Below are 57,671 nucleotides of genomic sequence, written 5' to 3'. Positions count from 1 at the left end.
ACTTGCCGCTCGGGTCGACCAGGATCACCGAGAGCTGCCCGGAGGTCTTGGTCCCCGGCCACACCATCGTCGTGTCCAGCAACGGAGTTCCCGGCGGCACGGTGAAGGAGATCGGCGCGGCGGCCAGCGCGCCCTCGGCCGGGATCGGGTCCGAAGTAGACGGTGCGGTGATGGCGACCGTGCGGGCGTCGGTGAACGAGGTGGCGCCGACGGTTCGCGAGGTGTCGGTGACGACCTGCGCCTTCGCGCTGGTGTTGGTCAGTGTGATCGACGTGTGCTGGCTGGTGCCGGCCTGGCCGGCGAGGCTGATCTGGTCCACCGACGGCACGAGTCCGCCCTGGCCCAGCGCGGCCTTGACGGCGGCGTCGCTGTTCACCAGCCCGGCGCCCTGCTGGTCGGCCGGCACGTTCAGGTCGGTGGCGGTGCCGGTGAGGATGCGCTTGACCAGGTCCGGCGACGGCCGCGCGCCGTGGTGGGCCTGCTCGTACGCCTGGATCACCAGCGCGGCCGAGCCGGCGACGAACGGCGCGGACTGGCTGGTGCCGCCGAAGGGCTGGGTGGCGCTGGTGCAGTCGTCCCAGCGGGGATCGACTGTGCACGCGGCCATGCCGCCGTAGCCGGGGGCGACCAGGTCGGGCACCTTGCCGTTGAAGGTGGGGCCGCCGGAGGAAAGTCCGGTGATGTCGTTGCTGGTCCAGCCCGGGTAGCCGTAGGCCTGGGCGTTGAGCCGCATCGCGGTGGTCGCGCCGACGCCGATGATCTGCGGGTCGCTGGCCGGCGAGCCGATGGTGCCGGAGATGCCGGAGTCGCCGGTGGAGGCGACCACGGTCACGCCGGCGGCCACGGCGGCCTTGTCGGCCAGGGTCACCGGGTCGGTGTCGGGGTCCGGATACGGGTTGCCGCCGAAGGACTCGCTGAGGATGTCCACCTTGTCGTGGTTCACGGCGTAGTCGATGCCGCGCAGGATGGACGAGGTGGACGTGCCGTTCTGACCGAAGACCTTGATGCCGACCAGTTCCGCGCCCGGCGCGAAGCCCTTGATCCTGATGGTGCAGCCCTTGGGCAGGCTGGAGTACGGCAGCTCGGTGGACAGGTCGTAGACGCGGGTGCCTTGCGCGGCGAGGGAACTGGCGTCGCCGAAGGCCTCGCCGCCGCCGCTGGAGTCGTTCACGCCGTCGCCGGAGAAGTCCTGGTAGTCGGTGATGACATGGCTGCCGTCGGGCCGGATGAACTCGGGGTTGTTCACGTCGATGCCGTCGGCGAGGAAGGCGATCTTCACGCCCTTGCCGGTGACCGTCGACTGGGCCTGCGTGGTGCTGGTGAGGTCCAGCGCCTCCGGCTCCAGCAACGGCTTGCTCGGATCGGACGGGCAGATCTGCTGGCTGGGCTTGAGGTCCGTGCGGGTCTGCTGCTGGTAGACGGTCAGGTCCGGCACCACCGCCGCGACATCGGCGTTGGCCCGCAGGCGATCCGCCTCGGACGGCTTGACCTTGGCCGCCACGGCGCTGACCGTGTCGAACTGCTTGACGTCGGTGGCGCCGTGCGTGGCGAGGTCCTGCACGACAGCGGTCTGGTCGCCGTGGACTGCGGCAGCTCGCTGATCGGCCTGCACCTTGGGCTTGAGATCCGGGTGCTGGTCACGCATGACGACGATGACGTTCTGCGGCGCGGCCTGGTCGTCGGCGACGGCGGCGTCGGTGGCCGCGATCGCCTGCACCGGCGCGATCATGGCTACGAACACCGCCGCCACGACCGGCACGGCTCTGCTCTTTCTCACGAAATCCTCCCAGTTCCGCGTACGAATCCAGGGGATCCTCTGTCGCCGCGGAACCGGCCGCTACCCCCGAGAGTCTTGACTTGTCGACGCCGGGACCCAGGTCCGATCGTCGTAGCGGATGAAGCCGCGCAGACCGACCGAGCAGAGCACCGCTGCGACACAGGCCAGGCCGCCCGTCCAGATCGACGCGCGCACGCCGATCAGCGTGGCCACGCCGCCCGCCCGGATCTGCGACAGCTGCGGCCCGGTGCTGTAGCTGAGCAGCTCGATGCCGGCCAGCCGGCCGCGCAAATGGTCCGGAATGGTGTTGTTCCAGATGGTTGAGCGGAAGATCCCGCTCACGCCGTCGGCCGCGCCGGCGACGGCGAGGAAGAACAGGACGAGCCAGATGGTTCCGGACCAACCGGCGCCGGCCATCGCCAGTCCCCAGGCGCCCGCCGCCAGCGCGACCATCAGCCCGTGCCGGTGCACCTTCGACGTCCAGCCGCTGGTGAGGGTCACCCGCCAGCGCACCGACCGAGGTGGCCGCGTACATCATGCCGAGCGCCCAGTTCGAGCCGAGTTCATCGGCGAGGAAAGGGAAAACCGCGTTGGGCATGGCCAGCAGCATGGCCGCGATGTCCACCAGGTACGTGCCGAGCAGCTCGGGCCGGCTGCCCGCGTAGCTCAGGCCCTGGAGGATGCCCCGCAGCGACGGTTTGTCCGCATTGGATGGTGGAGGCGCCGCTTTCAGCCGTGACAGCAGGGTAATCGCGAAGACGAACGACACCAGGTCGCAGGAGTAGGCCACCGAGACGCCGAGGGTGGCCGCGATCAGGCCGCCGATCGCCGGACCGACGATCGTGCCGACGTTGAACCGCAGCGAACTCAGCGCGATCGCGGCGGTCATGTGCTCGCGGGACACGATCCGCGGCACCAGCGCCTCGAGCGCCGGGCGCTGCAACCCGTCCAGCGCCGAGGCCAGCGCGACCACCAGGTAGATCAACCACAGCATCGGGTGCGGCAGCAGGGAGTTGACCAGCAGCAGCAACGACAGCACGCCCAGCCCGACCTCGGCCAGCAGCACGATCCGGCCGCGGTCGACCGCGTCGGCCAGCGCCCCGCCGTACAGGCCGAACACCACCATCGGCACCAGCTCGACCGCGCCCGTCGCGCCCACGGCCAGGTACGAGTCGGTGAGCTGCTTGATCTGCAACGGCACCGTCACGTACGTGATCAGGCTGCCCATCAGCGACACCGCGCCCGACGACCACAACAGCCGGTAGTCGCGCGAGGCCCGCCAGGGGCTGAGGTCCAGAACACTCACAGCAGCCCATCGTGAACGCCGCCGGCCCGGCGGCGCCACCGATTAAGGGATGCAGGTGACGCCGCTGGCGTCGATCTGCGGCCGGTCCGGCGTCGCCGTGGTGGTGGCGACGCCACTGGACGGCGCCAGCTTCAGCGCCGGCGTGCCGCCGATGCCTTGCGAGGCACTGGAACCGGGCCCGTGGTAGGCGTTGCCGAGCAGCACCAGCACGTGCCCGGCGTCGATCGTGGAGCTGACGGCGATCGGCAGGTCGCCCAGCGCCGCGGCGACCTTCTCGGCCGCGGCCTTGTCCGCCGCCGAGGACTCGACCAGCGAGGTGGCCCGCTTGACGTTGGCGGTCAGCGTGTCGCCCTGGGTGTAGCCCTGGCCGGTGAGCACGCTCATCACGCGGGCGGCGACGCCGCTGGTGGAGCTGGCGTTGCTCACGTCAACGGTGGTCGACGAGTTGGCGTTCGGCGCCGCGGAGGTCGTGGTGGCGGCCGCCGCCGTGTTGGCGGGCTTGCCGACCTTGCTGAACAGCGCCTTCACCCACGTCTGCACGGCCGTCGGCGACACGAACACGACGTTGTCGCCGTTGTTGAGCCGGCCGTCGACGTCGGTCACGGGCATGGTGTTGAAGGTGATGGCGCCGCCGGTCAGGCCCTGCATCTCGCCGGCGAAGTCCAGCAGCTGCCAGCCCGAGTCGACGACCACCGAGTCCTGCACGGCCTTGACGACGTTGCCCAGCTTGACCGGGTTGGTCAGCACGCCGGTGGTCAGCATCTGGTGGGCCAGCGAGGCCAGGAAGGCCTGCTGCCGGTGCTCGCGGTCCAGTTCGTTGATCAGGCCGTGCCGCTGGCGGACGAACTGGAGCGCGGTCAGGCCCTGCACGGTCTGCGGGCCGGCCTTGAAGTTGGCGCCGGACAGGTCGTCGGAGGTGTCGTGCAGCAGGCACACCGGCACGCCGCCGATGGCGTCGCTGATCTGCGCGAAGCCGAACAGGTTGACCTCGGCGTAGTGGTCGATGGTGACGCCGGTGAGCTCCTGCACGGTGTGCACCGTCTTGGCCCGGCCGCCGTCCATCGCGGCCAGCGTGAGCTGCTGCTGGTCGGTGACGCCGCGCTGCTTGGCGCTCTCCTCGGCCTCCTGGTAGCCGTAGCCGAAGGCCGAGTTGATCTTGTCTTTGCCCTGCTCGCCGTCGACGGCGACGTAGGAGTCGCGCGGGATGGAGAACGCCGACGCGGCGGTGCCGTCGCCCGGCACGTGCACCACGATCAGCGTGTCGGTCTGGATCTCACCGTCGTCGGGGCCGGCGTGCAGCGAGTCCAGCAGGTTCTGCGGCAGCTTGTTGCCGTGCGCGTCGGTGCGGCTGTCCATGCCGACCAGCAGGATGTTCATGTCCTGCCCGGGCGTCTTCGGCTTGGCCGGCGTGTCGATCACGTTGTTCGCGTGCTGCACGCCCGCTTCCGCGTTCGAGATCGTCGACCAGCCGTAGTACGTGGTGCCGAGGACGAGCAGCGACACCGCCGCGACCACGCTCTTGCCGCCGATCAGGGCGACGCGCACGCCTGTGCCCGCCATGCACCAACCACCTCCTGCCGATCCCACGCCCGCACCACCGGAGCTCTTCCGGTCCCCGAATGCAGTTAAGACGCCGTCAGGACCAGGCTGGTTGCAATGGGCCAGGCTACAGTGCGGTCGGCGCGCCACCGACCCGCCGACGACGGCGGTGTGAACTCACTCTCACCCCAGAGGGTACAGAAGTGTGGACGACGGCCGCGGTCGCGAGGTCGGCGATGGCCGTGCCAATGGACTTGAGCAGGGTGATCTCCCCCTCCTCCTGACGCCCGCCGACGACGCCGGAGCACAGGTCGAACAGGGTGCCGCGGATTTTCGGCACCAGCCCGGCGGCCGACGGCTGGGCCAGGTCACCGGATTCGGTTGCCGCCGTTGATGTGTCGAGGAACACTGACGCGGCGGTGACCAAGGCGTCGTCGCCTTCCCTTGTGTACGGCGTGAAACTCCCCGCAAGATGCACGAAGGTGCCGGGTTTGACCCACTCCCCGGGCAGAACCGGCGTGGAACTGGCCACCGTCGCGCACACGACGACGTCCGCGACGGCCAGCGCCGCCTCAAGATCTGTGACGCCCGCCACCATCACGCCGTCGCAGACGAAGCCAGGGGTTTCCGCCAGAACGAGCAGTCGCTCCAGTTCGAACACCGCCTGGTACGCCTGGGCGGCGGCGCGGGCGATGCGGTCCTCGCCGATCACCAGCAGCGTGCGGCTCTCCGGCCGGGCGAGGTAGCTCGCGGCCAGCGCGGAGACGCCGACCATGGATCGCCGGGTCAGCTCCCCACCGTCCAACACGGCCAGCGGATGGCCGGTTCTGCCGTGCGACAACAGGTACGTCGACGTGAAGGACTCGAGGTCGGCCAGCACGTTGCGAGGAAAGACCGTGCTCACCTTGACGCCCAGGTAGTTGCGGGTCCAGGAGGCGCCGATCAGCATCGTGGCGTCGAGTTCGTTGTCCACCCGGTGCCGATGCCGTTGCGGGGCAACGGTGGCCCGCTCGCCGTGGGCGAACGCGGTGCGCAGGGTCGGCACGAGCACGTCGAACGACAGCAGCTCGCCGATCCTTGCCGCGTCAACGGTCAGCACCGCTCGATGCCCCCCGGTTGCGGGCGTCCCTCAGTTCACCTGGTGTGACCGCAGCGGCCCGACCTTCAGGCCCCGATGGTCGCACTCGGCGAGGATGCGCGGCAACGCGCCCAGCGTCGCCGCCCACGAACCCGGCGCGGACGTGCAGTCGGAGTCGTGCAGCAGGACGGTCCCGCCGCCGTGCAGGTCCCGGACCACCGTCTCGTAGACGAAGTCCGGGGTGGCGCGGGTTTCCCAGTCACGGCCCCAGGACGTCCACAGCACGGGCGTCAGGCCGAGCCGCCGGGCGGTCACCGCGGCGGCGGTGCTCAGCACCCCGTACGGGGGTCGGTACCAGCGCGGGGTCACGCCCGTGACCTCGGCGATGTACTCGTGGGCACGGGTGATGTCGTCCCGGGTGGCGCGCGGTCCGCGCAGGACAAGCATCCGATGTTCCCACCCGTGCACGGCGATCTCGTGCCCGGCGGCGACGATCTCCTTGCCGAGCCCCGGGTTCCGCACGAGCTCCTGGCCCAGCAGGAAGAACGTGGCCTGCACCCGCTCACGATCCAACAGGTCAAGGAATCGTGGCGTGGCAACGGGATGCGGCCCGTCGTCGATGGTCAGCGCGACCCGGGTCTGGTCGCCGACGCCGGACAGCCGCGGCGCGAACCGTTGCCGCACCGGCAATGACGCGGTCACCGCCGGCAACGCGTGCACGGCGAGCGCGGCGGCCGCACCGGCGAGGACGGACCGGATCATGCCCCCAACTCCTCGATCGACGCCTCCCGCACCGAATGCCGGTGGGCCATGGCCGCCAGCTCGTCCAGGGTCGCGTCCAGGTCGCAGTCGCCGGTCGACTCGACCAGGACGACGCCCTTCATGCCGCGCTCCATCGCCGCGCCGCAGTGCACCGTCGCGGCCGGGACGACGATGCGTTCCCGGTGCATGGCAACGATTCCCACGTCGATGGCGTCCAACTCGCCGTTGCTGACCATCAGCTTCGGCGACCTTCCGGTGACCGCGGCGATGCCGGTCGCGACCTGTCCGATGGACGCGCGGCCGGTGAAGACGCCGGTCTCGTACGGGGCGCCGTCGGCGGCGTTGACGATGGTCACGCCCGCCTTGGCCAGCGCCCGCACGGTTTGCGGCTGCGTGTGCAGCACCTTCGTGCTGACGGCGGCGGCGCCGTGCGCGGCGGCGAGCTTGTCGATGGTGGCCTGGGACATCGGTTTCGTGCTGTCCACGGCGACCAGCACGTACACCTGACCACCGCGGCGGCTGGCCGGCCCGATCGACTGGAAGCCACCGGCGACCGCCAGGCTCATGCCCACCGTCGCCAGCCACAGGAAGGCCACGACGGACGCGGCGACGAGCGCGAGCCGTCGACGCGGGCGGCGGGCCCGTACCGGCTCGTGTTGCGCCATCTCCGCCTTCAGCACCACGCTCGGGCACGTCGTCGGCAGCGGCGCCTCGGCGGGTTCCCGGACGAGCGCGGCGGCCAGGTCGTCTTGTTCACGGATCCACGGCACCAGGCCGGCCTCGTCGAGCGCGGCGGCGTTGGTGCGGCCGTGACCGGCCAGGCACCGGTAGGTGATCACCGGCAGCCCGGTGGCCAGCGCCTCCAGCGAGCTCAGACCGCCCGCGTTCTGCACGACCACGTCGGCGGCGCGCATCAGCGTTGGCATGTCGTCGATCCAGCCCAGCGCGATACCGTCGCCACTCTCGGTGAGACGGTGCCGCAGCGCCTCGTTCGTGCCGCACAGCACCACCGGGGTCGCCACCCCGGTGCGGGCGATATCCCTTGCCGTGTCGGCGATGTCGCCGACGCCCCAGGAGCCGGCGACCACCAGGGCGAGCCGCCCTTGCGCCGGCAGGCCGAACTTCTCCCTGGCCTGACTGCGTTCCGCGGCGTTCAGGGCCGGCCGGAACGCCGGGCCGACCGCGGGACCGGTCACCGCGATGCGCCGCGCGCCCAGCCGGCGCGCCTGCTCGGCGGCGACCTCGTGCAGCGCGATGTGCAGGTCCACCTTCGGCGCCACCCACAGCCGGTGCACGGACATGTCGGTGAGGTAGGTGACCACCGGCATCGGCGCGCGGCCCTTGCCCTTGAGGCGGCTCAGGGTCTGGCTGGGCAGCGGATGGGTGGAGATCACCAGATCCGCCGGCTCGATCACCCGCCGCAGTCGCGGGCCGGTGACGCCGAACAGCAGGCACACCAGGCGGGCGAACAACTCGGACGTCTGGAGCGCCTTGAGCAGGAAGTCCCAGCTGCCCGGCACGGTCTGCAACTGGCGCAGGTACGCGGCGCCCAGCGCGCGTCCCAGCGAACCCGGCAGCATGTCCAGGTAGTCGTGGATGTCCACAGTGTGACCGTCGGCGGCCAACCGGCGCGCGAGTTCCCGCGCCGCGCCGTCATGGCCGGCGCCGACGCTCGCGGACACGATGACGACCCGGTTCACCGATCTCCAGTCTCGCAAGGGAACCCGCCCGCGGCCGGGCGGGGTGCCTGGAGACTAGCGAAGTCGGGAAGATCGATTGAGCTGGCCTCGGCTACCGGCCGCCGGCTGACGGCTGTCAGCCGGCGGCGGCGTGGCTGTGATCGAGATTGGACCACCACGTGTCGATGTGGCGTCTGAGCACGCCGTTGAACAGGCCGACGGTCCGCTGCACCGCGTGACCCGCCGGCTCGACCGGCACGAGCCAGCCGTCCGCGGCCTCTACCAGCACTTCAGCCGTCTTCCAGAGCGCGCCGCCGAACACGTTCCGCTCGCCCGGGTCGTGCTGAGTCCCCTCGCGGCCGCCGATCACCACGGTGGTCATGATGCGCAGCGCGTTGATGGCGTCCAGGTCGAGCGGCGCCTGGCAGGCCGGCGTCTCCTTGCGGGCCGCCTCCGCGCAGCGCTCCGGCACGTCCAGCCGCGGCGGCTCCAGGTAGCCCAGCGCCAGCTGGTACTCCCGCAGGAACTCCTCGCCGTCCATGAGGACGCTCTGCTCGTGCAGCTCGACGAGCTTGCCGGCGAGGTCCTCGGTCAGCGAGCTCCCTTCGACCAGTTGGAACAAGGGCGGCTCGACCAGCACGAGCGAGGAGACCAGGCCCGGCGCGAGCTGCGCGGCCAGCAGCGCGCCGGCCGCCGAGCAGCCGGCCGCGACCAGATGCGCGGGGCCGCTGCGGTCCAGCACCTCCAGCATCATCCGGGCGTCGGCGGTCCAGCCCGCCGCGGACACCCGGTCGGTGATGGCGTAGCCGGGGCGGTCGGCGATGCCCAGGCACAGGTCGTCGGCCAGCTGGAGCTGGCCCAGCCAGCTGGTCGAGCCGGTCATCGCGATGTCGTGCAGCAGCAGCACCCGGGGTTGGTCCGGTGAGCCCAGCCAGAGCACGGCGCCCGGGTCGTCGGCCAACGAGCCGGGATCGGCATCTGTGGAGCGCACCGTCCACCTCCTTCTCGCGTCGTCGTACCGTTAGATACCGTCGCCGGGGGATACCAGTTCAATCGTCGGTGTGGCTGGCCAGCACGCGGGCGACGCCGGCCCGGTTCGTCACGCCGAGCTTGGCGAAGATGTGGGTCAGATGTGTCTCCACCGTGCGCACGCTGAGCACCAGTTTGTCGGCGATCTGCTGGTTGGTGCTGCCGGCGCAGACCAGTTCGGCGACGTCCAGCTCCCGCGGCGACAGCGTCGCGGCGAGGTTGCCGGTGTGCGGGACGCGGACCCCGAGCCGGCGCTGCTCCCGCACCGCCGTGGCGTGCAGGTCGACCGCCTCGCAGACGTGGAAGATCGTGGCCGCCACTTGAAGTTCGCGTAGCGCCTGCTCGCGCTGGCCGTCGCGGGCCAGGCAGGTGCCGGCGTGCAGGCGGGCCGTCGCCTCCCACAGCGGCATGCCGATGCGTTCCGCCGCGGCCGCCGCGTTCAGCGCCCTTGCGGCGTCCCCCTCGGCGTACGCCTCGGCGAGGTCACGGAAGACGACGTCGACGTCCAGCCGCTCGTCGGCGAGTTGGTCGGCGCAGTCGGCCCATTTCCCGGCCCGCTGCGGGTCGGCCTTGGCCAGCAGGGTGAAGCTGATCAGGCGGGTGTACGGGTCGATCGTCGGCAGCACCTCGACGATCTCCTGGACGGCGGCCGCATGGACGCCCGCGTGCACCTGGGCCAGCAGCAGCTGGTTGCGGGCCAGCGAGCCCAGCCACGGGTGGTCGATGGCCGCGACGGCCCGCCGACCGGCGCGGATCGCCGCCGCGTGCTGGCCGCGCCAACTGCTCAGCTGACACCACACGCCCAGCAGGGCGCCCCGGCCGCCGATCTCCGGGTGCATCGTCTCCAGCGCCTCCTCCGCGGCGGCCAGACCGTCGGCGGTGCGGCCCGCGATGGCGTACGCGAAGGCCTGGCCGTGCAGGAGCTGCGGCATGAAGTAGCGGTGCCCGTTGTCGCGGGCCAGTTGGACGGCCTTGGTGAAGTGGCGCAGCGCGAGCCGGTGGTCGCCGATCAGGACCTCGGCCCAGCACAGCATGTGGATCGCCGGCAGCCAGGCCAACACCTCGCCGTCGTCGCTGGCGTCGACCATGCGGGCGGCCCGGTGCACCGCCGGCGCGGCCTCGAAACGACTACCCGCCACCGTTTTCGCGTACGCCCTCAGCGCCGCGAACGGGACCGCCCAGCGGTTGCGGTCGTCGTCCGGGGCCGCGTCCAGCACCGGCCGGATCGGCTGGAGATCGCCGCGCAGGGCCGCGTCCAGCACCAGCTGCAACCGCAGCGGCGCCGCCGATTTCTGCTGGTCCAGCTCGGTGGTGAGCAGGTGCGTGGCCCAGTCCTGCTCGCCGAGCAGGTGCGCGATCATCGCCGCGAACGCCGCCGCCGCGGCCCTTTCCGTGGCCGGCAGGGACTTCATCACCGACCGGAACGTGTCCAGCGCCGGCCGGAGCTGGCCGCTGACGCCCTGGCAGTACGCCAGCTCCGTGCGGACCCGGATGTTGTCGGCGGCCTCCAGCTGCAATGCCGCCTGGAACCAGGTGGCCGCCGTCTCCGGTTGGTGCGTGGCGACGGCGCGAGCCGCCTCCACAAGCGTGTCGATGGCACTGCGGTCACCGTACGTCGCCGACCGGAGCACGTGTTCCGCCCTCCGCACCGCCGGCGCTCCCACCTGCTTCAGGTACGCCGCCACCCGGGCGTGCGCGCCGTGCCGCCAGCCCGCGGCCGCCGAGTCGTAGGCCACCTGGCGTACCAGCGGGTGGCGGAACCGGAACCGGCCCGAGCCCTCCACCTCGCGCAGGATGTCCCGCGCCACCAGGTCGTCGAAGGCTTGCAGGACAACGTGTTCCGGCACCTCCGCGACGTGCGCGATCAGTGACGGCCCGAAGGTGTCGCCGACCACCGCCGCCGCGCGGGTCACCTCCTGCTCGTGGGCGAGCTCCGCCGCCAGCGTGGAGCGCACCGACTCCGGCAGCCTGCGGGCCAGCGCGTCCAGGTAGAACGGGTTACCGCCGCTCGCCTCGTACAGGCGTTCCCTGGTGTGGCGGCTCATCGCCGTGCCCAGCAGCTGGTGCGCGTCCGCCGCCGACAGCGGGCCCACGTTCACCCGTACGGAGTGGTCCGTCAGGGCCTTCGACAGTCGGAAGGACACCTGGTGCGGGCGGTAGGCCAGAACCAGCAGGACCGGGGCCGGCAGCGGGTGGCGGACCAGGTAGTCGACCAGTTCGATCGTCGACTCGTCGGCCCAGTGCACGTCGTCCAGCAGGATGATCGTCGGCGCCGGGCTCAGCGCCCGCAGCAGCGACCGCATCGCCCGGTACAGGCGGGACCTCACGATGTCCGTGGCCGGTTTCTTCGACAGCACCGGGAAAACCGTGGCCAGCAGCTGCGACTCCGGCTCGCTCAGGCTCATGGCCGCCGCCGCGTCGACCCGGTCCACCAGCGCGTCCACCAGCGGCGCGAACGGAACCTCCCGCTCCGCCTCCGCCGCGCGGCCCCTCAGCACCGGGACCTTCGCCTGCCGCGCCGCGAACTCCGCCAGCAGCCTCGACTTGCCCGTCCCCGGCTCGCCGACCACCTCCACCACCCGGAACGCCGCCCGTGCCCTCGCCGCCGCGTCGTCCAGGGCCGCCAGCTCCGCCGCGCGGCCGACCAGCGCAGCCCGGGGTTCGAGGTGGTCCACGCCAACCTCCGTCCGCGCCGGTGGTCCTCTCAGCCAGTTCAAGAGCCGACGGCAGCCGGCTGGATACCTCCAGCATGAACCATCGGCACCGGTTCCGGCAGCCGTGTCACCCGCAGTGCCACCGGCCCTGGGGTCGCGGTCAGCAGCTGCCGGCTGGTCGCCGGCGACCAGCTCTGTTCGGCAGCAGCGGTCGTGACTACGAGCGACCACCCTGGCATCCCCGCAGTTCACCTGCCCCGGGACGCACTGTGTCCGGGGCGACAACCCGGTACGTCGGCGGGCTCCCGTCCGGAGGCGCTATCGTGTGGCCACGGGCCGTTAGCTCAATTGGTAGAGCTGCGGACTTTTAATCCTCATCCATTCAGTCTCAGCGGTGCTCTGTCGTGACATAAATGTGCTCCGACCTGCTGTTTCGTTCCCGCGACGAGCACTGTCGAATGCTGCCGTATACACCTGCGCTCTGACGTTCCATAGCAATTCCATAGCAAGGAAAGCGCCGCCTACCTGGCCTTTTCGGCAGGACACGCCCCTGCCTACGGACCGTGCGACCGCGCGCCGCACAGTTCTGCCGCGTCGGTCCATGGCGGTGAGCGAGCCGTGAGCGTTCGTACCGGCGAGTCCACTATGGACAGCAGCGTGACGAAGCATGGCGCGCGCTGGGACGGCCAGCGCGGGAGCTGGAAGGTCAGTTGGCTCCGCAGTCGTCTGCTCGACCGCGACCAGGCCGTGACGGCGATGACGATCGCGGAAGTGGTTGCGACAACTGCCGCAACCGCTATGTGCGTCAACAACGGCCCACTGCTGCTTCACCCGGGCAACTGGGCGACAGAACCGGGTTTGCACCGCTCGGAAGTGCTGATTCACGCCGCCGCCGACCTCTCCAAGGACCGGGAGCCGGCATGGTGAACGCAGCCTTCGCGCTGATAACGGAAGCCCGGGCGGTCCACGCGGGACACGGCGACCCCGACAGGTTGGTCAACCTGTTCCACGACTCAACCCTGCTGATCCAGGAGGACCACATAGCCGCTCAGCTCACGAAAAGCGGACGGTCATGGATTCACTCGTGGTCCACACTGGACCACCTTGTGGAGCAATGCGGCCCAACAAAATTCTACACCGCACGCGGCGCCGATCTCGTGAACCACGTTATGCCAACCCTACTGGAAATGTTTCCCGAGCGAATCTTCAACGGACTGTATATCGACGCGGGCACCGCGCACTGGATCGCACTGCCAATACGACGATTGACCGCAATCGCCGGACAAGACGTCACACCTATCCGGCCTCACCACCCAGGAAAGGAGTAGAGACGTCGACCACACCGCGACAATCAGGAACGGGAACCGCCTGAATATATCCACCATCTGACGCCTCCCGCTCCCGGGAGGCCCCCGCGACAAGACCAAACCGAACGGAGGATCCACGTAGCACGCAATTGAGATCGGTGTAGACGACCCTCAATTACATACGCACCTGGGAAACCCGTGATACGACAAACCCGCCCCGTGGACCGGGGCGGGTGACGTACTACCACCGGGGCGGATCGCCACAATCCGCAGTTCCGGGTGCTCCCACGAAGGGAGCCGCACATCCATCCGTGCAGCTCTGAGGGTAGCGCACGCCCTCATGGCCTCTCCAGACCCGTACCCGCCGGTCGTGCCGGCGTTGTCGTGCTCGACGCGCGTACGTCGCCTGGCCGCGACCACGGGCACAGTCACACCGGCTCACCCTGTGAGCCGGTCCTCGGCCTGCCCACCGGCGCGATCCCCAGCGGGCGGGTGCCCGGATGACCCCGCCCGACATTGCCGACGCCGAGGTCGCGTGGTCACTCGCGCCGCTGCTGGCCGCGCGCAAGTCCGTACGGCTGTGGAACCCAGACGGTGGCTTCGACCGTGCACGCGTGCTCGGCCGTCGCCTGCCGACACAGCCCGCCGCGATCCCGATCTTCGACAGGCGCGGCAGGACGTGCCTGCTGGCCCTGGACTTCGATCCGAAGAACTACGGTCAGGACCAGGTCCGCCACGACGCAGATCAAGCAGCCAATTGGATCCAGCAGGCTGGTGGGCGCGTCATCATCGACGAGAGCACCCGCGGCGGCCGCCACGTTCTCGTTCCACTCGCGCACGGCGCCGACCTAGCGGTTCGTCACATCCGGCCAGTGCTAGACGCGCTTGCCCGCCAGCTGCCGACGCTCGACATCACGCCCATGACCAACCCGGACACCGGATGCATCACCGCGCCCGGTTCCCCCTGCCGAGAAGGCGGCTTCCGACGCCTCCTGACACCCCACGACCAGGCCCTCGACGCAGCGACTGCTCGATCGCGGCCCGGCACCCTCGGCAAGCTCGCCCAACTGTTGACCGCCCATCCAGACACCAGCCCGACCGGGCTCCCCGACAGCGGGCCCCCTGACTCCGCGCCCCTCGAGACGGAATATGCTGGCCCCACAGGTATTCCGGGGCCCCTACCTGCGACCACGCTCGCGTTCGCGATCGACGGTGCCCTGCCCCAGCGCCGGAACGTCCGGGGTGCCCAATGGACCCGCCACGAAGCGCGACAGTCCGTCCTCGCGCACGCCGCGGTGCGCGGCATGCGTTTCGACGACGTCCTGTCCAAAGTGGTCAGTGGCGAATGGGCGGGTATGCGCGCGGCGTACGACCGCTACGGCCCACAGTGGGAACGAAGCCTGCGATCCGACTGGCGGAAGGCGTCGAGCTGGGCAAACACCGCAGCGCCGAAATTCCGGGCCTCCGCCCATGAAGCAGTGCACACAGGGGGGAAGGTGGCCCTGCGCACGTGGCTGGCCTGCGCGCGGGAGTGGACCATGAGGTGTCGCGAACTCAACGGACAGACACGATGCACCGCGGTGGCGCTCTTTCAAGCCCTCGCCTACGCGGCCCAACTCACCGGCGGGCCGACGGTGGCACACGGTCGCCGCTGGCTGTCGATCGCTGCGGGCCTGCTGGCTGACGAGACTGTTTCCACCGCGCTGCGCGCCCTGCGGGAAATCCCAGGCTCTCCCCTGCTGCTCGTCGAGCGTGGGACGGGACCTCGAGCCGACAGGTACGCACTGGTGACGCCTCGCATCGGCGAGGACGAGGTATCGGTTACCCCAACTGCTGTGGCTGCGGCGCGGATCGAACCAGTTCACCCGGCATGGACTGTGGTCGGACTTAGCGCCCGGCAGGTGTTCGAGGCCATCGAACGCATGGGACCCAACGCTAGCGTTCGGCCGCTAAACCTGGTCGACGCCACTGGGATGAGCAGGTCTCAAGTCTATGCAGCGATCACGCACCTAGCTCAGCACGATCTGGTCGACCGCGGCCACGGATGGGTCAGGCGTTCCTCCCGCACCCTCAGCGATGTCGCCACTCAGCATGGCACCAACGACCTGCGTGCACGCAGGATCGCGCGGCATCAGGCCGAGCGGAAGCAATGGCATGCCCTGCTTGCACTCTGGGCTGGCGACGAGCAGGTTCCGCAACCGATCACAGTCCTCCGCTTGCCGAACGATCCGTGGTCGCCCGACGAGCGCGAAAGCTACCTAGCGGCGGTCATGACCACAGGTCCCCCGCCGCCCGAACCGCGAGCTGAGCACGGCTCCCTCGATCACGTCGACCTGGTCACGGAACGAGCGATCACCCTGCTGACCGACCTGCTTGGCGCTCGCGCTCTGATGTCGTGAAGCACCCATGGGCGCCCTGCCAGAACATCAACTTCCGCTCGACGTGGACATCGAGAGCGAGCGGCCCACTTGGGCCCTTTCGGGTTGGCAAGATCACCTGGACGGGCCTGCAGCCCATCGGGCGCCATTCGACGGGACGCTGATACCGGCCGCTGCCACCGCGGTGCTGTGCCGCCGGTCCGCGGCCGGCGATCGGCTCGATGCTTGTGTCAGGTCGGCGTTGTGGCTCGCGTCGACCCGGGTGGTGAGGCGGAGGCGCCCACACCACGGCCCATAGAGCAGGGAATATCCACCCCATGCGGTTAGTCGCGCACGACAACAACAGCCCCAAAGCGGTTGACGGCGGGCCAGCTCGGTGGCACCGGGCTAGCCAGCGCCGGCGCGGCGCAGCGGCACCGACCACCATCGACGCACCAGATGCGCGCCGAGCAGGGCCGGGAGCAGCAGCGTGGCGTCGTCCTGGTCCGCTATGGCGGTCCGCAACATCGCTATCCGCGAGATGGTGGCGAGCAACGCCTGAGCGGTCTCAGCTCGCCGGGTCACGCTACGTCACTCGTCCGCATTCTGCGGCACCTCGTCCATGGGGATGAGCCTGTAGACGTTGTTCTGCGCCCAGTGAGTCCGGGCGGCCCAGGCTACGAACCGACGGAACCTGTCGAGATCATCCTCGGTCAGCTTCTTCACCATGTCGCTGATCTTGTGGCCGTTGTCGAAGATGCCGGCGAACAGGTCATTTGCGAACTTCGACACTTCCTTGTAGCTAAACTCAGCCGGGTTATCGGACTTGAGCCTGCCACCGCTGCCTGTCAGCCCCGCATTCGTGCTGTGGTAGGTGATGAGCAACTGCGCCAAGCCGTCGGACAATAGCGGCACGTCGGCGGGTATGTCCGACATGTAGTTTTTGGCACGGAAGAAGCCTTCCCATCGCGACCACTTCACCGTCCATTCGCCCATGATCGCGATCGTGGCAGCGGTGGCGTGTCGGACGCAGCGCCCGTCTCGGTGGCGTCGCAGCGCCATCCAGGTGATGGAAGCGGTGTCGCCGATCGTTGTTCGGGCGCCGTTTACGAGACGTCGGTACCCGGCGGCAGGGTCTGGTTGTTCGGCTGTTGGCGACGGAACCGCTGCCACCCCAGCCACCGCCGAACCCGAGCCCACACGTCCAAACTTCGGAGCTGCCGCAACCAGGCCCAACGGCCTGCGACCGCTTCTTGGTCGGCCTTCCACTGTTCCCACTCCCGCTCGGCTTGATCCATGGTTCCAGCCATGGCGAACCACGCTGCCGTGTACGACTCGTCGAGGCTGCCTGGGGCAAGCGCTGCTGTCTGAAAGATGCCAGCTAAGGAGAGCAGGGACGATGCCGCGAACCTGACTTCTTGGAGCTGACCGATTGTTGTGGTCGCACCGTGGACACCCAACGCGATCTCGGCGTCAGCCAGTTGTTCCTGGAGGCCAGTGACCCTGTTTCGGACGTCGTCCGTCTGCAGGTCCGCCAGCAGATCCGACGGCGGCCGGTTTCTCGGGAGGTAAAACTCGCTGACCAACCGCCGCCCGGCCTTGAGGCAGTCCACGTACGCCTTCTTGGCATCTTCGATGCGTTGGCGGGTCTGCTGGCGCCGGAACTGACGGTCGGCGCCGTGTTGGCCGAGCCAGTAGCCGAGCAGTGCGCCGACGACGAGCTTCACGAGATCCAGGAAGGTGTTCATGGGTGCGCACGGTAGCGAGTGCCACTGGATGCGAAGCCTCGATGCCGAGTGCCCAGCCGCCGGTTCGTCCTACTGGACGAGTAACACCAACCTGCGGCTGGAAGACTTATCAGCGGACCGGCGTCGATCTGGACGCCACCACGCCGGGGGCGGGAGATCATGATCGAAGCTGAGGGGCGTCTCGGTGCCACGGTCGCCTTCGACGGCCAGGTTCTTGAGGACCTGACGCGCATCTTCGACAAGGTCGACACGTGGATGACACGCACTCTCGACGAGCCGACCCGCCCACTGCGTGGAAGCCCGCTGGCCCGCGACGATCAAGACACCGATCCGTTTCAGATCTCCCACGCCGTCCTCGGTGTTCTCAACAGCGCGGTCGACCATCTGCACGCGCTACGCAAATTGATCATCGACGCGAACGTCGTGCACGCACGCGCCCCGTTCACGCTACTGCGAGCCGCGCTGGAGAACGCGTCGATCGCAGTCTGGTTGCTGGCGCCCAGCAGTCGTGATGAGCGCATCCTTCGGCGGCTGAGACTGCAATGGGCGGATGTGTGCGACGGGATGAACGCCGCCGAGCTGGCAGGCACGCCGCAGCGCATGACGCGGCAGGAGCGCCGGACTCAACTTGAGGATGTCGCTCGTGCCCGGGGATTCACGCCGGCGCGGGTCGCGCAGGTAGCCGCTGGCAAGGTGGCCTTCACGACGATCGTCGGCACGGCTGCCGCTGAAGCTGCCAGCCACCAGCGCGACGCAACGCTGCTCGTGTGGAAGTTGTGCAGCGGGATCACCCACGCCCGAACGTGGGCGGCCTTGGGGTTGCTGCGCCACACAGAGATCAGCAGGACAGCGGAGAACGTCCTGAACCTGCGGCTGAGCGCGCCAGACTCTGCGGTCCTCGTAATGACGCAAGCCGCCGCGTTGATGATCCACGACGGATGGACCCTGTTCGATCAGCGCAGCACGCCATTGTTCGGGTAGTGCAGCAACTAGTAGCCCGCGCCTCAGCCGACCGGTCTGGTCAGTACCCCTCGACGTCACCGATGCTCGCCGGGGCATCGCCCCACGGCTGCCCCGCCGTCCGGCGCAGCTCGACCGCGGCCCACGTCAGGTGTAGCCGATGGCCCGCCACGCGCCCCGGCGGGCTGACCGGCCCGGCGTGGTGGCGTGTGCTAGCAATCTGGACGCGCAGCAAGCTAGCAAGCTGAACGGCTAGCAGATCAGCTAGCGGATCTGCTAGCACCTCTACGTCGGACGCCAAGGCGGGTGATCGTGGACAAGATGTCCTGGTTGGTCGACGATCACTCCGTGGTCGCGGTCGGCCATGGCAGGTGCGAAGATACAGGCGTGGAGTGCCGGCGCCTGTACGTTGGCAGCGAAGCCCTGGCCGAAACCTCTGCGGTCCGGCCAGCGCGATGATGCGTGGGGGCAGGTCAGCGCTGTGGGCTGCCGAGGTCGGCCAAGTCGCGCAGCGGAGCGGGGTCGTCATCGGATACGAACCGGAAGCTTTGCGCCGGCTGAAACTTCGCGGTGTCTCGCAACACCGCTAGCGGCCACGGATCGGTCAACCGGTGCGGGGCGCCGACCCGCACCGCTGTCGCTAGTTCGGTACCGGTGAGGTACTCGTCAAACTCGTGGCGGTGAAGTCCGAGATTCCTGCGGTAGCGCCGCCAGATGCGGGTGGGCGTGTCGGTATCGCGACCAATGAGGACCGAAGTGCCCACGACGGCCATCACGGGGGAGCTGGCGTAAAGGACGAGGCGCGTGCCGTCCGGGGCTGAGAGCCTGGTGCGCCGAAGTTCGACGGTCTTGGAGCCGGGTCGGAGTGCAAGCTTCTCCGCTGCGGAAGCATGTGGAGGAGTTCGGCGGCGTCACCATGAGTACCTGGGAGCGGATCGCCCAGGGTGTAGATGCCGGTGCCGGTGCCGCGTGGAGCGCTGAACGCCCAGACCGCTGGGCTGAGCGCGGCCAGCAGCGGGCCGACGTAGGCGTCGAAGAGGAAGACGCCCTCGAACAGGGCGCGGGAGCTAGCGAATACCAGCTGACCGGCAGCATTCGCCGCATGAATCTACTTCCTGCTCGACTCCAGCCCTCGCACCCGCCCAGACCTCATGGGTTTCGTGCTGTTCGAGCCAGAGTTCATCGACGAGGCGATCACGCTTGGCCGACAACACGCCCAGAACCTCCTGCCGTTGAAATGGATTTGGAAACTCGGGGAGCTGCCTGAGTAGGAGGCGAAATATGCAAGGACCGAGGGTGGGGCCTTAGTTAGAGCTCCTAACAGAATGGATATTGGAATAAGTTGATCAAGGAGGTTGTTGATCGGTGTGTGAGGAAGGGCAGCAGCCTCCGTGGATCGTGTCCGACGAGTTGTGGGCGCGGATCGAGCCGCTCCTGCCGGTCGTCCCGCGACGCACTGACCATCCAGGTCGCAAGCGTCTGGATGACCGCGAGGCCGGAGTAGTCGGAAACGGTATGGACGAGTGATCACCACGAACGACACGACGCTGACCGCGTTGGACGGCGACACCAGCCGCATGCTGGTCTCGTGCTGCCACAGCCGACGGCGTAACGCCGCGAGGTGCCGGGTGCGATGGTCACGCATACGGCCGGCGCGCCCCCGCAGCGCCGGCCGTCTCCACGACCTGCCCCGGCGTCGCGTGTAGTCGTGGCACAGTGGATTGGCTGCCAGGGAGGTGTCCGTGACCGACCTCGACCCCGCGGAGCTTCGCGACGCCGTGCGTACCTTCACCGCGCTGGCCCAGCGCCGGCGCAGCTCCGGCCTCAACGTCGAGCAGTTGATCACCCACCAGCGCCTTCGGGCCCAACTGTGCGCCGCGACCGGGCAGACCGATCCGGAGCAGGCGTGCGCACAGCTTCGCCAGCAGCTCGACATCCCGCAGACCGCGCCGGGGCAGTCTGACGACAGCGACGCGGTGGCGAAGCCGGCGTCGGAACCGACCGAGCCGCGGCTGTGCACGGTGTGCGACAAGCCCCTCGGCAAGCGCGTCACCATCCACAAGGGATGCAGGTCGCAGGCCTGCTCGAGCTGCGGAAATCAGTTCCCCCGCAGCAAGTTGAGCAACCAGAAGTGCCTGTCGTGTCGGAAGCGCATCGGACGCGAGGTCCGGCAGCAGCGCCGGTCGCAGGCCCTGCAGCTGGCCGGGCTGCAGCTCGCGCCTGCCCCGCCACCCCCGCCGGACGGCCAGGACGGTCCCGTGCGGCATGATCCCGAGCGCAGCCGGAATCCCTACGTCCAGCGCTACGAGTGCCCATTGTGCGGCGCCCGGACCCGGCTGCACCGGGTACGGGGAACGCTGTACTCACACCAGATCCCCGGCAAGGTCGAGGTGTGTCTGCTGTCGAACGAGCAGATCACCGAACCGATGAGCGAGTCGGAAGCCGCGCTGCCGCCCTGCTCGTGTCAATCCTGCGTCGCCGCAGCGGGACAATCCGCCAGGACGGCGTCGAAGCCGGTGAAGGAGCCCACGCTACGAGTGCGGCCCCTGACCTACTCGGCCTCGGAGAGTGTGCGGACGGTCTCGGGCGGGCTTCCCAGCCACGGCCGCCGATACTGACCCGGCCCCCTGTCATCGTGTGGTCGCGACCGTCCCAGACGCCGTGCCCCCAACCGGCGCCGTCAACGCCTCCGCGGCAGAGGCCGATACTGGCGGGATGTTGCCTCCCGAGTCCCCCGACGCGGCACTGTTCCGCAACCGCGCCCAGGTCTACGCCCGCTGCGCGTTCGCATTGCAGCGTGACCCGGACATGGCCGGCGCGGAGTCGTTGTTCGACGCCGCGCTGAGCAACGGCCTGGCCGTCATCGTCGGATCGAGCTGGCGCGGCGAGGAGTTCGGGTCGAAGACCGGCAAGGACGGCAAGCTGAAGGTGAAGTTCAGCCGGCAGCTTCTGGACACCCTCGCGAGCAAGGCCCGCTCCCACGCGGTGACGCCGGCCGAGACTGAGCTGACGGTGCCGCAGGTGCGGGTGGACAACATCGACGCTGTGTGGGACGCCACCGGCGCGAACGCCACTGCGGTGACCCTCACGGTCACTCGCTTCCTGGACGTCCCCAGGGAACAGCACCAAAAGCACCGCTCGGACGGGGAGCCGCTCTCCGCGTTCGGGCCGTTCCCGCCATCCCACGACATCGTGCGTGTCGATGTGGCGGCGCTACCGGAGGGGATCAACATCGCGAACGGAATCCGGCACGGCAACGACGCCGCCGACGAACTCGAGCAGCGCCACCTTGACGCGCTGTTCGCACTGGACGCCCACCCTGGTCTCGATGGGCTGTATGACGAGCGGATCGACGCGACGGAGCGCGACGACATCGACGCTGACGACCTGCGCGTGGACATCGCGAACGACTATCTCCGGTTGCTCACCGAGGACGAGATCGCGCGCCGGGTCGACGCAGCGGACTGGCTCGCCCCTGATCCGTTCGAGGACGACGGGCTTCAGGACTGCCCGCTGTGCGGCAACTGCGCGCTGATCCCCGACGGCGGCAGCGACTCCTTTGGGATGGGCATCCGCGCGGGAATCTGTTTCGTGTGCAGCTATCGGCGCAGCCGTGAGCAGGCGGAGCAGGAGGCGATGAGCATGCGTCTGGATCAGCTGCCTGACTGATCGCACACCGAGGCCTTATCCGAGGGTTCCGTCGGCTATCTGACGCAAGGTGCCTGTGCACACCGACGCCCGGCATGCGACGACCGCGCACCCGAACACGTCAACGGGGCCGTCCCTGACGAGGAGGACAGCCCCGTTGACGTCACCCGCGATCTACGCCGCGTCGCGGCGCTTAGTGCCCGCACCGCGTAGATCACCACCGCCGCGGCCGCGACCACCGCCCTCGCGATCACCATCTCCGGGACGTCGCTGAGACCAGTCAGCATCGTCTGCCTCACCACCACCGCCGCCGCGATCTCGCCCACCACATCACGGTCCTGTGCCGCGACCGCCTGCGCCAGATCGCAACTCTGCGCCGCGAGGGCCTGCGCGTACCGGGCGGCCAGCGCCCCAGTGCGCGACTGCTCGCCGGAACCGGCCGCGACCGGCCCGACCGTGTGCACTACGGGCGCGGCACCGTCGCCGTCCCCGGTCACCGCCTCGGCCGCCGTGCTCGCCGGTACCGTCTCGATCGCGGCCGTGAACTGCTCCAGCCACCGCGCCATCGGCAACGACACCACAGGGTCCGCCGAGTCCGCCGCAGCCGCCTGCCCAGGCACGGCCGGCGTCATCTTCCCGCGGTCCTGCGGGCATTCAGCCTCGCCCACACCGCCACCAACCGCGCGGTCAGCTCCTCGTCCAGCCCGCACGCCCGCGCGAGCACCCGCACCTGCGCGACCTTGCGCGGCAACACGCTGCGCTCGAGGTCCAGGATCGAGCTGACCTGCGACAGGTTCAGCTTGTCCGGGCCCGTGCTCGGCGCCCGGGCGGCCAGCTGCCGCCAGCTCATCCCGGACCGATCGACCAGCAAGTTTGAGCAGCTGGCAGAACTCCCGCGCCGAATCTGCCACCAAAACTGTTCCGCCTCAGTGGGCTCGGACGATCGGTCACGGCGTACGTAGCACCTGTCGGGTGACCGATGGTAACGGGTGGTTGTACCGGCCCGATGTGGTTGACGGCGTGTCGCGGGCTGCGCGAGGGCACCAACGTCGGGCCGGCGAACACGCTGACGGCCAGTCTGCCCGGTTCGCGGTCAGCCGGTCGGATAGCGGTGCTTTGGGGGTGCGAAGTTGGACGAGATAGCTACCAATGCGGAGTCTACGGACACCGAGGGCCGCCCTGCCGCGACACGGACCCAGCACGCCATTCGGTTGTTGGCGCTGCTCGGTGGGTGCGGTGTGCAGACGGTGGACGGCGATCCCCCGGGAACGGTCAAGGCCGTGCGGAGCGAGCTGCGGCTCCAGGCGATGGACTTCTGGCTGAGGAACCCGGACTACCTCGCCGACGAGCTGGTGTCGATGGTGGAGGCGGGCGCGGCCGACTCGAGCCATCTGGCCACGGCACGGTCGCTCTTGGACGACCCCGAGCCGGACCTGCGCTGGTACCCGATGCCGCGGTGGTTCTTCGGCGCGTACGAGCCGCTCGACGACGCGTTCTCCCTCCTAGAAACCTACGGGCTCGCCGCCCTGCGCCGCACCGGACAGCCGGGCAAGAAGAGCCAGCGCAACCAGTTCTTCCTGACCGAGGCCGGTGCCGTCGCGGTCGCTGAGCTAGCGAAAGATCCAACGCTGGGGTGGTACGCGGAGCAGGTGAAACTGGTCGCGTTGGTCGCTGGAGACGACGGCGGACAGGCGTTGAAGGACCGGCAGTACCAGCAGGCCACGTACGCGGGAACCGAGCTGGGGGTGGACATCGCTCCGATCGCGCCACGGGTGCGCGAACGGCTCGACGCACTGAACGCCGCGATATCGGTGTCGACTGTAGACGGCGGGGAGGGGAATCGGCCGTGAGTGTTCTGGGCAACGAGGTTGTTGGCATCCTGGCCAAGCGGCGGAAGGGCGGTCCACTCGTCCTCTCCGTCGAGGAGGTCGACGAGATCCTTCGCGGCCTCGGTGTTCCGCTGCTGGGTACCAAGGCGGTTCCGGTGCCGCTGCGAGCGACCCGAATCCACTTCAAGGGAACCAAATGGCTCGACCCCAGGCGCGCTGAAGCTCAAGGGTGCCCGCTGGTCGATGCAGCCGACCTCCCCGTGTGGGTTCGGTTGGCCGAGGACAACAGGACCCCACTCATGGGGTCGGCGAGCGCTGGTGCAGCGCCGGAGACCGATCAGCCGGCAGGAACGAAGGCGCGCGTCCCGTTCCAGTTCGAGTGGTCACCGCAGCCCGGTGTCAACGGGATCGGTTCGGGACGGAACCTGCGCGGCAAGTCGACCCTCCTGAACGTTCTCATGTGGTCGCTGACCGGTCGGTGTCCGCAGTTCCAGAACGACGTCCGCGGCTGGATCGAGCATGTCGAGGTTGGCTGGCAGGTGGGCGCCGAGCAACTGCGGGTCGAGTTCGACGCGGTGAACGGGGTGGCCACAGGGCGGGTCGTCAGCGTCACCGAGGTCGCCTCGGTCGCCAGAACCACGGTTCTCGGGCAGTTCGACGGCGCGGACTTCGAGGGCGTCATGGGCTCGCTGATGATGACTCGGCTGCGGTTGGAGAACATCCCCGTGTGGGCTGACACTGCGGCGCGGGTGCACGCGTGGCCTGCGTACTCCAGCTCGTTCGTCGTCCGGGCGAATCAGCTCGATCCGATCGTCGGCAACGAGCAGACCATCGGCGTTCGGATGATGCAGATGTTCATCGGCACGGACTGGGCACCGGTGCAGGCTGCCGCGATGACGGCGCGACGCGGTATGGAGACGGCGCGGGCCGCCGCGAAGGACAAGGCCCAGGCGGCGGGTGAGGCGATCGAGGCGAGCAGGAAGGCAGCGGCGAAGGCCGTCCAAGACGTCCAGACGAAGATCGCAGATCTGCCCACCGAGACGCCGGACATGCGGGTGATGCTGGAGGCCGCGAACCACGCTTCCGACCTCTCGCGCGAGGTGCATCGGCTCGAGGGGAGGCTGATCGCGCAGCAGTCCCTGGCCGAGACGACGCGTCAGCAGCTCAAGGCGGTGAAGGCCCGCGCGCACACGCGGTACGAGGACGCGCTCGCGGCCAGGTTCTTCCACCACATGCGCCCGTCGGTGTGCCCGCGTTGTGCCGCGCAGGTCACGCCGGAGCGACAGGCGGCGGAACCGGACAAGCACGAGTGCTCGGTCTGCGCCAGCGACCTGAACCTCGAAGCGCTCCAATCCGACGTCATCGTGGCCGCGTCCGTGCCCCACGAGATCGCGGCCGGCCTGATCGCCGAGACGTCCAGGGATGACAGTGAGGACGACGGCGCCGGAGAAGAGCCCCGGGACGAGATCGAAGCGGCCCAGGCTGCGGTGACCGCCGCCGAGACTGCGGTGGCGGGGCTGACCACTGAGATCGCGGAGTTGACCAGGCAGCGGGACGCAGCCGCTGCGCGCGCCGAAGCTGGGGGCGAGCTGCTCGCCGCCGCCAGTGACCGCCGTACGCTCGAACTCGACCTGGCACGCGCCGAGGGCGCGCTGGCAGCGCTCACCCAGTCGAGTAACCCGAGGGCAGTCGACCCAGTGGACTCAGTGGAGCTCGCCGTCGTGGACGCGGCCGAACAGGTGCTGAAGAAATGGGTGAAGAAAGACCAGGGCCCGATGCTGGTCCAGATCTCCGCCGATATCGAACGCCTGACCCGGAGCTTCGGCGCCGACAACCTCAGCGGCTTCACGCTCAACGGCGCCGCGAACATGGCGCTCCTGGAGAACGGCGTTGATCAGAGCTACTCCGGCCTGACCGACGGTGAGAAGCTGCGGGTGAAGATCGCGACCGCCATCGCCCTCATCCGGCACGGCTACGTCGAGGGGATCGGTCGTCACCCGGGTTTCCTCGTCCTGGACTCGCCGTCCGCCGAGGAGATGCCGCTGGAAGACTTCGACATCATGGTCAAGGCCCTGCAGGACGTCGCAGCGGAGGCCAAGATGCAGATCTTCGTCGCCACCCGCAACGCTGCGCCGCTCGTCGAGCATCTCCCGAAGGCCAACCGGGTTGTCGCGGAGGGCAACTCCTACGTCTGGTGAGAAGCTGCACGGTGAGTGCCAACGAGAGGAGCGCCATGGGCAGCCGTGCGACTGCCGAGCTGGAAGGAGACCTCGAGGCTCTCCTTTCGGCAGGCGCGGGACAGCCGCCCGCTGAAGGTGCCTTCGTCTCCCTCGGCGGCTGGGAGCGACTGGCCCAGGACGCCGCAGGCCTCGCCGACAGCCCGGTGCTTCCCCCGCTGGTTCACTTGGTCGCCCAGGAGGCCGCCAACGCCGGTGGCCGGACCGACAGCTACCCGGAAGCCATGCGCCGCGTGTCGGCCGCGGTCACCTCCACCACGAGTCCGGCCATCCTCATCGACAGCCTGGAAGCCCTGATCACCAGCGGACCCGCGCTGAACCAGGTGGGCGCAGGTCTGGCCAAGGCCCTGGAGAACGCTGTCCAGCAATACCTCGACTTGGCGGACCCGGACAGCCGCGCCGCGCTGCGGACGGCAGCCGCGCTGGAGGCCCGCACCCGGCTTGCCCTGTGTGGGATCGGATCGCCGTTCGCTTTGCTGGCTCTTCTGGAGCGCTTTGACGCGCCGCTGCCCAAGCCGCTCGGCACCGCGGTCGTGCGCGCCATCGGCGTCGCTGTCGACCACTGGCCGCACGCCGCGAGCCTCGCCGGCGTCGTACGCCTCGTAGCTGGGATCGACGCCCCGGTTGGACGGCCGCGTCCGGGCGCCGATCCCGACGACGTCGCCTCCGACGCCGCGTGGGTGCTGGCCGGGATCGAACTGGTCAGCGCACTGCGCGCCGCAGACCTCCCACTGATGCTGCGCAACCTCCAAGCCTCCGCAAGGTACTTGCAGGTCGCCTGGGACACCTACGAACGCGAGGACGCCAGCATCCTCCTGACAGTGGTCGAAGTGCTGTGTGCGCTTCTGGACGAGCCCTCGCCGAAGCCGGGTGTGGAAGCCCTGTCGACTTCTCGGCTCGAACCACACGCGTTGGCCGACCTAGCTGAACGGGTTCGCCGGATCAACGTGACGTCGATGGGCTTGAACCACTGGTACGGAGACCCGAAGCGAGCAGCGCTGCTGGCGTGGAATCGACTCGCCGACGACCTGGGCAGGCTCCGGGAGGAGTTCAAGCGGGACAGTTTCTACAAAGCCGAAGTCGTAGTCGACGACCTGCTCCAGATCTACCTGGGTTCACGCTCCACCGCGGTGGTCTCCCACGAGGAAGACATCGACGGCCTGCTCAGGCTCGTGCGGCCGGTCATAGAATCGGGATTCGCCAGGACCGCTGGCCTGCTGAGCAACCTCGAGGACCACACCCGCGCCCTGGAGCAGGAAGCCGCAACCGCTGTGGGCGACCGCGAACACGAGGTGACCGAGAAGCTCACCGTCGCGCAGACGGTCCTTCGCGCGGCGAAGTCACAGGCACTGGCCGGCGCAGGCCCGGGAAAAGACGTTAGCGGCACGGCGATCACGTCGCTGCCGCGTCCACTCGACCAGCTCATCCCAGCAGGATCCTTCGCGGCAGTCGAGCTCGCCGGGATGTCGCCCAAAGCCCTCGCCGAACTGGCCAGCGCGGTCAACGACGCCACGATCGGCAGGCACAGCCTCAACCTGGCCGAGGCGACGGTGCACTCCGCGATCCAGTCCTGTTTGGACAGTAGCCCTGACTATGTCGGCGAGCCGAAGGACGCCGTGAACGACGTCCTTCGCCTGATCATCCAATTCGCCAGCTCCCGGATCAACGGCCAATCAGACCTGTACCCGTACTTGTTCGACCCCACGGCCGTCGAGCGCCATATCCACAGGGATCTCCACGACTTCCTGAAGTCCGGTAGCCACGGCGCGATCACGGACTACGAGGTCCAGCACGTTGGCGGCGGGCGGATCGACCTGAGACTCAGGTTCAGCGGATTCAGCATCTGCATCGAGATGAAGGTCGACTCGACGAAGAAGCCCTTGACTGACAAGCAGGCGTACCTCAAGCAGGCGGCCACGTATCAGGCCACCGACATCCGCATCGGATTCCTGGTAGCGCTGCGCCACAAGGCATTCGACCCCACAGGGCCACCACCACACCTGAGCAAGCTCATCGTCCACACCGTGTTCGACGTGCCCGGCGACCCAGTCCCGAGGCACATCGTCACCGTGGCCGTTCCCGGCAGCCGGACCAAGCCGTCGGACATGAAGTAGGTCGTGCTCGTTCTCAGGCGTCGGGCCGGTGGTGGCCGGCCACGTTGCCTACGGCATTGGTTGCATCAGCCGCATGGCTTCAGGCTCAGCCTCCGCCACGGCGCCAGCGCCGCGGCTCGCAGCCCGCCCACGGTGTCGAAGTCGCACGCTGATAGAGCAACCGGCGCGCTCAGCCAGCTTCGTGCCCCTCAAGCTCGCGCGATCCCGGATCGTGACCCGTCACCTGGCGTGCGCTGCTCACCACGTTTCCCACCACGCGGCGGCCGGCCCGGGCGGGAACACCTCCCCCTGAAAAAGTGATGGGCCTGGTCGGCGTGTCGGGAGCCGACCAGGCCGCATCGGCGCGACAATGCAAGTAAATCGTTGCGCCGCAAGGGATCTGGCTGATGTTACGGACACGGAACGAGCAGCCTTCGTTGTGGGAGTCGATCCTGCCGGAGGTGTGTTTGCGGCTGCCGGCAGAGCTGGAGCGGGTGGACGCATGGCTGGATGACGAGCGGTTCTTCGCTCCGTTCGTGCCGCACTTCAGCACCCGGACGGGTCGACCGAGTGTGCCGATGGAGACCTACCTGCGGTTGATGTTCCTCAAGCACCGCTACGGGTTGGGGTATGAGTCGCTGTGCGCGGAGGTGTCCGACTCGATCTCCTGGCGGCGGTTCTGCCGGCTGAACATCGACGACCCGCTGCCACACCCCACGACCCTGATGAAGATCACCACCCGCTGCGGGGAGACCGCGGTGGCGGCTCTGAACGAGGCGGTGCTGGCCAAGGCGACCGCGGCGAAGCTGGTGAAGACGGGAAAAGTCCGCGCCGACACCACCGTGGTGTCGGCGAACGTGAACTACCCCACTGACACCGGACTGCTGGCCCGTGCGGTGAGCAAGATCAGCGGGCTGGTCCGACGGATAAAGACTGCTGGTGGCGCGGTCCGGACCCCGTTTCGGGACCGATCCCGCACCGCGGGGCGGCGGGTCCGCACGATCACCTCGAAGCTACGGCTGCGAGGCGCCCAGGCCCGCGAGGAAGCCCAGGCCACCGTCCGGCGGATCACCGGCGAGTTGGCCGGCCTGGCCGCGCGGGCGACCCGGGACGCGGCGGCGATGCTGCGCAATGCCCGCCGGGCGCTGCGCACGGCAACCGGCCACGCCCGAGGACGGCTCCGCCGGGCGATCAACGAACTGGCCGCCACCCTCGAGCGGGCCGGACGGATCGTGGCCCAGACGCGGCTGCGGCTGGCCGGGGACACCCCGGACTCGGCCACCCGGCTGGTCAGCCTGCACGATCCCGACGCCCGCCCGATCGCCAAGGGACGCCTGGGCAAGCCTGTGGAGTTCGGCTACAAGGCCCAGGTCGTGGACAACGCCGACGGTGTCGTACTCGACCACACCGTCGAGGTGGGTAACCCGGCCGACGCGCCGCAACTCGTGCCCGCGGTGCAGCGCGTGCAGCGCCGCACCGGCAACACACCCCGCGCGGTGACCGCTGATCGGGGCTACGGGGAAGCTTCCGTCGAGACGCAACTGAACGACCTCGGCGTGAAAACCGTTGCCATCCCACGGAAAAGCAAGACAGGACTCGCCCGACAACACCACGAACGCAGGCCGTCGTTCCGCAAACTCGTCAAGTGGCGCACCGGCTACGAAGGGCGCATCAGCCACCTCAAACATCGATACGGGTGGGACCGCACCGGTATCGATGGCATCGCCGGGGTGCGGATCTGGACCGGGCACGGCGTCCTGGCCCACAACCTGGTCAAGCTCACCGCCCTGGCGGCAACCGCCAGGGCGTGAACCAGTGAATCCGGCCCAACCACGGCCGGGCGACTGCTGGGCAGTTGACCGCCACCTCAGTTTTTCATGACGAAGTAATTAGTCCGAGGCGTCCATGAGCCACCCCTGCTCCTTGTGCGGGCTAGTAGCGTTCACTGGGTGTGTTGGAGCGACACAGCCGATGGTGGGACGGTAGCCGGTGACGACTGAGCCTCCGCCTGCTGCAGGCACCTCGAGCAACACGACGAGCGGCATGGCCAACAATGTGGTGCAGGCGGCGGCGATCCACGGCGATGTCCACATCACTCAGACCGGCCGACATGATCCGGATGCGGTTCATCAGGCTCAGGAACAGGTCATTACGGCCTATCGTCGGCTCGACGACGTCCAGACGCAATTGACGCAGATGCAACAACAACTCCTGGCTAGCGTGACCGCCGAACGGAACATCACGCAGGTGGTCCTTGCGCTGCAGCTCGCCTTGATGCGCTTGCAGGACATGATCGCGCATCTCACCTGGCAGCGCGATCACCACCAGCACGAAGCCGACCGGAGCGTGGCCGAGCTGGCGCGAACCCGACGTGAACTCACCGACGCCCACCGGTCGAAGGAACGCACCCAGCATCAACTGGATCGGGCCCTGGACGAGCGGACGTTGGCGGTGGAGCTGATCGCCGTTCTGCATCGCAAGATCAACACTCTCGAGCGCCAGCTCCGCATGCTCGGCCCTGACACCAGCAGCGCCGAGGACCTGTCGCCAGCACAGCCCTCAGTGCCCCGCCTTCCCCATGTCGGCGTCGGTGTCGACCTGGCCGGGGTGGACGCGGTCGTGCACCGCATTGGCGCGTACCTCGATGAGCAGCATCAGGACTTGTCGCACATCGCCGAGGCATTCGCCGTGTCACCCACCCCGACCGGTTCTGCCTCAGCCACGGCGGACTGGGTGCAGCCCACCACCCGTGACGAGCTCACCGGCCTCCTCAATCGTCGCGGTGCCATGAAACTACTTCGGGCATTGCTCAGTGGCGATGCTGCCGCCGCAAGCCACGTCGCCGTTTTGTTCTGCGACATCGACAACTTCAAACGCATCAACGAGTCCCTCGGCCACGAGGCCGGAGACGAACTGCTCGTCGCCGTAGCTCGCAACCTCGAGAGGGGGCTGCCCGAGGGCAGCGTCGCGGCCAGGGTCTCCGCCGATGAGTACGTGGTCGTCTGCCCGGATGTCAGACCGTTGGATGGCGTCGAACAGTTCGCCGCCCTGGTGGCGCCCCTGTTTCAGCAGGCGGTGCCGCTTCAGGGGCAGCTCGTCCGCGTGTCGGCGTCCATCGGCGCCGTGACGCCGACCGACACCTTGGTGACCGGCGAGGATCTGTTGCGGTTCGCGGACGCGGCGATGTACGAGGCGAAGCGGCGTGGCTACGGTCGGATGGTCGTCGCCAGCGCCGGGCTCGTCGCCACTGCGGATCGGCAAGTGCAGCTGGAGGGCGAGCTGCACGACGCGATCGCAGCAGATGCGTTGACGTTGCATTACCAGCCGGTCGTCGACGTGAACGGCACGATACTGACCGCTGAAGCGCTGGTCCGCTGGCAGCACCCCGAGTACGGACTGCTCACGCCCGACGTGTTCCTACCCGTGGCGGCGAGGAGCAACCTGCTGCTCGAGCTGGACAGTTGGGTTCTCCGCACAGCATTGCGGGCCGCGGTTGGCTGGCCCGAGCCGGCCGGCCGTCGAATTGCGGTCGCGGTGAACCTGTCCGCGCTGGCACCTGGCGATCCGGGGTTCACGACGACGGTGGCCGACGCTGTTGCCGAGTCCGGGATCGGCTGGGACCGGATTGTCCTGGAACTGGTCGAGACCCTGCTGGCCGGTCTGTCGCCCCTGACGATCGCGGAGATGGCCCATCTCGTCGACCGCGGCGTCCGGTTCGCCGTCGACGACTTCGGCACCGGTTACTCGTCGCTGGCCCGGTTGAAGGATCTACCTGCGCAGATCATCAAGGTGGACCGCCGATTCGTGTCCGGGGTCGGCGAAGATCCCGCGGACTTCGCGGTGGCCCAGGCAGTGATGATGCTGGCCCGTGCGATGGGTCGGAGTTGCGTCGGCGAGGCGGTAGAGACCGCCACGCAGTTCCACGTGCTGCGCGGCATCGGGGCCGACGCCTACCAAGGGTGGTTGTTCTCCAGACCAGTCCCCGGTCCTGAGCTTCACCAGTTACTTATGCGCGGCTCCCTACCCATGCCTAAAGCCGGTTGATGATGCCTGGGGCAAGGCCGTCTCAAAGGACCGAGGCCGCCATGATCACCGCGCGGCCGTAGTTCGGCAACCGCCGGCCTGTCCGACCGCCGGCTACCGCACTCTGGCCCGGTTCGAGGAGCAACGCGCCTACCTGTTCGGCACCGGCACCCGGCGAGTCTTCCTGGTCAGCGCCCCGCGACCTCGGCCGCACCGATCTGCTGTGACCAGGGCTGACGCGCCGAGGGAACGGAACTGTCAGTACGCGTCGTTACGCTTCCCGCGCACTCCGCGTTCGCCACTGGGCAACAGGCCAGCGGTACCTGCGTGTGCCCGGTGTCCGGAAGCAGCTGCGTGGCAGAGTCGTCATCCCCTCCTCCGCTCCCCGGACTACACGACAACCAGCGCCGGCTTGCCGCCGTGCTGGACCAGATCGACAAGAACCGATCCGGCAGCGGCCAGCACGAGGCGCTGTTCAGCCAGGTCAACACCCCGGTGCATGAGGTGGCCGCCCGGGCCCTTCGGCACGCCGGTGCCCGTGGACGCAGATGCGGACCCTGCCGCCGGCCAACAACCAGCGCCCCGACCACGATGACCTGACCAAGGCCGGTCCAGCGCGCAGCCCCCCGACGCGCTGGACCCCGCCGCCTTCAGGCAGGCCACCACCCGCACCGGGCCGGCGTCCAGCGACCACGACCAGCCGACCCCGACCGGCGTCAGGCCGACGAACAGCGGCAGCGCGCCAGCGGCCCCGCGGCTTGGCTTTCGAGATCCCGGGACGGGACCCCGCCCTCGGCGATTACACGTCGACCAATGCGCGCAGGGCGGGTTATCCACAGGTTATCCCCACCTCAGGGCAGCTCGAACGTGTGTTCGGTGTCGCTTAGCGTGGATACGAGCTCTCATGATTATCTGACGTGGTGTGACCGTCAGTTATCGCAGGCTAGGAGTGGTGACGGGGTCGTTGACCTGGCGTTGCCGGTCGGCCAGACCATCACGACCGTGCAGATGATCGCGGATGATCTCGGCCCAGGCGCGTTCGTCGACCCAGCCGTTGCGGTCAGCGGCGATCAGCATCAGTAATCGGTCGGTGCGGGCCTTGTTGGTCATCGTGTAGACCCGGTCGTCCAGCACGTTGTCCACGTGGCGGAAGACCTCCTCCAGCGGCCCGATCGAGTGCGGGCCGAACCCGTCACGATCGACGGCCTGGGTCAGGATCAACTCCCGGTTGCGCTCGACCCAGCTCCACGTGCCCGGCAGGCTGGCCTCCTGGGTGAACTGGTGCAGCGTGTTCTCAAACCGCGCCCAGTTCGTGGTGCTGGTCAGGCAGCCGGTCATGGCCTTGGTCACCGGATGGGTCGCGTCGTCGCGGATCGGCTCGGGCAGGGACTGGGCCAGACCGCGCCGCAGATGCCATTCACAGCGGCGCAGCCGAGGGGCCGGTTCGCCGGGCCACGCCGCGGTGACCGCGCGGGCGATGGCTGAGCCGCCGTCAGTGACCAGGGCCTCCGCGCGGCCCGCCAGCGCGGTCAGAAACCCTTGCCACGCGGCGGTATTCGCGGCCGGCACCGCCTCCAGGCGCCAGACCACCGGCCGGGCTCCCGGATACGGGTAGCCCACCGCGCCCAACACCGAGAACAGGGGTGTCCCGCGCGCGGCGGGCTGGGCGGCCGAGGCGCGGAACCCGGACTCGTCCAGGATCAGCCGTGGGGGCCACACCGTGGGCGCATACGCCTGCCAGATCACCGGCGCGAACACCGCGACCCAGTCGGAGATCAGTTGGCCGTGTCGGTTGGGATCGGTGAACTTGCGGCCCCGTTGCCGCTGCGGGGCCAGGCGGGTTCGGCCGGCCTGGTCCCGGACCAGCGCGGCGGTGGACCGAAACGACGCCCCGGTGGCGACCCGGGCCAACGCGGCGGCCACGGTCCGCACCGAGAATCCGTACAACCGGGGCGTGGGCTGGCCTTCCCAGGGTTCCAACGCGGTCGCGCATTCCGGGCAGGTGGCCTCGCCGCACCCGGCCAATCTGGGCAAGACCTCGGTGAAGCGGTGCCGCGGACTGCCGTCAGCCGGCGCGCACCACCAGCGTTGACGTCGTTGACCAGCCCGCCCGTACCAGCCGGCACGCACCCGCACCGACCCCTCGTGAGCCGGATCCGGACACGCCGGAATCTCCACGAAACTACTGTAGGTCACATCCACGCTAAGCGACATCGAACGTGTGTACGAAGGCCGGGTAGCGTGGCCCACCGTGGACGACTTCGACGCCAAGCTCCAGTACGACGGCATGCTGCGATACCGACGTGAGGCCGACGGCACCCACGTGGGCATTATTCCCGCGATCTGCAAGGCCTGCGGCGGCCCGCTGCACAAGGTCGGTGTGCGGGCGCGCCAGCGCGACGGTGTGATGATCGTCGACTGCGGACGCTGCGTGGACGCCGGTCTGCCTGGACACGCATTGCAGTTCACCGCGCACGAACCCGCGCCCGACCGCGTCGAACTCGACAGCACGCCCTACTTGTCGATCCTGCCGACTATGCGGCCATGACGGGTGGCAGGGCGGGGTTGAGCGCGCTCGCCGGCCTGCATCATCCCCACATCGTTACCCGGGAGTGTCAGGCGTAGATGTGATCGACGGCCAGGGTGCTTGCCGCACGGCGTCTTTGTCGGTGTTGTTGTCACAATGTGCCGTTGCGGCTATGCCGGCGGCGTGTGCGGGTGGCGCCGTTATGCCGCCTACCGATGCCCGTCTCGGATCTGGCAGACCCGGGGTGCTGATCATGACTGGCGTCGCATCGGCGACCTGGCCGGCGGTGATGCCGTCCACGGCCATCACGTCCCGGATGGCCGTTCCGCCAACACCTCCACGCCTGCCTGACCGACGCGCGGACGCATTGTTCGAGCTGTGCGACGCGGTGTTGTGCGGCGACGGGCCAGTCCGGTCGATCGCTGAGTTATCCCTGGTCGGCGAGCATCGCGGTGGCCACGGCAGTGGCTACGCGGGCCTGACCCGAGGCCAGATCGACATCGACCGGCTGCGCGCCGCGTTGACCAACGCACCGGTGCGGGCGCTGGGGCCCTTGTCGATCCAGGCTTGATTCCTCGCCGCCGGTCCGCCATGGGTCGGGCGGGTGGGATGTCGACGGTGACCAGGCCGCCGCGCTGCCAGTGCCTGATCAGCGCCGAAAGGCTGGCGGTGGTCCAGTCGGCGTGCACGCTGGTGCCGACGATGACGGGGTATGGCCGGTGCGGCGGGTGAGCTGGGTGAGGTAGTGGTCTTCCTCGGAGTCGCCGTGCCAGGAGGGGAGGTTCTGACCAAGGATGAGCCGGTTGTTGCGCGTTCGCGCAGGGAATGGAGCCAGCCGAGCAGCCACTGGGCCTCGGGCCACGCGTTCGGGTCGCAGGTCAGGGGCATGGTCAGCTCGCCAATTGCTGGAGGAGTCGGGTGGGGTCTGGCGCTGGGGGCCATGAGGGCGATGAAGTCCGGGGTCAGGCAGGGCGCGGCCGCCAGCGTGGTGCGCAGGTTGTCCTGTGAGGGGCCGCGCCATACGCCGCAGGTCTCGCAGGTCGCTCCGCAGCGTTCGGCGGGTGCGTCGACGCCCCTTGAGCCAGCCGCGCACGTCGTAGAGGGTGACGTGTCGGTGGCTTCCGATCGTTTCCATCGTCGCTCCGCTGGTCGCGTGTCGGGACCGGGGCTGTCTGGGCAGCATGGTACGACCGCCCGCGTACCTGCGTGCACGTTTGCGCTGGTCAGGGCGTTTTTGCTGGTTTTTCGTCGAGGTGGCGGTCGCGCGTGCGGGCGATGTCGCACGGATGTGCCGAGCGTATGTGGCCGGTTCCGGTTTTCACGGTGCGTGGCTGTTGACACCGCAGGTGAGCAGGGGTGTTGACACGCACTGTGACGGTGTACGGCTTCCGGAACGTCGGGAATCACACTGGCGATGCTTGCGCTGTTCCCAAAAAGTCTCTACATTTTTGGGAGCCAGCGTGTTGGCGGCTAGTTAACGGGGAGGTGCACCACGATGGGTACCGCAGTCGCCGATCAGATGCAGCTCGTCGAAAAGAAGTTCGCACAGGCGGACCATCTCGAAAGTGTCGCCGCGCATCTGCGTGGCAGCCAGCCCGATGACGCCGCCCAGTTGGACCAGGTCGCGACCGAGTTGATCGATGAGGTCGGGTTCGTCCGGGTCAAGGTTGCGGCTGAACTTCTGGACGTCGATGTCAAGACGGTCACGCACTGGTACGACCGTGGCGTGTTCCGCTCGTCGCGAGTGGATCCGTGTCATCCCAGGGTTCAGACCCTTGATCCAATCGTGGTGCGCGCGGTGTATTCGATCGTCAGGGAGCTACGAGCACTGGGCAAGGCCAACCGTCAGACGTTGCTCGAACAGGTCTGGCATCGCTTGCAGGACAAGGCAGAGCTGGAGTCCAGCGACGTTCAGGCCGGGCTCGCGGCGTGGCGTGCGGGCGACATCGTCGAAGCCTGACCTAACCAGCAGCCGGTCGACACGGTCTGCCACTCTGCCCGGATGCCGATCCGCGTGCAGATGGTGCGCCCCGCCGCCGAGTTCCGTGACGCCATGCGCAGGCGGGAACGCAAGGCGTACGACCAGTGGAAGGCCGACTTCGAGCGGCGTGGCTGTGCCGCGATGGGCTATCGCATGGAAGGCGTCGACCTCGACCGGTTGTGCGTCAGGCACCTGACTGACAACCTTCGCGTGGTCGTCGCCTTCCTGTCCCGCGAGGAAGCGCTGATCATTGCCCTCGGTCCGCACGATGAGACCGACAGGCGGATGAACATCTACAGCTTCGTCTACCAAGCCGCGGAGTGCGATGTGCCGACCGGCAAGCGCACCAAACCCTCGTGCTGTGACACCGACGGTTTTCCTCCGGTAGACGCGGAGCTGGCGGAGCGCTTGGCGGACAACATACGGGCGATGGAGAAGGCGATGCGGCGTCGACGCTCGTAGATGCGTGGTCGCCGGCGTCTGTGGTCGGGTGCCAGGCGCCAAACGGACCGCGTCCAGCGGCGCGGTCCAGGAACTGCGGCCGGTCTCCAGTGCGACGATGACCGAGTAGAGCCAGCTGGCTGTCAATGACATGTCGATCTTGTGCGACCCGGGCTTTCCGGTTGTCTCACCACAATGCCACCAAGATAAGTCTCGAACGCGTGACATTTCCTCGGCGCACGACCGAAGCAAGACCGCTGTCGGTCGGGCTATCCCGCAGGCGCTCTGCTTTCGGTGCCGCCGCCACTCACCCGCTTGAATACTTCCTGCACGGCTCGCGGCGACGTGCGTTGACGCGCCGACCGCGACCGAGCCGCGCCCAGTGACGAACGCTCCAGCAACCGCACCTTGTCGAGGGTCTGCTGGTATCGCTCGCGAGCCACACGCCACGCGCGGGCGAGCTCCTCATCGGTTAGCTGCGGGACGTGAAGCACAACGGCGTCCGATTGGGCCGTGCACCTGACATGCGGATCGACGACCCGCCACGCGCTATGTGAGCATTCTCTGTCGAGAATCTCGCCTTCCGGGGCTTCAGCGGCGAGCAGTAGTAGCCAGAGCTCGATCACGACTTGTCGTGGACGCCGGTCACTCTGCTCGTCGTGCTCCGCCGGGCAGCTGGTAGCGGGCGTACCGCTTGCAAGGAGGTACTTGGCAAGCCGCACCAGCTGGCGGAACCGATCACGGTGCGGTCCCCCGACGGTCGTTGCGTGCGAACACCGGTCGACGGGCATGACGTCGGCCTGCTCGTCATCGTGGAAGACGGGCATGACGTCGACCTGATTGTCGTGGAACTGGATACGAACGCTGGCTCGTGGCGCGTTGTCGACCAGGTCCTCGTGCACATAGAGGTTCCGAACCCGCCGAAGAATCTCGCCGGTGTGCTCGTCGCCGTCCTCGTCGAGGCTGACGAGAAAGTCGACGTCTTCCATCGGGCGCAGCTTCGTGCTTTGCCGGTAGGAGCCCATCAACCAAAGGTGGGCTGCCGTTTCCAAGTCCGTCGACGTGGGATCGGCGTCCCTATCGACGACGCGTTCGGCGAGCACCGTCGCGAGGTACCGCGCGTGCTCACTCAGCCGCTCGTCCGCCGTGGTGTCACGCTCGCTCATGTGCCCACTCTTTCCTTGCGGCGCCGGGTGATCTCGTTGCGATAGCGGCGTAGCCGCTGCTCAACTGCGCCCGGTGTAGTGCCCAGCTGGCTGGCGGCCTCGACCAGCGTGCAACCGTGCAGCACGATGAGCTCCGCGACGTCACGGAGCGGGCCCTTCATCGCGGCCAATTCCGTGCGCACGAGGTCGCGGGCAGCCGCTACGTCGGCCGGGTCGGCGCAGATCCGCGGGTCGAGAACCTTCCTGGCGGCGGTGTCGAAGTCGAGCACGTGCTCGGTGTGATCGTAAACGCGTTCCCGCTGCTGTTCACGCCGCCAGCGTCGCCACACACCTGGGAATACCGCTAGGCACGAACCGACAAAGTAGGTCGTCAGCGCCGCACCGCCCTCGATACTCCAGCCCGTGCCGTCCAGGCCCTTCGTGCGGAACAGTTTGATCGCCTCCGCGATGATCTCGTAGGCCAGCTCCTCGCGGAGCTCCTTGTCGCGGCGCAGCTCGTCCAGGTCTCGTTCGTCATAGAAAACGGGGCGACCCCGCTGCTTGCTCTGTCCGAAGACCGTTCCCCTGCGCAGCCACGACAACAACGTGGGGAACGCGTACGAGATCAGGTCCGCGATCAGCATCTGGTAATCGGCACCGGCGAACTCGGCGGCGACAATCCGGTTGTAGAAGGTGGCGTCCGCCTCACGCTGGGCGAGGTTATCCGCAGCTTTGCGGATCTTCTCGGCCTCGGGACCGTGACCGACCATGGTCAGATCGTGCGCGAGTCCGACCAGCGCGCCCCGGTCCAACATGGTCGGCGACATGAACAGGGCGCAGAGGTCGACGGCGTCGCCACCGAACTGCCCATCTACTTCCGGTTGTAGGTTCGCGCTGACGGCAGCCTGAAGCGCGAAGCGCGCTCCACCTGGCTGCAAACCCATGCGCTCCCACTCCCGGTTCTTCTGCGCGCCGCCAGTATCGATGGCCCGCGCCGCCGAAACTGCACAACGACACGAACCCTCGTATGTCGCCTCGAGCCGGGGACCCTACGGTTTCTTTCAAGATCTTTTCGGCGAAGGAGAACGTAGGGTGAGCTGTGGCTTTGGACCTACAGACCCGGCATGGCCGGGACGGTCCCGGTCACGATCACGACTAGGGGCAAGACCGATGTCGCGCACAACCAGCGGACCCGACGACCACTCCTCGCAGCCACTGCTTACCCAGCGCACCGCGCTCATTCTTCTGCTCGCGGTCCTCGCTGGCCTCGGCGCCGGAGCGCTTGGTCTGTGGGCCGGGCGGCACATCGCCGAAGCCCTGCTGCTCGGGCTGGGAGCGGCCGCCGGAGCGGCGGCCTTCTTCAACTGGCTCATCGGGCCGCGATGATGAACAGCGCCGGGGTGCAGGTGCCCTGACGGTACCGCTCCCCGACGCAAGCCCTGTAGACGGATACGAGCCGGCGCCGAAGGGCCGTTCGACGCCGGCGCCATGATGCTCCCTGCCGCAGGCCAGGCCGGAGGGATCACCCACCACGTGTGCGGCCTGGCTGAACGACAGACGCCGGGTGCGGTGAGTTCGTTGTGTGGCCGGGGCTACCGACGGCTTGCCCCGGCCATCCACCCAGCCGCAGCATGGACCGAGCGCTGCTTGCTAGGCGGCGAAGACCGGACGACTGGGAGGGAAAGCGGCCGTCAGCCTGGCAGGACAGTCGGGATAGCTCGCGCGGGTGTCGCGTCGGCGAACGCGTTCCACAACAGGTTGAGCGGGTGGTCGGCCGCGTAGCGGTCGCGTTCGCCTTTCCGGGCGAAGATCCCGGTGACGATCTCCAGTGGGGGGTGGTAGTCGTTGGCGAGGTCGATCTTGCGCAGGCCCTGGCCAGGAAGCCGGCCCTCGATGGCGGCGTCTGCGACACGTTCCGTGGTGAGAAGGCAGCCGTGCAGCAGCTGGCCGGTGAGCAGACCGAGGCCGTAAGTGAGGGCGTCGATGTCGGCGATGACGTGCAGCACGCCGCGGTAGTCGGGGCCGTACCACCGGCTGAGGAACTGGGCGAGCAGCCCGGCGGTGGGTGCGAGCAGCGGCAGGTTGAGGAGCCGGTCGGCGGTAACCGGGGTGTCGGGCAGTTCGCGCGGGGAAAGGTTGGTGAGCAGGGCGACGCGTTCGCGGTGCCATTCCAGGATGTCGTAGTCCAGGGTCGGGGCCTGTCCGGGTTCGGCGGCGAAGCTGCCGCAGACCAGGTCGACCTTCTTGCCGTCGAGTTTGCGCCACAGGTCGCGGGTGCGGACGTGCTCGATGTTGAGGTGCACGCCGCGGCGTTCGAAGTCTTCGCGCAGCGCGGGCCAGACCGCGCCGAGGAACTGCACGGTGAACTCGGTGGTGCCGAAGGTGACAGTGGATCCGACCCGGCGCCGGCTGCGGTGCAGGCCGTCGGTCCACGACAGCAAGGTCTGCCGCGCCAGGGCGACGACCTCGTCCCCAGTCGGGGTGAACAGGAAGTCCTTGCCGCGGCCTTGTTTGACCACCAGTGCCTCGCCCACCAGCCGAGTCGCGGTCTTGTTGAGGCTATCCAACTGCTTCTGCACGCTTGATTGCTCGCGCCCCAGCGCGCGGGCGGCCTGCTGCGCGCTGCCCGTGGTGTGCACGACGGCCAGGGTGCGCAGTTGATCGAGGCTGATGTCGAGTATCCCGGGCGGGCAGCTCAGCAGCGCCGACAGGACCTCCGCCGCCTCGTCGTCTCCGGTCTCCAGCACCGCGCCTCCTCGTTCTCCCCGCCACGTGGACGGCATACACCCTGGCATGGGAATTGTCCGCTCGGACAGTTGGAATGTCATTGAACGCAGGTCCCATGGAGATGTCCAAAAATGTCCGACCGAACATCTTTACTATTTATAATGTCCGGTCGAACATTTCGAGTGGGTGCGTCAGCCGGCCGCCCAGCAGAGCGTCCGAGGCGGGACGCCTGGGGAAGCGGAGGTTTCGCGGTGACCGCTCGCAGCATCGCCACCGATGAGGTGGCCCCGTCCTGCTACTTCCGCACCACGGTCGAGCAGCCATTCCGCAAGGCACTGGTCCAGATCAACGAGGACTGCAACCTGCGCTGCGCCCACTGCTTCGTGTCTGCCACGAAGGTTGGCAGGCAGATGCCCGTGACCGCGGTGGTGGAGAAGGTGATCCCGCGCCTGGCCGAGGCCCGGGTCAGCCGAGTCACCCTCACCGGCGGGGAACCGTCGATCCACCCGGACTTCCTGGCCATCGTGCGGGAGTTCCGGGCGGTCGGGATGGATGTCGGGATCTGCACCAACGCCACCACCCTCGACGACACCGTGATCCGTGCGCTGGCGGCGTTGGGCGTGCACTGCAACGTGTCCCTGGACGGGTTCGCGGCCGACTCCCACGGCAAGTTCCGTGGTGACCGCGCCAGTTTCACCGTCACCACGGCTACCGTGGAGAAGCTGGGCGCAGCCGGAATTTTGCAGGGGTTGTTGTGCACGCCGAACACGCTGGCGCAGAACGAGGAGTACGCACGGCTGTGCGCGTTCGCCCGCGCCAACGGCGCGCGCTACGTGCTGCTCAACCCGCTGGGCAGCATGGGCCGCGGCGTGAAGTCGCGGTCCAAGCTGGCGAAGACGACCCTGCACATGCAGGAGATCTTCGAGCTGACCGCGCCATTCGACGGCCCAGAGTTGGACATCGCGCACATCCGGTTCCCCAACACCGCCGGCCGGCCGCTGGCTGGGTGCGAGGCCGGGACGATCATCTACGTGTTCACACCCGGCGAGGTGACGGTGTGTCCCTATCTGGTGTTCGCCGCCCGCACCCCACAATCGCGGCACGCCGACACCGAGTTCATCGTCGGCAACATCTTCACCGACCCGGACATCGCGCAGCGCCTGGACGACTACCGCTTCCACGACCGCTATCGGGTCGGCGACAACCGCACGTGTGGGGCGTGCTCGATGAACACCGGCTGCGGCAAGGGCTGCCCGGCCGCAGTGGTCGCCGCCGGCGGCCGCATCGGCGACGTCGACACCGAGCAGTGCCCGGTCACCACCGACGCACACACCGCAGGGCGCCGGCTGCTGCCGCTGATGCCCGCGTGATCGGCATCCCGGTCGACGGGCCGCAGCGCCTGCCGGGCGTGCTGATCACCCTGGACGGCCCCGGCGGCGTGGGCAAGTCCACCGCCGCACGCCTGATCGCCCAGACGCTGGAATCGGCCGGCGCGTCGGTGCACGCCACGAGCCAACCGTCCCGTGCGACGCTGGGCGAACTGGCCCGGCACGGCACCGACACCTACCGGGGCATGGCCCTGGCCTGCCTCTGCGCGGCCGACCGGCACCACCAACTTGACACCGAGATCCTGCCCGCGCTGCGCGAGGGCCGGATCGTTCTGTGCGACCGCTACGTCGCCTCCTCCCTGGTGCTGCAGGGCCTGGACGGGGTGCCCGCCGAGGTGGTGTGGCAGCTCAACCACGGCGTCTACCGACCCGATCTGTCGATCATCCTCACCGGTGACCCCCAGGTCATCGACGGCCGCCTGCGGGCCCGTGGCGGCCACAGCCGCTTCGAACGCGCCGAGGACAACAGCGAGCAGGAGACCGGCCTGTATGCCCGCGCCATCACCGATCTGCGCCACCGGGGCTGGCCGGTCGTCCCGCTGGACACCACCACCGACGCGCCCGAGACGATCGCCGCCACAATCGTGTCCCGCGTCCAGCACATCCTGAGCGAGAAGAGTCCGGCATGCCTTTGAGCCTGATCACCCTCAACATCCAGGCGCCGTCCCTCGACCGCGCCCGCCGGCAGCTGCGGTGGCTGGCCACCCGGCCCGAGGACATGCTGGTGCTCACCGAGACCAAGGCCACCGCGGGCAGCCAGTTCCTCGCCGACGCCTTCACCCGCGACGGCTACGCCGTGACCTTCCCCGAGCATGCGCCCGGCGAGCTCGGTGTGATGATCGTCAGCAAACTCGCCACCACACCCGACCCGCTCGGCGAGGCGCTGGACTTCCTGCCCGCGCGCGTCGCCGCGGTCGTGGTCGACACCACCGACGGCCCGCTCCGCGTCGCCGGCGCCTACGTGCCCTCCCGCGATTCCACCCTGGACAAGACCGAACGCAAGAAGACCTGGATCCACCAGTTCAACAACGCCCTGGACAGCACAGCCAGCGCCACGCCGCTGTTGCTGCTCGGCGACCACAACGTGCTCGAACCGGACCACCAGCCTGCTCACCCCGGTCAGTTCCTGCCATTCGAGTACGACTTCTACACCGACCTGACCGACCGGCACGGCCTGGTCGACCTCTTCCGGCACCTGCACCCCGACCGCGTCGAACACAGCTGGGCGCGCCGTCCTGAGCTGGGCTACCGCTACGACCACGCCCACGGCTCCCGCGTGCTCGCCGAGCGGCTGACCGCGTGCGACTACGTCCACGAGACCAGGGAAGCCGGCCCGGACGGCGACCGGCTCACCGACCATTCGGGACTCGCCGTGCGGCTGCCACTGACCGCGACCAGTCCGCTGCTAACGTCGGACCCCGCCACGGCGGCCATGCCTGCCGAGCCGGAGCCGACCCTGTTCTGACCCACGACCGGCTCGGGGCCGGCTGCCGGACCGCACGTCCGTCCGCCGACCCCGAGGACCAGCCGCAGGATGACCGCTCCGACCACCGCTGCCGCGCCCCGTATCGGCGCCCGCGTCCTACTCCTCGACCCCGACGACCGCGTGCTGCTCATCCACGCGCTGGATCCCTCCGATCCCATCCATCACTGGTGGGAACTCCCCGGCGGCGGCCTGGACGACGGCGAAGACCTTTACGCCGCCGCCCGCCGCGAAGTCGCCGAGGAGACCGGCATCGAGGCCATCACCCTCGGACGAAAACTATGGGTACGCGAAACCCGCTTCCGCTACAAGGGTCGCGACCACCACCGCATCGAGCACGTGTTCCTCGGCCGCACTTCGAACACGGCGCCACAAGTCGCGCTCCGGCCCACCGAGAACGAAAAGGCCGGACTGATCGAACGACACTGGTGGGCGGCCACCGACCTGCGCCAGTGCCGCGACAAGCTCCTACCCCCCGCACTCCCCAGGCTGCTGACCGACCTGCTTTCCGACCGACTGCACTCCACGCCACTGACCCTCACGGACTGACCATCATCAGGTCGGACTTCCAGCGCGCTACGCAGGCAGGCAGCTGCCCCCTGCTCGGGCTGGCCGGTGACCGTCCGGCACAAACGGGTCAGCTCGCTGGTCAGCTCGCTGCCTTGAGCGGCCAGCACCTCGGCGGCGTCGCCGGCGACGCACAGCGCCCGCGCGAGCTCCGCGACCGCGCCCGCCCCTCGGCCGGCGTAGCGGGCGTGGACCGCGAGGGCCCCGATCGCGGCAGCGAACCCGGACGGTCGTGACGCCCAGAGCGCGCTGCGGTCCCACCGTGTCTGCACGGACCTCATCGAACTCAGTGGGGTTGCAGGAAGTGGTGCGTGACAGTCCTAAGGTGAAGCTGGTGGCACGGCGCGCCACGGTCGAATTGGGCGTCAGCCTCGCGGTGGGCATGGCGGTGGCGAGGCTGGTACCTCCACCGTCGTGGTGGCCGACATAGGTCGATATTGGCGACCTCTTCGCGCCCGCACCCCGCCCTCTCCGTCCTGTTCTGTCCGGCTAAAGCTTGCGGCAATGCAGGCTACTGGACTGCGATCCTGTTCCGTCCAACTGAAGTTTGCGGTGGTGCCGGTTGCTGACCTGCGATCCGCAAAGTAGCCCGGACGAACTCGGGCTTCGGCGTCCAAGGCTAGTTTGCGAATTTCTGCTGACGGCTCGCGCTGACCAGCGCCCTCATCCGGACTCGTGCCGCCGCATGGCCACCGAAATGTTGTCCAGCCCACGGTGACCATCGCGACTTCGTGTCGTCCCTTCAGAACTCCTTGATACTGACCAGCTTGCGCAGCCTGCGTAGCGCCCGATGCTCTGTCAGCCGGACCGCTCCCGGGGTAGAACCCACCAGATCGGCGGTCTCCTGAGGCGACAGCCCGACGACCACCCGCAGCACCACGATCTCGCGCTGCTTGTCGGACAGGACCGCGAGCAGCCGGTCCATCGACCCCTTCAACTCGTCTTGCAGCACCCGCTGCTCGGGGCCGGCGACCGTCTCCGGCGGGTCCGGCACCTCGGGCACCAGCAGCGACCGGTTGTGGGCCGCCGCCCGGTGCGCCTCGGCGACCTTGTGCCGCGCAATGCCGTACACGAAGGCCAGGAACGACTGCTCCTGGTCGCGATAGGACGGCAACGCCGAGATCACCGACAGACAGACCTCCAGCACCACGTCGTCGGCCACTGCGAACGAGCGGTCCAGCCGGCCGATTCGGGCCCGGCAGTACCGCAGCACGATCGGCCTGATCGACTCCACCACCCGCTGCGTGGCAACCGGATCGCGGTCGATTGCGGCATCGACGAGCAGGCGGAACTGCTCGTCCTGCGGACCGTACGCGGCCACTGGCTTTGGCGCCGGCCCGTCGTCGGTCCTCACAGGTAGCACCTGTGCCACGTCATTCTCACGCACCAGAACTGCCAGTGCTCCGGCTTCTGAGGCTTCAGCTTGAACTTCGACGTCGCTGCGCTGCTCGACATCCTCCACAAGACGAGCACCGAATCCGCCTAGTAGGTTCTGGTCATCGAGGTCGCGCACCGAGGCCGGCGAGTCCTGTCGGAGCGCGTTGACGACGACGAGTCTCGACTCGCGCTGGATCTGCAGCTCCGCCCAGCACAACGAGCAGTGCCTCAGGTGCACCGTAGCCACCACGCTCTCCGCACCGTGGAGACTTCCTTCAGCGAACGCGATGACCGTGGTGGTCGGAAGGTGTTGACGCAGCTCCGGGTCGAGTCCGGCGAGTTCGTCACGATCAGTTGCTCGCGCGATAGCGGCGGCCACATGCGCGGTGTTGCTGCGTCCTCTCAGTGCCTTGGCGGCTGGAGTGCCGAGCGAGGTGGAGTCGATCTGCGTGAGGTAGGCCAGCACCTGGGTGGTGAGGTCACTCATCCGGGCGGAAGCTGCGGGCTTGGCGGATGCGGATCGCATCGCTGTCAGCTCGTGCAACGCGTTGAGGACTGCGCTGCGGTCCGGGTTCGGGTCGGTGACCTGCCGCTGGGTGAGGACGGTGATCAGCCGGGTCAGCTGGCTGTCGGTGATCGAGACGGGATCAGTCATCTCGTCCTCCGTGATGTTGCGCGCTGGGCGACACGTTTGCGGTGCCGGTAGAACTTGCCTTCGAGACTTCGAGCACTCACGCCAAGGGCGTCGGCGATCTCCACGACCGTGGCGTCGTCATGCGCGATTCGCCAGGCGACGTCTCGGAGGTCGGCGGGCATCGCACTCAGCTCCTGTTCGATTCGTTCATTTGCCAGGAGCACTGTTTCCGGTTGGTCGCGTGACGCCGGATGTCCCAGAAGATCACCTGTATCGGGGACGGAGACGATCTGCGGGCTGTTGGAGCGGCCGCCGTCGGCAGTGCCGGCCAGCCACCGACGCCACACGGTCGGGAATCGCAGCATGCAGGCACCGATGAAGAACGTCTTCAGGCTGGCGCGACCGTCGGGATCCCAGCGGCCTTGCAGCAGGGTGTGGGCCCGGAAGAACTGCAGGCCTTCGGCGACCGCCTCGATCGCCAACTCGTCCCGCTCGTCGGCGTCAGCGCTGGCAAGGTCCTTGTGCCTGGCGGCTCCCGGTAGAGGACGCCCGCGGTTGGCGCAGTACTGGAAAATCACACGTTTGTACAGCCACGAGTTGATGACCCCGATCCCGTAGGCGGCCAGTTCCGCGATGAAGATGTCGTAGCGAGGACCTTGGAACTGGTCGCCCGCTAGCAGTTCGTAGAGCCGCCGATCCTCCTCCCGCCGCGCACGTCGGTCCGCAGCCTCGGCCAGTTCGTCACTCGGTGTCGCGTCGGCGTCGCCGAGCAGGGCTTGGATGCCGGCCAGGTCGGGATCAGGCGTGCCGTCGGCGTCGTCGCAGGCGAGCGCGTTCGGTGTCTCACCGGAGTCGCCCTCGCCCATCCCTGCCGCCCGCCGTCCGTCGCCGCATAGTGCCGGTGTGGGCTGTCCGCCGGTTGTATTCGTCGGCAGCCCCCGCCCATGCCGGACGGTCGCCCGCGCTGTCTTCGTATGCGAGCCGTCCAGAGTTACCCCACGGCCAATTACAAGATTTTTCCGCGATCTTTTTCGTGGGGCGGACCGCGCGCCGGTGCCTGTAGGTGGTCGAACGCCCCACGCCCGGGGCCTGGACGAGGAGCCGACGGTGACGAACAAGGCGCGTAGACGCAAGGACGACGGAGCACTGCTCGGGCTGCGGGCAGCAGTGGTCTTGCTGTTTGCCGTGCTAGCCGGGGGTGGGGCGACGGCGTTGCTCGTCATGGCCCACCAACCGTTGCCCATCGCCGTGTTGGCGGGGTTGACCACTCTGGCGGCAAGCGTCCGGTTCTTCCACTGGCTGATCGCATGACCGGGGATTGCGCTCGATGGTCGTCTGCGCCGCTGTCCGGGCAGCGTCTGCGTCGAGTGCGGGTGCGCCCCCGTCGAGGACCCCTTCGCGCGGTGCGAGCGGTGCACCGAGACCATCGGTAAGCACGAGCGGGCAGAACGGCTTCGTGCACGATGCGCGGGGCGCCGCTGCATCTCCCAGGACCTTGCCCACACCTCGGACTCGGACTCGGCGTCATACATCTGCGACTCGTGTTACGAGCCGATCTGCTACTGCGGGCACCAACCGGTGGAGGCTTTCGGCGACTGGTGCGACACCGGCTGCTACGACTACGACTACGGATCCGAAACACGAGAACACTACGAGCTTCAAGGCCAGCTGCGCTATGCCGCTGGCTTGATCGTCAAGCTGGGCGGCGGCACCCGCAGACAGGTGTTCGCTCGGTTGCACCGAACGATGGGCGCGAGATTGGCCGACGCGAGCACTGAACAACTCCACGCGGGACTAGAGCAGGCACACGACTGAGCGCGGCAACTACCTCTTGACTGAACTAACTCTGGAATCTACCCAGGTCAGCGCGGGGGTTCGGGGGTGCTCGGTTACGGTCCCCGCTCATGATCGACGACGAGGGGGCGCCGCGGGATCTGGCGAGGTTGGCCGTCCCGCTCGTGGGCGCGGTGGAGGCCACGAGCGATCCGTGGTTGCCGTTCCGGCTGCTTGACCCGGCCGGCGCCCCGGTGGAGGCGGTGTCGGCCTACTTCCGTGACTTGCAGGCGGCGGGCCGGTCGGAGACGACGCTGCGCTCCTACGGGTTGGATCTGTTGCGCTGGTTCCGATTCCTCTGGGCGGTCGAGGTCGCGTGGAACCGGGCGACGCGGGCGGAGGCGCGGGACTTCTGCCGGTGGATGCTGGTAGCGGGCAAGCCGGCGCGTCCGCACTGGCACACACCGAGCGAAACGCCCTGCCCACCGTCGACTGGGGTGGCCTACGCGCCGTCGGTGCGGGCGCACAGCGAGACCGTCCTGCGCGGGTTCTACGGGTTTCACCTGGACGCGGACAGCGGTCCGCTGGTGAACCCGTTCCCGCTGGACCGGGCACGGCGCGGCCGGCGGGCGCACGCACACCACAACCCGATGGAGCCGCACCGCAACGAGCGGACCGGGTTGTATCGGCCGACCGTGCCGAAGCGGATTCCGCGCAGCGTCCCCGATGCCGAGTTCAACGAGATCTTCGCCCGGCTGCCCTCGCACCGGGACCGAGCGCTGGTGGCGTTCTACCTGTCCACCGGGGCACGGGCCTCGGAGCTGCTGTCGGTTACGTAGGGCGGTGTCGAACCGGGCCGGCAGCTGATCACGGTGGTGCGCAAGGGAAGCCGCGCGGAGCAGGCGTTGCCGGCCTCCAGCGACGCGTTCGTCTGGCTGCGGCTCTACCAAGTGGAGATGGGCGGGCTGATCCCGACCGGACGGCGGTTGCCCTTGTGGTGGACGTTGCGCCGTCCGCCGCGGCCGTTGACCTATCACGCGGCGCACCGCATGTTCGAACGCGCCGCGGCCGCGGCGGGCAGCACGGCGACGCTGCATGCGTTGCGGCACACCGCTGCCTACCGGATGGCCGAGGATCCCGAGTTGCCGCTGACCGATGTCCAATTCGTGCTCGGGCACGCGCTGTTGACCACGACCCAGCTCTACCTGACCCCGCGGCAGGAGGACGTGATCCGCCGGGTGCTGGCCCATCATGCCGAGCAGACCCGCACGGCCGCGCAACGCGCGGCGGCGCCGCCCGCGCCGGGCTACCGGCCGGACACGCTGGCCGTCCTGTTCGGCGGCAATGTCGGTGGCGCCGCGTCATGACCGCCACGAACCTCGAAGAACAAGTGCTCAGTCAGCCGTCGTCAGCGACGGTCTTGCCGGCGAGCCGGGCACGCCCGGCGCCGCGGCCCCGCAGCGCGGACTGGCCGGCCACTCAGGCCAGACGCGACACGACCTGGGCACGGTTGACGCGCCCGCCGTTCGCGCCGGGGCCTTCCAGCCGTCACCGGCCCGGCGCCCACCACCGCGGTCTCGGCCAGCTGCTGGACTGGTTGGAGGATCAGCCGGGCCAGACCTGGCAGGACCGCTGGCTGGCCACCGGCGTCGACACCGCCGGAAAGTCCTGGCGGGAGATTCCCCGCAGCTGGCTGCGCGAGCACGGTGTTGCTGCCGACTGGCATCACGAGGCGTTCTTCCGCGCCCTCTGGCTGACGATCGCCGCTGACGTGATCCGCCCGGCGGTGTCCATGCTGGTCGTCGCCGACATCCGCAGGGGAGCCCTGACCACGGTCATGACCCGATATCGGGACACCGACGGTCTCACTCGCCTGCGGACACTGTGTTCGGCCGACCCGGGCCTCGCTCCGGCGAAGGCCACCCGCATCAGCTACCGGGCCGCGCAGATCCTCGCGGCGAAAGGCGGGGTGCTGGCCGACATCACCCCGGGCGACGTGCTGGAGCTGCTCGATGCCGAGGCGGACGCCCACGGAACCGGCATCGGGGCCACGCACACGTTCTACCGGATGCTGCATACCCTGGACGTGTTCAGCGACCAAGCCCCCGCCACGCTGCGCGAGCTGCGCAACACCGGGCAACGAAGCCCGGAGGAGCTCATCGACCGCTACGGGCTGGTCTGCCGTCCGATCCGGGATCTGCTGGTGAATTACCTGCGGGAACGCCAGCCCGCGCTGGACTACTCCAGCCTGGCGACGCTGGCGAACATCCTGGGCAACCTGTTCTGGGCCGACCTCGAGCGACACCACCCCGGCATTGACAGTCTCCACCTGCCCGCCGAGATCGCCGACGCCTGGAAGCAGCGGCTGCGCACCGTGACCCGGACCCGCAGAACCCGCGAGGGCGGCACCGCAGAGACCACCGTCACGACCACAGTCGCGCGGGTGAACTACCGCGAATGCCTCACCCCGGTGCGCGCGTTCTACCTCGACCTCGCGCACTGGGCGGTAGAAGACCCGGCACGCTGGGGTCCGTGGGTCGCGCCGTGTCCGGTCGGGCGCGAGGAAGTCAACCGGACAAAGGACAAGCGCCACCGCAAGTCCCGCATGGACGCCCGCACCCGCGCACGGCTGCCCGTCCTGCCGATCCTGGTCCGCACCGTCAACCAGTGGCGCCACGACGCCGCCGCGTTGTTGGAGGAGGCCCGCCGGACCCCGCCCGGACACACCTTCACCGCCGCCGGGCACACCCTGGTCCGGGTCGCTCCGCCCCGCTCGGCCGCCACCAAGATCTGGGCCGAGGACCCCGCCACGGGGCAGCGTCGCGATCTGGGCCGCGAGGAGGACTACGCGTTCTGGGCTTTCGCCACGGTCGAAGTGCTGCGCGCCACCGGCGTCCGCGTCGAGGAACTCACCGAGCTGTCCCACCACAGCCTGGTCCAATACCGCCTGCCCACCACCGGCGAGCTCGTCCCGCTACTGCAGATCGCACCGTCCAAAACGGACACAGAGCGGCTTCTGGTTGTGTCCCCGGAACTCGCCGACGTGCTCTCCGCGGTCATCCAGCGCGTTCGCGGCACCGCTGGCGCGATCCCGCTCCTTGCCGGCTACGACGTCCGCGAGTGCGTTTGGCTGTCACCGATGCCGCTGCTGTTTCAGCGGCGTATCGGCTCTGAGGACCGGGCGATCACTCCCGCGGTCATCCGTGAGATCTTGGACGCGGCGTTGGCCCGCACGGGCTTGACCGACCCCGCCACCGGCGAGCCGTTGCGCTTCACACCGCATGACTTCCGGCGCGTGTTCATCACCGATGCCGTCCTCAATGGACTCCCGCCACACATCGCCCAAGTCGTCGCCGGGCATCGCGACATCAACGTCACCATGGGCTACAAGGCCGTCTATCCCGACGAGGCGATCCAGGCCCACCTTGCCTTCCTGGCCCGCCGACGCAGCCTGCGGCCCAGTGAGGAATACCGCGTCCCCACCGAGGAGGAATGGGCCGAGTTCCTTGGCCACTTCGAGAAACGCAAGGTCTCTATCGGCACCTGCGGCCGCGCGTTCTCCACACCGTGCATCCATGAACACGCCTGCGTCCGTTGCTCCATGCTCTGGCCAGACCCCGTTCAACGCGACCGGCTGGTCGAGATCCGCGACAACCTCGTTGCCCGCATCATCGAAGCCAAACGCGAAGGCTGGCTCGGTGAAGTCGAAGGCCTCCAGATCAGCCTCGCCGGAGCCAACGACAAACTCGCACAGATCAACAAAAGTGCCAACCCTGGCCGAGTTGTCAACCTTGGAATTCCGACTTTCATTCCTGACGGAACAGAGACGGGGGATCTTTCCTAATGTTCGACGCACCCGCAGGCCTTCAAGACCTGCTATATTACCTTCGTGTCTGCCCAGGACCTGAGCGCCGCTGCCGCCCTTGCCGCTGTCGTTATCAGCCTCATTAACGTTGGACTCTCGTCACTCCTTGTTCGCAGGCAAGAGGGGCAGCGATGGAGGAGGGAACAGCTTCCCGAGACGGTAACCAAGCTCGTCGAAGCAGCATTCCGTTGGGAGGTGAAGGTCTTCGAGAGCGACTGGCAGCTCGTCCCCGAAGCCGATCGGCATCTCTTTGGCATGGAGGAAGCAAGGGTGGCTATGGAGCTTGCAAGCAAGCTTGATGTGTTTGCGGCACCGGAGACCATCTCTGCCGCGCAGAGGATGTTGGATGCAGTCGATCAAATACGCATGCACAATCTAAGGGTGCTAAGCAAATCCAGTGACGAGAATCCAAGATCTTGGAGTCTCTACTGGGAGTGGGCCGAAGCGCAATATGCCTTCCTGAAAGCAAGTCGTCGCGAGATGGGGCCTTAAGCCGCCGCCTGTCCCACCTGGGCTCAGCCGGCACAGGCAGCGGGCGCAGCAACCGAGTTTGCGTGGCAAGCCAGCCACTGAGAGGAACGAATCGGGAACGGCTGTGCATGAGGGCAGCACAGACTGACCTTCCAGTCACCTGCCCTGGTAGTTCAGAGAATACGGGTTCGACGCGTTCTACTGCATCCCCGGCAAGGAAGCGCACGAGAAAGGCGGAGTCAAGCAGGAAGGCGAGCGTTTCCGGCGAACCCACTTGGTCCCCGTCCCGGAGGTCGCCAGCCTGTCTGAACTCAACGACCGGATCGCCGAGATCGACCTGGCCGAGGAGGGCCGGGTCCTGCACAACCGGCGGGTCAGCGTCGGGTTCAACTTCCGCGACGAGCGCGACCACCTGCGGCCAGTCCCGTTCGACGACTTCGAGGCCGGGCTCACGCTGACGCCCAGGGTCGGCCGGGACGCGCATCAGCGTCCGCCAGTCCAGCTACTCGGTCCCCGCACGGCTGATCGGCGCGCGGGTCCGGGTCCTGATGCGGGCGAACGAGGTGCTCATGTACGACCGCGCCGCGGTCGCCCCCCGCCACGCCAGGCTCACCCGGCGCGGGGACACCCACGACGACCTCGACCACTACCTGGAGATCCTGCTCGGCAAACCGGGCGCGCTGGCCGGGTCGACCGCGCTGGCCACCGCCCGAAGGAAGGCAGCTTCACCCCGGCGAATGAGGCGTTCTGGGCCGCCGCCCGCGCCGCGCACGGCGACGCGGCCGGCACCCGCATCTTGAGCACACTCGACGACGAGGCATTGCGCAGGCGTCTGCTCGATGCCGGTCCCCGGCTGCTCGGCCGTCCCGCGCCCCGCCGGTAGCACCGCCGGGGCGCGATCGCGACCAGTTGTCAGGTGGGGTCGAACGGGCTGTGGTCGATGCCGCACGTGGCGCCGGATGCCGGGAGATCACCGGAGACGAAGTAGTTCCGCTTGGCCCGCTCGGCGCAACTGCTGTGGACGTACATCGTGCTGTGGCCCGAGCCCTCGACGACCAGCAGCCGCGCGTCGGCCAGCTCACCAGCGCCGGCCGTGGCGCCCTTGAGCGAGGTAGCCGGGTCGAAGCGACTGTTGATCACCATGATCGGGTTGGCGGTCACCCGGTTCCACGGTCCGCGATAGGGCTGTACGGCCTGCTGCGGCCAGTACGCGCAGGTCATCATGTCGAACACAGCAATCCGGCCGAAGGGCCCGACGCGGGCGTCCTCGCTGACCGCGAGCTTGCTGTAGGTGTCCTCGGTGGTGGGAACGACGCTGTCGGCGCACTGGATGGCGTTGTACGCCTCGGTCGAGTTGTCCGGGTACGGCTCGGCGGAAGCCACAGGTTTGGCCGGCGGGGCCTTGGTTCCGCTCGCCTCGTAGAGCTTCTCCAGGGCGCTCGCGGTGTCCCTCCAGGTCTCGGGCTTAGCCAGGCCAGCCGCGAGGTTCAGGACACCCGAATAGCTGTACGTGGTCTTGGTGCCGTCCGAGGCGGTCACCGCGCCGAACTCTGCGAGCACCCGGGCATCGAGGATTGGCCCCAGCCCGAGTCGCTTGGCTCATCGCGGTTATTCGGCGCTGGCACCGCGGTTCTGGTCGGCGCCAGGTCCACTTGAGCAGAGCCCTGATCAGTCATTACCGCCGACTTGGCGACTCGCTGCCGCATGATCTCGGAATGTAGTACCTGTATGCCTTCGTCATCACCTCACCTCACGGATTTCCGGGACACAGAGGCGGGTAGGGGAGTCCCGCAAGGAGCTGTTCCCACAGGGTTCGTGCAGTGGCCCCGAGCAATCGGCAGTCGTCAGAAACAACCCGGACCGGATCAAGGACCCACTGGCGTGCGGTGGTGTCCTCTCCGCCGGAGACAAGGGCGTGCCCGTCTGGACTGAAAGCGACGCTGGATGCTGGCCCGGTGTGGCCAGTCAAGGCGGTGACTTGCTTGTGGCTGACCACATCCCACAACCGCACAAAGCCGTCATCCCCAGCCGAAGCAAGAGTTGTGCCGTCAGGACTGAACGCCACCGCGTGGACGTGTCCGGAGTGGCCGATCAACGCGGCGACTTGCTTGTGGCTGACCACATCCCACAACCGCACAAAGCCGTCATCCCCAGCCGAAGCAAGAGTTGTGCCGTCAGGACTGAACGCCACCGCGTGGACGTGTCCGGAGTGGCCGATCAACGCGGCGACTTGCTTGTGGCTGACCACATCCCACAACCGCACAAAGCCGTCATCCCCAGCCGAAGCAAGAGTTGTGCCGTTAGAACTGAACGCCACGCTCGTGACTGGGCCGGTGTGTTCGGCAGCCGCGACGATCTGCCGATGGGCGGCGACGTCCCACAGCCGCACGGTTGCGTCATCGCCGGCAGACGACAGCACGCGCCCGTCCGGACTGAACGCCACGCTCCTGATCGGGCCGACGTGGCCGATGAGTTCGGCGACTTGCGTATGCGTTGCGGTATCCCACAATCGCACGATGCCATCGTCGCCGCCAGTGGCCACGAGGTGATCGCCAGGGCTGAACGCGACAGTGGTGCCGGCGAGAGTCGCTTGTGGCGCGTGACTGAGGGCATCCCACAAGCGAACGACGCCATCCTGTTGGGCGGTCGCCAGGAAGCGGCCATCACGGCTGAACGTCACCTGCGTGACGGGCGCCGCCGGCGATGCAGTGATAATCGGGCCCTGCAATGCCCACAACATCACCGTGTGGTCGGCACCGCTGGTGGCGGCGACCGTACGACCGTCAGGACTGAACACCACGTCCAACGCTGGACCGGCAGTACCAGTCAAAACACCGAACTGCTTCCCGCTGGCGACGTCCCACAACCGCAGCGAGCCATCGCCGGTGGTGGTGGCGATGGTGTGCCCGTCCGGGCTGAACGCCACTGCCGTTATGGCGGCATTACCCGTCAAGACAGCAACCTGCGTGCGGCTGGCGACGTCCCACAACCGCACCGAGCCATCGCCGGTGGTGGTGGCGATGGTGTGCCCGTCCGGGCTGAACGCCACCCCGTAGAGAGAATGGTTATCGTTCTGCAGGGTGCCGACAAGCGACCGGCTACGCATGTCCCACAGCCGCACGACACGGTCATTGCTGGTCGTCGCCAGAGTTTGGCCGTCAGGGCTGAAGGTGAGGCTGTCGACCAAGGTGCCGCCGGTGTCGCCCGTGAAGGTCGCCATCGCGCGTTGATGAGCCACGTCCCACAGCGTGACCGTTGCGTGCTGGTTGTCGGTAGCGATCGTACGGCCGTCCGGGCTCAAGGCCATGAATCTGCCCGGCACAGTGCCGATCACGGTTCGGCTGTGCGGGTCCCACAGCCGAACCGTGTTGTCGAAGCTGGCGGTGGCGACGACGCGGTTGTCCGGGCTGAACGCCAGACCTGTGATGACGTTGGTGTGGCCGGTGAGGCGACCGATGAAGTAACGGCTTTGGCTGCTCAGCAGCGCGTCGCGCGCCTCCGGCGCGGTGGGATCTTCATAGTAGGCGCCCACAGCCAGCAGCATCGCCTCATCGGGACGCTCTGGGGCTGCCGCCGTGGACTGGAGGGCTAGCTTGCCGGCGAGGGCCGTCCGGCTCTCGTCCACCGCGCTCTGACGTTGGTAGATCGCCACTCCTGCTGCGGCCAGAGTGACCACCAATGCGGTAACCAATGCGGTGATCACCCTCCGCTGGCGGCGGACGACGTGTCGCGCGGCGCGGTCGCTAGCGCCAAGGAATTCGCGTTCGACAGCGTTGAGGCCAGCGGCATGTCCAGCCGCGCTGACCCAGGCTTGGGCAGCGGCTAGGCGCGCACCCCGGTAGAGCGACCCAGGATCACGATCGAGGGCGTCCCAGGACTGGGCTGCTTCCGTCAGCTGGCGATGGGTTCGCAGGCCATCACGGTTCTCGTCGAGCCACTGCCGCAAGCGCGGCCAACTCCGGATCAGCGCCTCGTGGGCGATCTGGACGCTGTCAGCGTCCACGGTGAGCAGCCGCGCCTGCGCAAGAGCCTCCAGGGTCACGGCCACCGTCTCGTCCACGGCCTCCGCAGCCGCGGTGCGATCCTCGGAGAGGAGGTGGTCGAGTTCGGCGCGGGGGCACCGGCGGCGGGTGTCCTGTGCGCCCTCGTTCAGTGAGACCAGCCTCAGCAGCACCGCGCGGGCTGTCCGCTGCTGCGCCAGACTCAACGACTGGTAAGTGTGTTCAGCAGTCCGGGAGAGCGCGCCAGCCACGCCCCCGGCCTCCTGGTAACCGGTCAAGGACAACGTGGTGCCGCGCCGGCGGCGCCAGGTCTCGACCAGGGCGTGCGACATCAGTGGTAGGGCACCCGCGTTGCCGAGCATCTCGCTGACGATGGTGGATACCAGCGCCGCCTCCACGACGAGGCCTGCCTGCGCTGCCGGCCGTGTAATTGCCGCGCGGAGTTCATCAGCCCGCATACTGCCGACCAGGACCTGTGCGTCCTCGAGAGCTTCCACGAGGTCAGGGTGCTGGGCACAGTGGGCATAGAAGTCGGCTCTGATCCCGAGGACCACCCGAGCGCGACTGGCGGTCGCCTGGGCGGCGGCCAGCAGCGCCGCGATGAACTGGCTCCGCTGTCTGGTGTCGCGGCATACAGTGAACAGCTCCTCGAACTGGTCCACAACCAGCAACATCTCGGCCTGGTCTGGTTTGTCGGCCAGCACCTGCCTGACGGCGAGGTGAAGATGCGTGGGGTCCGTTTCGAGGTCGGCCAGCACCGTGCCGGCGGGAATCCGCAGCCGTGCCGCGAACTGGGTGGCGCATTCCTGAAGCGGATGCTCTCCCGGGGTGAAGAGCACCGTCGAGCAGGGGTGTCCATCGGCGCCGTGTCCCGCAGTGACCGCCGGGATGAGTCCGGCGCGTAGAAGCGAGGATTTCCCGCTGCCCGAGGGGCCGAACACGGCGATGAACCGCTGACGGCGCAACCGGGCGGTCAGCTGGCCGACCAGGTGCTCGCGGCCGAAAAAGCGGTCCGCGTCCTCAGGTTGAAAACTAGCTAGTCCCACGTATGGCGCCCGAACCTCCCCATTGATGTCCGTCACCTCCGCGGGCGCCAGTTCGGCGGCGGCAGCCCGCCAGTACGCTTCCCATTCTGCTCGATCCCCGTCGCACGCGGCCACATAGGCAAGCGTGACGGCGAGGCTGGGCAGCTTCCGTCCACCGGCGGCATCCGACAACGTCGTAGCCGAGTAGTGGGCTCGACGCGCTAACTCCCGATATCCGGG

50 protein-coding genes and 1 pseudogene (2 of these 51 only partly in view) are annotated in these 57,671 nt (G+C 68.3%); 29 read left to right on the top strand and 22 right to left on the bottom strand.

What is annotated here, in order from left to right:
- From BCF44_RS01310 to BCF44_RS01275, 8 genes are all read right to left on the bottom strand, one after another.
- Positions 1-1,645, bottom strand: the 5' portion of a protein-coding gene (locus tag BCF44_RS01310; RefSeq protein WP_246014828.1) for a S8 family serine peptidase. 1,442 nt of this gene lie to the left of the window's left edge; only the first 1,645 of its 3,087 coding nucleotides appear in the window; it begins with the start codon at positions 1,643-1,645; its stop codon lies off the left edge, out of view.
- Entirely contained in the window at positions 1,638-3,083 is a 1,446-nt protein-coding gene (locus tag BCF44_RS57330) for an MFS transporter (protein WP_246014768.1), read from the bottom strand. The genes BCF44_RS01310 and BCF44_RS57330 overlap by 8 nt, the downstream gene beginning before the upstream one ends.
- Before the next feature lie 42 nt (positions 3,084-3,125).
- A complete protein-coding gene (locus tag BCF44_RS01300) occupies positions 3,126-4,643 on the bottom strand; it encodes an LCP family protein (protein WP_116172209.1) in 1,518 nt (505 codons plus the stop codon).
- Between the two features lie 106 nt (positions 4,644-4,749).
- Complete coding sequence (locus BCF44_RS01295; protein ID WP_116172208.1) at positions 4,750-5,721, bottom strand: ornithine cyclodeaminase family protein; 972 nt, start codon at positions 5,719-5,721, stop codon at positions 4,750-4,752.
- 30 nt (positions 5,722-5,751) lie between these two features.
- The gene (locus tag BCF44_RS01290) at positions 5,752-6,462 is read right to left on the bottom strand and encodes a polysaccharide deacetylase family protein (protein ID WP_116172207.1); all 711 of its coding nucleotides are present in this window, start codon (positions 6,460-6,462) and stop codon (positions 5,752-5,754) included.
- Complete coding sequence (locus BCF44_RS01285; RefSeq protein ID WP_170217291.1) at positions 6,459-8,162, bottom strand: MGDG synthase family glycosyltransferase; 1,704 nt, start codon at positions 8,160-8,162, stop codon at positions 6,459-6,461. The genes BCF44_RS01290 and BCF44_RS01285 overlap by 4 nt, the downstream gene beginning before the upstream one ends.
- 115 nt (positions 8,163-8,277) lie before the next feature.
- Positions 8,278-9,132, bottom strand: a complete 855-nt coding sequence (locus BCF44_RS01280; protein WP_116172205.1) for an alpha/beta fold hydrolase — start codon at positions 9,130-9,132, stop codon at positions 8,278-8,280.
- Positions 9,133-9,190: 58 nt separating this feature from the next.
- The gene (locus tag BCF44_RS01275; RefSeq protein ID WP_170217290.1) at positions 9,191-11,845 is read right to left on the bottom strand and encodes an ATP-binding protein; all 2,655 of its coding nucleotides are present in this window, start codon (positions 11,843-11,845) and stop codon (positions 9,191-9,193) included.
- A 624-nt stretch (positions 11,846-12,469) separates the two neighbouring features.
- Between BCF44_RS01275 and BCF44_RS01270 the strand changes: the two genes are divergently transcribed.
- The 3 genes from BCF44_RS01270 (at position 12,470) to BCF44_RS01265 (ending at position 15,530) form a co-directional block, all read left to right on the top strand.
- A complete protein-coding gene (locus BCF44_RS01270) occupies positions 12,470-12,751 on the top strand; it encodes a hypothetical protein (RefSeq protein WP_116172203.1) in 282 nt (93 codons plus the stop codon).
- On the top strand, positions 12,745-13,152 hold the full coding sequence (locus tag BCF44_RS54650; protein ID WP_147328359.1) for a hypothetical protein: 408 nt from the start codon (positions 12,745-12,747) through the stop codon (positions 13,150-13,152). The genes BCF44_RS01270 and BCF44_RS54650 overlap by 7 nt, the downstream gene beginning before the upstream one ends.
- A 479-nt stretch (positions 13,153-13,631) precedes the next feature.
- Positions 13,632-15,530 (top strand): hypothetical protein, encoded by a 1,899-nt coding sequence (locus BCF44_RS01265; protein WP_147328358.1) that lies wholly within the window; start codon positions 13,632-13,634, stop codon positions 15,528-15,530.
- A 366-nt stretch (positions 15,531-15,896) separates the two neighbouring features.
- Here the strand turns inward: BCF44_RS01265 and BCF44_RS55220 are convergent, their stop codons facing one another.
- From BCF44_RS55220 to BCF44_RS01255, 3 genes are read right to left on the bottom strand one after another with little or no spacing between them, the layout of a single operon-like run.
- Complete coding sequence (locus BCF44_RS55220; RefSeq protein WP_170217289.1) at positions 15,897-16,073, bottom strand: hypothetical protein; 177 nt, start codon at positions 16,071-16,073, stop codon at positions 15,897-15,899.
- Positions 16,074-16,079: 6 nt separating this feature from the next.
- Positions 16,080-16,550: a hypothetical protein gene (locus BCF44_RS01260; RefSeq protein WP_116172201.1), complete on the bottom strand. Its 471-nt coding sequence runs from the start codon at positions 16,548-16,550 to the stop codon at positions 16,080-16,082.
- A gap of 44 nt (positions 16,551-16,594) precedes the next feature.
- Positions 16,595-17,236: a hypothetical protein gene (locus BCF44_RS01255; RefSeq protein ID WP_116172200.1), complete on the bottom strand. Its 642-nt coding sequence runs from the start codon at positions 17,234-17,236 to the stop codon at positions 16,595-16,597.
- A gap of 159 nt (positions 17,237-17,395) precedes the next feature.
- Here BCF44_RS01255 and BCF44_RS01250 point away from each other — a divergent pair, with 159 nt between their 5' ends.
- Complete coding sequence (locus BCF44_RS01250) at positions 17,396-18,217, top strand: hypothetical protein (protein ID WP_116172199.1); 822 nt, start codon at positions 17,396-17,398, stop codon at positions 18,215-18,217.
- Between the two features lie 452 nt (positions 18,218-18,669).
- Here the strand turns inward: BCF44_RS01250 and BCF44_RS01240 are convergent, their stop codons facing one another.
- Entirely contained in the window at positions 18,670-18,969 is a 300-nt protein-coding gene (locus BCF44_RS01240; protein WP_211352840.1) for a hypothetical protein, read from the bottom strand.
- Between the two features lie 625 nt (positions 18,970-19,594).
- Here BCF44_RS01240 and BCF44_RS59110 point away from each other — a divergent pair.
- From BCF44_RS59110 to BCF44_RS01225, 3 genes and pseudogenes are all read left to right on the top strand, one after another.
- Positions 19,595-19,693: pseudogene (locus BCF44_RS59110) on the top strand (IS5/IS1182 family transposase); the annotation flags it as partial.
- 245 nt (positions 19,694-19,938) lie between these two features.
- Positions 19,939-20,814 carry a hypothetical protein gene (locus tag BCF44_RS01230; protein WP_147328357.1) on the top strand — a complete coding sequence of 292 codons (876 nt, stop codon included), beginning with the start codon at positions 19,939-19,941 and terminating at the stop codon, positions 20,812-20,814.
- Between the two features lie 19 nt (positions 20,815-20,833).
- Positions 20,834-21,865 carry a hypothetical protein gene (locus tag BCF44_RS01225; protein ID WP_147328356.1) on the top strand — a complete coding sequence of 344 codons (1,032 nt, stop codon included), beginning with the start codon at positions 20,834-20,836 and terminating at the stop codon, positions 21,863-21,865.
- A 35-nt stretch (positions 21,866-21,900) separates the two neighbouring features.
- On the opposite strand, the gene BCF44_RS01220 is transcribed toward BCF44_RS01225, so the two are convergent.
- Both BCF44_RS01220 and BCF44_RS01215 read right to left on the bottom strand, forming a co-directional pair.
- Positions 21,901-22,410: a hypothetical protein gene (locus BCF44_RS01220; RefSeq protein WP_147328355.1), complete on the bottom strand. Its 510-nt coding sequence runs from the start codon at positions 22,408-22,410 to the stop codon at positions 21,901-21,903.
- Positions 22,411-22,472: 62 nt separating this feature from the next.
- Positions 22,473-22,694, bottom strand: a complete 222-nt coding sequence (locus tag BCF44_RS01215; protein WP_116172194.1) for a hypothetical protein — start codon at positions 22,692-22,694, stop codon at positions 22,473-22,475.
- A 457-nt stretch (positions 22,695-23,151) separates the two neighbouring features.
- On the opposite strand from BCF44_RS01215, the gene BCF44_RS01210 reads away from it, so the two are divergent.
- The 5 genes from BCF44_RS01210 (at position 23,152) to BCF44_RS01190 (ending at position 32,047) form a co-directional block, all read left to right on the top strand.
- Positions 23,152-23,694: a hypothetical protein gene (locus tag BCF44_RS01210; protein WP_211352839.1), complete on the top strand. Its 543-nt coding sequence runs from the start codon at positions 23,152-23,154 to the stop codon at positions 23,692-23,694.
- On the top strand, positions 23,691-25,871 hold the full coding sequence (locus BCF44_RS01205; RefSeq protein ID WP_170217288.1) for an ATP-binding protein: 2,181 nt from the start codon (positions 23,691-23,693) through the stop codon (positions 25,869-25,871). Before BCF44_RS01210 ends, BCF44_RS01205 begins: the two co-directional genes overlap by 4 nt.
- An 11-nt stretch (positions 25,872-25,882) precedes the next feature.
- Positions 25,883-28,024 carry a hypothetical protein gene (locus BCF44_RS01200; protein WP_170217287.1) on the top strand — a complete coding sequence of 714 codons (2,142 nt, stop codon included), beginning with the start codon at positions 25,883-25,885 and terminating at the stop codon, positions 28,022-28,024.
- A 386-nt stretch (positions 28,025-28,410) separates the two neighbouring features.
- Positions 28,411-29,814: an ISNCY family transposase gene (locus BCF44_RS01195; RefSeq protein WP_116172192.1), complete on the top strand. Its 1,404-nt coding sequence runs from the start codon at positions 28,411-28,413 to the stop codon at positions 29,812-29,814.
- A 232-nt stretch (positions 29,815-30,046) separates the two neighbouring features.
- Positions 30,047-32,047, top strand: a complete 2,001-nt coding sequence (locus BCF44_RS01190; protein WP_116172191.1) for a putative bifunctional diguanylate cyclase/phosphodiesterase — start codon at positions 30,047-30,049, stop codon at positions 32,045-32,047.
- A 912-nt stretch (positions 32,048-32,959) separates the two neighbouring features.
- On the opposite strand, the gene BCF44_RS01180 is transcribed toward BCF44_RS01190, so the two are convergent.
- Positions 32,960-33,958 (bottom strand): hypothetical protein, encoded by a 999-nt coding sequence (locus BCF44_RS01180; RefSeq protein WP_147328354.1) that lies wholly within the window; start codon positions 33,956-33,958, stop codon positions 32,960-32,962.
- Between the two features lie 319 nt (positions 33,959-34,277).
- On the opposite strand from BCF44_RS01180, the gene BCF44_RS01175 reads away from it, so the two are divergent.
- The 4 genes from BCF44_RS01175 to BCF44_RS55210 all read left to right on the top strand — a co-directional run bounded on the left by BCF44_RS01175 (position 34,278) and on the right by BCF44_RS55210 (position 36,996).
- The gene (locus BCF44_RS01175) at positions 34,278-34,574 is read left to right on the top strand and encodes a hypothetical protein (RefSeq protein ID WP_116172188.1); all 297 of its coding nucleotides are present in this window, start codon (positions 34,278-34,280) and stop codon (positions 34,572-34,574) included.
- Between the two features lie 232 nt (positions 34,575-34,806).
- On the top strand, positions 34,807-35,124 hold the full coding sequence (locus BCF44_RS57325) for a transposase (RefSeq protein WP_246014767.1): 318 nt from the start codon (positions 34,807-34,809) through the stop codon (positions 35,122-35,124).
- 924 nt (positions 35,125-36,048) lie between these two features.
- Positions 36,049-36,513: a hypothetical protein gene (locus BCF44_RS55215; protein ID WP_170217286.1), complete on the top strand. Its 465-nt coding sequence runs from the start codon at positions 36,049-36,051 to the stop codon at positions 36,511-36,513.
- Between the two features lie 42 nt (positions 36,514-36,555).
- Complete coding sequence (locus BCF44_RS55210) at positions 36,556-36,996, top strand: hypothetical protein (protein WP_170217285.1); 441 nt, start codon at positions 36,556-36,558, stop codon at positions 36,994-36,996.
- 248 nt (positions 36,997-37,244) lie between these two features.
- Here the strand turns inward: BCF44_RS55210 and BCF44_RS01155 are convergent, their stop codons facing one another.
- The gene (locus tag BCF44_RS01155; protein WP_116172185.1) at positions 37,245-38,141 is read right to left on the bottom strand and encodes a nucleotidyltransferase family protein; all 897 of its coding nucleotides are present in this window, start codon (positions 38,139-38,141) and stop codon (positions 37,245-37,247) included.
- On the bottom strand, positions 38,138-39,064 hold the full coding sequence (locus tag BCF44_RS01150; protein WP_147328353.1) for an RNA polymerase sigma factor: 927 nt from the start codon (positions 39,062-39,064) through the stop codon (positions 38,138-38,140). The genes BCF44_RS01155 and BCF44_RS01150 overlap by 4 nt, the downstream gene beginning before the upstream one ends.
- Positions 39,065-39,290: 226 nt before the next feature.
- Between BCF44_RS01150 and BCF44_RS01145 the strand changes: the two genes are divergently transcribed.
- A complete protein-coding gene (locus BCF44_RS01145; RefSeq protein ID WP_116172183.1) occupies positions 39,291-39,506 on the top strand; it encodes a hypothetical protein in 216 nt (71 codons plus the stop codon).
- A gap of 305 nt (positions 39,507-39,811) precedes the next feature.
- Here BCF44_RS01145 and BCF44_RS01140 read toward each other — a convergent pair whose 3' ends face one another.
- Positions 39,812-40,867 (bottom strand): LysR family transcriptional regulator, encoded by a 1,056-nt coding sequence (locus BCF44_RS01140; protein ID WP_246014766.1) that lies wholly within the window; start codon positions 40,865-40,867, stop codon positions 39,812-39,814.
- A 231-nt stretch (positions 40,868-41,098) separates the two neighbouring features.
- Between BCF44_RS01140 and BCF44_RS01135 the strand changes: the two genes are divergently transcribed.
- The 5 genes from BCF44_RS01135 to BCF44_RS55205 all read left to right on the top strand — a co-directional run bounded on the left by BCF44_RS01135 (position 41,099) and on the right by BCF44_RS55205 (position 44,521).
- A complete protein-coding gene (locus tag BCF44_RS01135; protein ID WP_116172181.1) occupies positions 41,099-42,217 on the top strand; it encodes a radical SAM protein in 1,119 nt (372 codons plus the stop codon).
- Positions 42,214-42,870, top strand: a complete 657-nt coding sequence (gene tmk / locus BCF44_RS01130) for a dTMP kinase (RefSeq protein ID WP_116172180.1) — start codon at positions 42,214-42,216, stop codon at positions 42,868-42,870. Before BCF44_RS01135 ends, tmk begins: the two co-directional genes overlap by 4 nt.
- Positions 42,861-43,700 carry an endonuclease/exonuclease/phosphatase family protein gene (locus BCF44_RS01125; protein ID WP_116172179.1) on the top strand — a complete coding sequence of 280 codons (840 nt, stop codon included), beginning with the start codon at positions 42,861-42,863 and terminating at the stop codon, positions 43,698-43,700. The genes tmk and BCF44_RS01125 overlap by 10 nt, the downstream gene beginning before the upstream one ends.
- 69 nt (positions 43,701-43,769) lie before the next feature.
- Positions 43,770-44,267, top strand: a complete 498-nt coding sequence (locus tag BCF44_RS01120; protein WP_116172178.1) for an NUDIX hydrolase — start codon at positions 43,770-43,772, stop codon at positions 44,265-44,267.
- A gap of 113 nt (positions 44,268-44,380) precedes the next feature.
- Entirely contained in the window at positions 44,381-44,521 is a 141-nt protein-coding gene (locus BCF44_RS55205) for a hypothetical protein (protein ID WP_170217284.1), read from the top strand.
- A gap of 506 nt (positions 44,522-45,027) precedes the next feature.
- On the opposite strand, the gene shbA is transcribed toward BCF44_RS55205, so the two are convergent.
- Both shbA and BCF44_RS01110 read right to left on the bottom strand, forming a co-directional pair.
- A complete protein-coding gene (shbA, locus tag BCF44_RS57320) occupies positions 45,028-45,606 on the bottom strand; it encodes an RNA polymerase sigma factor ShbA (RefSeq protein WP_379801721.1) in 579 nt (192 codons plus the stop codon).
- Between the two features lie 707 nt (positions 45,607-46,313).
- Positions 46,314-47,162 carry a sigma-70 RNA polymerase sigma factor region 4 domain-containing protein gene (locus BCF44_RS01110; protein WP_116172177.1) on the bottom strand — a complete coding sequence of 283 codons (849 nt, stop codon included), beginning with the start codon at positions 47,160-47,162 and terminating at the stop codon, positions 46,314-46,316.
- 241 nt (positions 47,163-47,403) lie between these two features.
- Between BCF44_RS01110 and BCF44_RS01105 the strand changes: the two genes are divergently transcribed.
- From BCF44_RS01105 to BCF44_RS54640, 7 genes are all read left to right on the top strand, one after another.
- Positions 47,404-47,607 (top strand): hypothetical protein, encoded by a 204-nt coding sequence (locus BCF44_RS01105; RefSeq protein ID WP_116172176.1) that lies wholly within the window; start codon positions 47,404-47,406, stop codon positions 47,605-47,607.
- Between the two features lie 267 nt (positions 47,608-47,874).
- Entirely contained in the window at positions 47,875-48,111 is a 237-nt protein-coding gene (locus BCF44_RS01100; protein ID WP_116172175.1) for a hypothetical protein, read from the top strand.
- Positions 48,112-48,200: 89 nt separating this feature from the next.
- Positions 48,201-48,908: a site-specific integrase gene (locus tag BCF44_RS57315; RefSeq protein ID WP_246014765.1), complete on the top strand. Its 708-nt coding sequence runs from the start codon at positions 48,201-48,203 to the stop codon at positions 48,906-48,908.
- Between the two features lie 33 nt (positions 48,909-48,941).
- The gene (locus BCF44_RS57310) at positions 48,942-49,436 is read left to right on the top strand and encodes a tyrosine-type recombinase/integrase (RefSeq protein ID WP_246014764.1); all 495 of its coding nucleotides are present in this window, start codon (positions 48,942-48,944) and stop codon (positions 49,434-49,436) included.
- A complete protein-coding gene (locus BCF44_RS01090; protein ID WP_116172174.1) occupies positions 49,433-51,913 on the top strand; it encodes a site-specific integrase in 2,481 nt (826 codons plus the stop codon). Before BCF44_RS57310 ends, BCF44_RS01090 begins: the two co-directional genes overlap by 4 nt.
- Before the next feature lie 45 nt (positions 51,914-51,958).
- Positions 51,959-52,426, top strand: coding sequence for a hypothetical protein (locus BCF44_RS54645; protein ID WP_147328352.1), 468 nt, complete (start codon positions 51,959-51,961; stop codon positions 52,424-52,426).
- A gap of 461 nt (positions 52,427-52,887) precedes the next feature.
- Positions 52,888-53,205: a Mu transposase domain-containing protein gene (locus BCF44_RS54640; RefSeq protein ID WP_394468241.1), complete on the top strand. Its 318-nt coding sequence runs from the start codon at positions 52,888-52,890 to the stop codon at positions 53,203-53,205.
- A gap of 112 nt (positions 53,206-53,317) precedes the next feature.
- On the opposite strand, the gene BCF44_RS01085 is transcribed toward BCF44_RS54640, so the two are convergent.
- Positions 53,318-53,965 (bottom strand): alpha/beta hydrolase, encoded by a 648-nt coding sequence (locus BCF44_RS01085; protein ID WP_116172173.1) that lies wholly within the window; start codon positions 53,963-53,965, stop codon positions 53,318-53,320.
- A 190-nt stretch (positions 53,966-54,155) separates the two neighbouring features.
- A protein-coding gene (locus tag BCF44_RS01080) for an nSTAND1 domain-containing NTPase (protein WP_170217283.1) crosses the window boundary here: on the bottom strand, positions 54,156-57,671 show its 3' portion. It continues 51 nt past the right edge of the window; 3,516 of the gene's 3,567 nt are visible here — the last part of the coding sequence; its start codon lies beyond the right edge, outside the window — the gene reads right to left on this strand; the stop codon is at positions 54,156-54,158.

This window comes from Kutzneria buriramensis, from assembly GCF_003387475.1.
Classification (GTDB): domain Bacteria; phylum Actinomycetota; class Actinomycetes; order Mycobacteriales; family Pseudonocardiaceae; genus Kutzneria; species Kutzneria buriramensis.
This window is presented reverse-complemented; position numbering and strand designations above follow the sequence as displayed.

Bases quoted from the DNA above. Each gene is read 5' to 3' on its own strand.
- BCF44_RS01195 (WP_116172192.1), top strand. From the start codon at position 28,411: ATGTTACGGACACGGAACGAGCAGCCTTCGTTGTGGGAGTCGATCCTG.
- BCF44_RS55215 (WP_170217286.1), top strand. From the start codon at position 36,049: ATGGGTACCGCAGTCGCCGATCAGATGCAGCTCGTCGAAAAGAAGTTC.
- BCF44_RS01250 (WP_116172199.1), top strand. From the start codon at position 17,396: ATGATCGAAGCTGAGGGGCGTCTCGGTGCCACGGTCGCCTTCGACGGC.
- BCF44_RS01090 (WP_116172174.1), top strand. From the start codon at position 49,433: ATGACCGCCACGAACCTCGAAGAACAAGTGCTCAGTCAGCCGTCGTCA.
- BCF44_RS01300 (WP_116172209.1), bottom strand. From the start codon at position 4,643: ATGGCGGGCACAGGCGTGCGCGTCGCCCTGATCGGCGGCAAGAGCGTG.
- BCF44_RS54650 (WP_147328359.1), top strand. From the start codon at position 12,745: ATGGTGAACGCAGCCTTCGCGCTGATAACGGAAGCCCGGGCGGTCCAC.
- BCF44_RS01145 (WP_116172183.1), top strand. From the start codon at position 39,291: ATGTCGCGCACAACCAGCGGACCCGACGACCACTCCTCGCAGCCACTG.
- BCF44_RS01190 (WP_116172191.1), top strand. From the start codon at position 30,047: ATGGCCAACAATGTGGTGCAGGCGGCGGCGATCCACGGCGATGTCCAC.
- BCF44_RS01155 (WP_116172185.1), bottom strand. From the start codon at position 38,141: ATGAGCGAGCGTGACACCACGGCGGACGAGCGGCTGAGTGAGCACGCG.
- BCF44_RS57325 (WP_246014767.1), top strand. From the start codon at position 34,807: ATGACTGGCGTCGCATCGGCGACCTGGCCGGCGGTGATGCCGTCCACG.
- BCF44_RS57315 (WP_246014765.1), top strand. From the start codon at position 48,201: ATGATCGACGACGAGGGGGCGCCGCGGGATCTGGCGAGGTTGGCCGTC.
- BCF44_RS01260 (WP_116172201.1), bottom strand. From the start codon at position 16,550: ATGGCGCTGCGACGCCACCGAGACGGGCGCTGCGTCCGACACGCCACC.
- BCF44_RS01290 (WP_116172207.1), bottom strand. From the start codon at position 6,462: ATGATCCGGTCCGTCCTCGCCGGTGCGGCCGCCGCGCTCGCCGTGCAC.
- BCF44_RS01120 (WP_116172178.1), top strand. From the start codon at position 43,770: ATGACCGCTCCGACCACCGCTGCCGCGCCCCGTATCGGCGCCCGCGTC.
- BCF44_RS01215 (WP_116172194.1), bottom strand. From the start codon at position 22,694: ATGAGCTGGCGGCAGCTGGCCGCCCGGGCGCCGAGCACGGGCCCGGAC.
- BCF44_RS01210 (WP_211352839.1), top strand. From the start codon at position 23,152: ATGGACTTCTGGCTGAGGAACCCGGACTACCTCGCCGACGAGCTGGTG.
- BCF44_RS01150 (WP_147328353.1), bottom strand. From the start codon at position 39,064: ATGGGTTTGCAGCCAGGTGGAGCGCGCTTCGCGCTTCAGGCTGCCGTC.
- BCF44_RS01220 (WP_147328355.1), bottom strand. From the start codon at position 22,410: ATGGCGCGGTGGCTGGAGCAGTTCACGGCCGCGATCGAGACGGTACCG.
- BCF44_RS55210 (WP_170217285.1), top strand. From the start codon at position 36,556: ATGCCGATCCGCGTGCAGATGGTGCGCCCCGCCGCCGAGTTCCGTGAC.
- BCF44_RS01255 (WP_116172200.1), bottom strand. From the start codon at position 17,236: ATGAACACCTTCCTGGATCTCGTGAAGCTCGTCGTCGGCGCACTGCTC.
- BCF44_RS01270 (WP_116172203.1), top strand. From the start codon at position 12,470: ATGGACAGCAGCGTGACGAAGCATGGCGCGCGCTGGGACGGCCAGCGC.
- BCF44_RS01265 (WP_147328358.1), top strand. From the start codon at position 13,632: ATGACCCCGCCCGACATTGCCGACGCCGAGGTCGCGTGGTCACTCGCG.
- BCF44_RS01110 (WP_116172177.1), bottom strand. From the start codon at position 47,162: ATGGGCGAGGGCGACTCCGGTGAGACACCGAACGCGCTCGCCTGCGAC.
- BCF44_RS01240 (WP_211352840.1), bottom strand. From the start codon at position 18,969: ATGGCCGTCGTGGGCACTTCGGTCCTCATTGGTCGCGATACCGACACG.
- BCF44_RS01125 (WP_116172179.1), top strand. From the start codon at position 42,861: ATGCCTTTGAGCCTGATCACCCTCAACATCCAGGCGCCGTCCCTCGAC.